Source organism: Faecalicatena orotica, assembly GCF_905197545.1.
Lineage (GTDB): Bacteria > Bacillota > Clostridia > Lachnospirales > Lachnospiraceae > Faecalicatena_A > Faecalicatena_A orotica.
This window is the reverse complement of the sequence record NZ_CAJJZH010000017.1, coordinates 1-46,621: the sequence shown is the minus strand read 5'-3', so window position 1 is coordinate 46,621 and position 46,621 is coordinate 1. Positions and strand designations below refer to the sequence as shown.

General features: G+C 43.5%; 39 protein-coding genes, 2 pseudogenes and 1 other annotated feature. Of the genes and pseudogenes, 16 read left to right on the top strand and 25 right to left on the bottom strand.

Features of this window, described 5'->3' with window-relative positions:
* From rplL to ABIN22_RS22390, 13 genes and pseudogenes are all read right to left on the bottom strand, one after another.
* Window positions 1–74: pseudogene (rplL, locus tag ABIN22_RS22450) on the bottom strand (50S ribosomal protein L7/L12); the annotation flags it as partial.
* A gap of 139 nt (window positions 75–213) precedes the next feature.
* Complete coding sequence (gene rplJ / locus ABIN22_RS22445; RefSeq protein ID WP_109732719.1) at window positions 214–765, bottom strand: 50S ribosomal protein L10; 552 nt, start codon at window positions 763–765, stop codon at window positions 214–216.
* Window positions 766–803: 38 nt separating this feature from the next.
* Window positions 804–941: a sequence feature (ribosomal protein L10 leader region), on the bottom strand.
* A 60-nt stretch (window positions 942–1,001) separates the two neighbouring features.
* Window positions 1,002–2,927 (bottom strand): AAA family ATPase, encoded by a 1,926-nt coding sequence (locus ABIN22_RS22440; protein WP_346911390.1) that lies wholly within the window; start codon window positions 2,925–2,927, stop codon window positions 1,002–1,004.
* Window positions 2,928–3,169: 242 nt separating this feature from the next.
* Window positions 3,170–3,862 carry a 50S ribosomal protein L1 gene (rplA, locus tag ABIN22_RS22435; protein ID WP_109732728.1) on the bottom strand — a complete coding sequence of 231 codons (693 nt, stop codon included), beginning with the start codon at window positions 3,860–3,862 and terminating at the stop codon, window positions 3,170–3,172.
* 61 nt (window positions 3,863–3,923) lie between these two features.
* A complete protein-coding gene (gene rplK / locus ABIN22_RS22430) occupies window positions 3,924–4,349 on the bottom strand; it encodes a 50S ribosomal protein L11 (protein ID WP_109732729.1) in 426 nt (141 codons plus the stop codon).
* Window positions 4,350–4,401: 52 nt separating this feature from the next.
* Window positions 4,402–4,920 carry a transcription termination/antitermination protein NusG gene (gene nusG, locus ABIN22_RS22425; RefSeq protein WP_109732730.1) on the bottom strand — a complete coding sequence of 173 codons (519 nt, stop codon included), beginning with the start codon at window positions 4,918–4,920 and terminating at the stop codon, window positions 4,402–4,404.
* Window positions 4,921–4,944: 24 nt separating this feature from the next.
* Entirely contained in the window at window positions 4,945–5,145 is a 201-nt protein-coding gene (secE, locus tag ABIN22_RS22420) for a preprotein translocase subunit SecE (protein WP_109732731.1), read from the bottom strand.
* Window positions 5,146–5,167: 22 nt separating this feature from the next.
* The gene (rpmG, locus tag ABIN22_RS22415; RefSeq protein WP_109732732.1) at window positions 5,168–5,317 is read right to left on the bottom strand and encodes a 50S ribosomal protein L33; all 150 of its coding nucleotides are present in this window, start codon (window positions 5,315–5,317) and stop codon (window positions 5,168–5,170) included.
* Between the two features lie 243 nt (window positions 5,318–5,560).
* Window positions 5,561–6,535, bottom strand: a complete 975-nt coding sequence (locus tag ABIN22_RS22410; RefSeq protein ID WP_346911386.1) for a Gfo/Idh/MocA family protein — start codon at window positions 6,533–6,535, stop codon at window positions 5,561–5,563.
* Between the two features lie 148 nt (window positions 6,536–6,683).
* The gene (locus tag ABIN22_RS22405; RefSeq protein ID WP_346911384.1) at window positions 6,684–7,526 is read right to left on the bottom strand and encodes a carbohydrate ABC transporter permease; all 843 of its coding nucleotides are present in this window, start codon (window positions 7,524–7,526) and stop codon (window positions 6,684–6,686) included.
* Window positions 7,527–7,546: 20 nt separating this feature from the next.
* Entirely contained in the window at window positions 7,547–8,461 is a 915-nt protein-coding gene (locus ABIN22_RS22400; protein WP_181368788.1) for a carbohydrate ABC transporter permease, read from the bottom strand.
* Between the two features lie 114 nt (window positions 8,462–8,575).
* Window positions 8,576–9,865: an ABC transporter substrate-binding protein gene (locus ABIN22_RS22395; RefSeq protein ID WP_109732737.1), complete on the bottom strand. Its 1,290-nt coding sequence runs from the start codon at window positions 9,863–9,865 to the stop codon at window positions 8,576–8,578.
* A gap of 94 nt (window positions 9,866–9,959) precedes the next feature.
* On the bottom strand, window positions 9,960–11,300 hold the full coding sequence (locus tag ABIN22_RS22390; RefSeq protein ID WP_346911381.1) for an FAD-dependent oxidoreductase: 1,341 nt from the start codon (window positions 11,298–11,300) through the stop codon (window positions 9,960–9,962).
* Window positions 11,301–11,510: 210 nt separating this feature from the next.
* On the opposite strand from ABIN22_RS22390, the gene ABIN22_RS22385 reads away from it, so the two are divergent.
* On the top strand, window positions 11,511–13,241 hold the full coding sequence (locus ABIN22_RS22385; protein WP_346911379.1) for a cache domain-containing sensor histidine kinase: 1,731 nt from the start codon (window positions 11,511–11,513) through the stop codon (window positions 13,239–13,241).
* An 11-nt stretch (window positions 13,242–13,252) separates the two neighbouring features.
* Window positions 13,253–14,857, top strand: coding sequence for a response regulator (locus ABIN22_RS22380; RefSeq protein ID WP_346911377.1), 1,605 nt, complete (start codon window positions 13,253–13,255; stop codon window positions 14,855–14,857).
* Window positions 14,858–14,912: 55 nt separating this feature from the next.
* Here ABIN22_RS22380 and ABIN22_RS22375 read toward each other — a convergent pair whose 3' ends face one another.
* Window positions 14,913–15,518 (bottom strand): TetR/AcrR family transcriptional regulator, encoded by a 606-nt coding sequence (locus tag ABIN22_RS22375; RefSeq protein ID WP_118620430.1) that lies wholly within the window; start codon window positions 15,516–15,518, stop codon window positions 14,913–14,915.
* Between the two features lie 312 nt (window positions 15,519–15,830).
* On the opposite strand from ABIN22_RS22375, the gene ABIN22_RS22370 reads away from it, so the two are divergent.
* The 8 genes from ABIN22_RS22370 to rfbC all read left to right on the top strand — a co-directional run bounded on the left by ABIN22_RS22370 (window position 15,831) and on the right by rfbC (window position 25,570).
* Window positions 15,831–17,942, top strand: a complete 2,112-nt coding sequence (locus tag ABIN22_RS22370; protein WP_346911375.1) for an efflux RND transporter permease subunit — start codon at window positions 15,831–15,833, stop codon at window positions 17,940–17,942.
* A 68-nt stretch (window positions 17,943–18,010) separates the two neighbouring features.
* Window positions 18,011–20,302 (top strand): hypothetical protein, encoded by a 2,292-nt coding sequence (locus ABIN22_RS22365; RefSeq protein ID WP_346911373.1) that lies wholly within the window; start codon window positions 18,011–18,013, stop codon window positions 20,300–20,302.
* Between the two features lie 144 nt (window positions 20,303–20,446).
* A complete protein-coding gene (locus tag ABIN22_RS22360; protein ID WP_181368790.1) occupies window positions 20,447–20,590 on the top strand; it encodes a hypothetical protein in 144 nt (47 codons plus the stop codon).
* Between the two features lie 63 nt (window positions 20,591–20,653).
* Complete coding sequence (locus ABIN22_RS22355; protein WP_109732744.1) at window positions 20,654–21,835, top strand: MerR family transcriptional regulator; 1,182 nt, start codon at window positions 20,654–20,656, stop codon at window positions 21,833–21,835.
* Window positions 21,836–21,997: 162 nt separating this feature from the next.
* The gene (gene rfbA / locus ABIN22_RS22350) at window positions 21,998–22,894 is read left to right on the top strand and encodes a glucose-1-phosphate thymidylyltransferase RfbA (RefSeq protein ID WP_109732745.1); all 897 of its coding nucleotides are present in this window, start codon (window positions 21,998–22,000) and stop codon (window positions 22,892–22,894) included.
* An 84-nt stretch (window positions 22,895–22,978) separates the two neighbouring features.
* A complete protein-coding gene (rfbB, locus tag ABIN22_RS22345) occupies window positions 22,979–23,998 on the top strand; it encodes a dTDP-glucose 4,6-dehydratase (RefSeq protein WP_109732746.1) in 1,020 nt (339 codons plus the stop codon).
* 56 nt (window positions 23,999–24,054) lie between these two features.
* Entirely contained in the window at window positions 24,055–24,942 is an 888-nt protein-coding gene (gene rfbD / locus ABIN22_RS22340; protein WP_118620434.1) for a dTDP-4-dehydrorhamnose reductase, read from the top strand.
* A 19-nt stretch (window positions 24,943–24,961) separates the two neighbouring features.
* Window positions 24,962–25,570: a dTDP-4-dehydrorhamnose 3,5-epimerase gene (rfbC, locus tag ABIN22_RS22335; RefSeq protein WP_346911369.1), complete on the top strand. Its 609-nt coding sequence runs from the start codon at window positions 24,962–24,964 to the stop codon at window positions 25,568–25,570.
* A 65-nt stretch (window positions 25,571–25,635) separates the two neighbouring features.
* Here the strand turns inward: rfbC and ABIN22_RS22330 are convergent, their stop codons facing one another.
* The 5 genes from ABIN22_RS22330 to gmd are packed head-to-tail and all read right to left on the bottom strand — an operon-like array spanning window position 25,636 to window position 31,693.
* Window positions 25,636–27,330 (bottom strand): phospho-sugar mutase, encoded by a 1,695-nt coding sequence (locus ABIN22_RS22330; protein ID WP_346911367.1) that lies wholly within the window; start codon window positions 27,328–27,330, stop codon window positions 25,636–25,638.
* A 10-nt stretch (window positions 27,331–27,340) separates the two neighbouring features.
* Window positions 27,341–28,348 carry a mannose-6-phosphate isomerase, class I gene (gene manA, locus ABIN22_RS22325; protein ID WP_346911365.1) on the bottom strand — a complete coding sequence of 336 codons (1,008 nt, stop codon included), beginning with the start codon at window positions 28,346–28,348 and terminating at the stop codon, window positions 27,341–27,343.
* A complete protein-coding gene (locus ABIN22_RS22320; RefSeq protein WP_109732750.1) occupies window positions 28,317–29,633 on the bottom strand; it encodes a sugar phosphate nucleotidyltransferase in 1,317 nt (438 codons plus the stop codon). The genes manA and ABIN22_RS22320 overlap by 32 nt, the downstream gene beginning before the upstream one ends.
* Window positions 29,634–29,654: 21 nt before the next feature.
* On the bottom strand, window positions 29,655–30,596 hold the full coding sequence (locus ABIN22_RS22315) for a GDP-L-fucose synthase family protein (RefSeq protein ID WP_109732751.1): 942 nt from the start codon (window positions 30,594–30,596) through the stop codon (window positions 29,655–29,657).
* 47 nt (window positions 30,597–30,643) lie between these two features.
* Entirely contained in the window at window positions 30,644–31,693 is a 1,050-nt protein-coding gene (gene gmd, locus ABIN22_RS22310; RefSeq protein WP_346911362.1) for a GDP-mannose 4,6-dehydratase, read from the bottom strand.
* Between the two features lie 417 nt (window positions 31,694–32,110).
* Between gmd and ABIN22_RS22305 the strand changes: the two genes are divergently transcribed.
* Window positions 32,111–32,983 carry an AraC family transcriptional regulator gene (locus ABIN22_RS22305; protein ID WP_109733772.1) on the top strand — a complete coding sequence of 291 codons (873 nt, stop codon included), beginning with the start codon at window positions 32,111–32,113 and terminating at the stop codon, window positions 32,981–32,983.
* 48 nt (window positions 32,984–33,031) lie between these two features.
* Here ABIN22_RS22305 and ABIN22_RS22300 read toward each other — a convergent pair whose 3' ends face one another.
* Together ABIN22_RS22300 and ABIN22_RS22295 are read right to left on the bottom strand one after the other, a co-directional pair.
* Complete coding sequence (locus ABIN22_RS22300; protein WP_346911360.1) at window positions 33,032–33,805, bottom strand: inositol monophosphatase family protein; 774 nt, start codon at window positions 33,803–33,805, stop codon at window positions 33,032–33,034.
* 66 nt (window positions 33,806–33,871) lie between these two features.
* On the bottom strand, window positions 33,872–36,910 hold the full coding sequence (locus ABIN22_RS22295; RefSeq protein ID WP_346911358.1) for a fucose pyrophosphorylase domain-containing protein: 3,039 nt from the start codon (window positions 36,908–36,910) through the stop codon (window positions 33,872–33,874).
* Between the two features lie 483 nt (window positions 36,911–37,393).
* Between ABIN22_RS22295 and ABIN22_RS22290 the strand changes: the two genes are divergently transcribed.
* Window positions 37,394–38,686 (top strand): ATP-binding protein, encoded by a 1,293-nt coding sequence (locus ABIN22_RS22290; protein ID WP_346911356.1) that lies wholly within the window; start codon window positions 37,394–37,396, stop codon window positions 38,684–38,686.
* A gap of 138 nt (window positions 38,687–38,824) precedes the next feature.
* Window positions 38,825–39,021 (top strand): annotated as a pseudogene (locus ABIN22_RS22285) (cell filamentation protein Fic); the annotation flags it as partial.
* A gap of 352 nt (window positions 39,022–39,373) precedes the next feature.
* Here ABIN22_RS22285 and ABIN22_RS22280 read toward each other — a convergent pair.
* A complete protein-coding gene (locus ABIN22_RS22280; RefSeq protein WP_346911354.1) occupies window positions 39,374–39,688 on the bottom strand; it encodes a hypothetical protein in 315 nt (104 codons plus the stop codon).
* Between the two features lie 18 nt (window positions 39,689–39,706).
* The gene (locus tag ABIN22_RS22275; RefSeq protein WP_346911352.1) at window positions 39,707–40,171 is read right to left on the bottom strand and encodes a hypothetical protein; all 465 of its coding nucleotides are present in this window, start codon (window positions 40,169–40,171) and stop codon (window positions 39,707–39,709) included.
* Between the two features lie 253 nt (window positions 40,172–40,424).
* Here ABIN22_RS22275 and ABIN22_RS22270 point away from each other — a divergent pair, with 253 nt between their 5' ends.
* Both ABIN22_RS22270 and ABIN22_RS22265 read left to right on the top strand, forming a co-directional pair.
* A complete protein-coding gene (locus ABIN22_RS22270) occupies window positions 40,425–41,093 on the top strand; it encodes a helix-turn-helix domain-containing protein (RefSeq protein WP_346911350.1) in 669 nt (222 codons plus the stop codon).
* Window positions 41,094–41,209: 116 nt separating this feature from the next.
* Complete coding sequence (locus ABIN22_RS22265; RefSeq protein ID WP_346911348.1) at window positions 41,210–42,622, top strand: ATP-binding protein; 1,413 nt, start codon at window positions 41,210–41,212, stop codon at window positions 42,620–42,622.
* An 84-nt stretch (window positions 42,623–42,706) separates the two neighbouring features.
* On the opposite strand, the gene ABIN22_RS22260 is transcribed toward ABIN22_RS22265, so the two are convergent.
* Window positions 42,707–43,648 (bottom strand): tyrosine-type recombinase/integrase, encoded by a 942-nt coding sequence (locus ABIN22_RS22260; protein ID WP_346911346.1) that lies wholly within the window; start codon window positions 43,646–43,648, stop codon window positions 42,707–42,709.
* Window positions 43,649–44,123: 475 nt separating this feature from the next.
* Between ABIN22_RS22260 and ABIN22_RS22255 the strand changes: the two genes are divergently transcribed.
* The gene (locus tag ABIN22_RS22255; protein ID WP_346911344.1) at window positions 44,124–45,530 is read left to right on the top strand and encodes an ATP-binding protein; all 1,407 of its coding nucleotides are present in this window, start codon (window positions 44,124–44,126) and stop codon (window positions 45,528–45,530) included.
* 58 nt (window positions 45,531–45,588) lie between these two features.
* Here ABIN22_RS22255 and ABIN22_RS22250 read toward each other — a convergent pair whose 3' ends face one another.
* Window positions 45,589–46,086, bottom strand: coding sequence for a VanZ family protein (locus tag ABIN22_RS22250; RefSeq protein ID WP_346911342.1), 498 nt, complete (start codon window positions 46,084–46,086; stop codon window positions 45,589–45,591).
* Window positions 46,087–46,621 lie beyond the last annotated feature (535 nt).

Genomic DNA, 46,621 nt, shown 5'->3' with positions numbered 1-46,621 from the left:
ACTAATTCATTTAATTCTAATACTGATAACTCTTTGATCGCTTCGATCATTTCAGCTGTTGTCAATTTAGCCATTTTTATATCCTCCATTTTAGATTATTTCAGGATTATTCTCATCCTCTTATTTTAGTTTCTTATTACTTATTGAACCTTGACGGTTCAATGAGGTAAACCTTAATCCCTCAGGCTTATGCCCCTGGAATTGTGTCCCGACTTACTCAGCCGGTGTCTCTGCTGCTTCTACAGCCGGAGCTTCCTCTGCTGCTTCTGCAGGAGCTGCTTCACCGCCCTGCTCTGCAATCTGCTTAATAACACGAGCAAAATTGGTAATAGGTGACTGCATACTTCCAAGTAATCTGGAAAGTAATTCTTCTCTTGAAGGGATCTTTGACACTTCTGTTAATCCAGCAACATCATAGACTGTTCCTTCAACGACACCGCCCTTTAATTCAAGCTTGTCTGCTGTCTTAGCAAACTTGCAGATAATTCTTGCCGGTGCTGTTGCGTCATCTTTGGAAATAGCGATTGCGCTTGGTCCTTCAAGACAATCAGTAAGTCCTTCGAATTCAGTTCCTTCAAAAGCTCTCTTCATCATGGTGTTCTTGTAAACTTTGTAAACGACACCTGCTTCTCTAAGTTGTTTACGAAGTTCTGTGTCCTGAGCTACTGTTAATCCACGGTAGTCAACAAGAACAACTGACTGAGCGTCTTTGATCTCTTCTGAAATTGCCTCAACGATTGGTTGTTTTAATTCAACTTTTGCCACGTTCTGGTACACCTCCTTATTTTATTTGTGCGTGTACTGCCAAAAATAAAAAAGCTTCCATGCCCGAAAACACGAAAGCTCACAAATTCATATTAAGAATTCTGATCTTCCTCGGCAGGCGTTCATAACTTATGCCTTACGGCACCTGCTGTCTTCGGCAGTCAATTGCTTTAATATAATAGCATCTTCCGATTCCCATGTCAATAGATAAATATATCTTTTACAATAACTTTTTTCTATAACTGCCCGGAATCCTCCCACACTACCTCCGTCTTTTTTCCACAGTGTGCCAGTCCAATATAGCAGACCCGCCCTTTCATCTCGACATCATACTTCTTTGCCCGAATCTGTTTCAGTCCATCTTGTGCCAGTTTTATCAAGTCCTGATTACCATCTTTTGTATATTTAAATTCCAGAATGATATTGGGATCCTCGTCCCTGAGCGCTCGCAGTATAATATCACTCCTGCCTTCTCCGCTCTCGCGGTTGCTCTTTATCTCGTATTCTCCGTACAGACAGGAGCACATTCCCAGCATCATCATATGGTAGCTGTTCTCATCTTTCAAATCATGATAGGAGGGAAGTGTAAGAATCACCTTTTGATAACGGTATGCAAACTCCTCCATATCCCCTGTCCTCAGATAGCTGATCAGATCTGCCATATCGTCATACTTCACCCTGAGACAATGTGCTGTCAACCGCTGAAACGCCTCACTGACCTCTTCATTCGGAATCCGGACCATGCAATAATTTTTCCTGATTTCCTCCATAACCGTAACCATTCCGGCATTGATCAACATCCCCCATAATGCAGCCTTACCCGGCTTCTCAAAAAAGGATGTGTCCAATTCCACCATGACAGCCACTTTTCCCTGCTCCAACAGCTTTTTATATTCTCTGTGAAAATCCCCTCCGCATAGATCCATAGCATGTTCAATGATACTGTTCTCACCTGTATTCACCCAATAGGAATGAAGTTTTTTCCTGGAAGCATAAAATATGACAGACCAGGGGTTATACATGTGGATCCCCCCAAACTCATAACCGTCATACATTCGTCTTACTTCTTCCGTCAGTTCTATTCCGTAATATGACAGCAGTTCCTCCGTCTCATCCTCAGTGAATCCGAAATATTGTGCATACTCAGGATCGTTCACTGTACAAACCGAAATATTATTCAAACCAGAAAAAATATTTTCTTTTGCGATTCTCTGAATCCCTGTCAGCACAGCCTTGTCCAACGCAGTGTTTCCTTTCAGTGCCGAACTAAGTAAAACAGACAGAAATCCACGCACCTCCTTATAGTATCCGTTCACACTGGCAGAAATAAAGGGAGTATCATATTCGTCAATAATCAGAAATACTTTGTCCTTGTAATATTCCTGTAATGCCCGGCATAGTTCTGCAATTGCAGTGCTTTCCATATTTTTTTCAATTCCATTTACTGCGTGATTCGTCAAAGCCGCGTATATTTTGTCAATCTTTTCCTTCCTTAAAGGTTCTATCCTGCTGTCATGGAGAATTGTCCAATATCGCTCATATTCGAGTGAAATCACATCACAAACTCTTCCAAGCAGTTCTTTTTCGTTCTCCCCTTTCGCATTCAAAAAAGACAAAAACACCACCGGGTGCTGGTTACATTGCTGCATTGTCTCTGACTGGCCGATATAGGTTCCATCGAAAAGCTCCCTCGATTCCTTAGTACAGTCAAAAAACTCTGCAAGCATGGACATATTGAGCGTCTTCCCAAATCTTCGCGGCCTTGTAATCAGAGTCACTTCCATGTTGGATTCCAGAAATTCTTCGATCATCCTGGTCTTGTCCACATAATAACTATTCCATTCCCGAAGCTTACGGAAATCCTGAACCCCAATCCCGAGCTTCTGTGCCTTTTTCTTTCCCGGCAGGCCGGAAGTTATACAATAAGGTGCTTTCTCTTCTCTGATAATTGCTATACTGTTGTTCCTTCCAAACAGTTCGTCCACTGAACACGCCAGAACATCTGCAATTCTCTCCAATGTCTCAAAATCCGGAGCCCGCTTTCCAGCCTCATAGTTAGAATAAGTAGATCTGGAGATACCCAACTGTGCCGCCATCCATGTCTGTGTGTATCCTTTTCCTCTCCGAAGCGCCATAAGGCAGTGGCTAAATTTTGTATTCATGCAAAATCACTTCCCTTATCTTGATGTTTTAATTATAACATGTCATGTTTCAAATTGCAAACACTCTGTGTTTACGTTTTGAAACATTTTGCTATTGCCAAATCATGGTTTTACCGCCCTACAATGATATATCAGAAAATCAAGGTATGTCACAGAAACAAAAAACACCCCAATGCCGTCTTTTTAAGGCGTACACCGGGATGTTTCATTTATTTTACTATTTCATCAAATCTATATACAAATTAAGCAAGCTTCATTGGGTTGATTTTCACACCAGGTCCCATTGTTGATGTCAGTGTAACACTCTTCAGGTACTGACCTTTTACAGCTGCCGGTTTTGCTTTGATGATTGCATCGATAAGCGTCTGGAAGTTGTCCGCTAACTGTTCTTCGGTAAATGATGCTTTACCGATCGGCACATGGATAATGTTTGTTTTGTCCAATCTGTACTCAATCTTACCAGCTTTGATGTCGTTGATGGCTTTTGTTACATCCATTGTAACTGTTCCTGCCTTCGGGTTTGGCATCAGACCTTTTGGTCCGAGTACACGTCCGAGACGTCCAACAACGCCCATCATGTCAGGTGTAGCAACAACAACGTCGAATTCGAACCATCCTTCGTTCTGGATCTTCGGAATCAGTTCATCTCCACCTACGTAATCTGCTCCTGCCGCCTTTGCTTCTTCAGCTTTAGCATCCTTAGCAAATACAAGGATACGAACCTTCTTACCTGTTCCGTGCGGCAGTACAACTGCACCACGGATCTGCTGGTCTGCATGACGTCCGTCACAACCTGTTCTGATATGAGCTTCGATTGTTTCGTCAAATTTAGCTACTGCTGCTTTTTTTACTAATGATACTGCTTCTGCCTTCTCGTAAAGATTTCCTCTCTCGATCAGTTTCGCAGCTTCGATATATTTTTTTCCTCGTTTCATTTCAAATAACCTCCTTGTGGTATTGGCGGGATCTTGCCCCTCCCACTTATTTCAACTTCGTTTAGTCTTCAACAACAACGCCCATAGAACGGCAGGTTCCAGCTACCATGCTCATAGCTGCCTCTACTGTTGCAGCGTTTAAGTCAGGCATCTTAGTCTTTGCGATCTCTTCTAACTGAGCCTTTGTAATCTTAGCAACTTTGTTCTTGTTCGGAACGCCTGAACCTGATTTGATGTTGCAGGCTTTCTTGATCAGAACTGCTGCCGGTGGTGTCTTTGTCACGAAGCTGAAGCTTCTGTCACTGTATACTGTGATAACAACAGGGATGATCAGGTCGCCCTGGTCTGCTGTTCTTGCGTTGAACTGCTTTGTAAATTCAACGATGTTAACACCGTGCTGTCCAAGTGCAGGACCTACCGGTGGTGCTGGTGTAGCTTTACCAGCTGGAATCTGTAATTTAATATAACCTTGTACTTTTTTTGCCATTTTTAATTACCTCCTTGTGGTATTGGCGGGACATGTATCCCTCCCACGGTTTTTAATCCATCTTTCTTACTTCTGCGAAACCTAGCTCTACGGGCGTCTCACGACCGAACAGCTCTACATTGATAGACAGGCTCTGCTTCTGCTCATTCAGTGACTGAATGACTCCGACAGTTCCTTCCCATGCTCCGCTTAACACGGTCACGGTGTCGCCAACCTCAAAGCCTACTATGACGTTCTCCTGCCTGATTCCGAGTCTGTTCATCTCCTCTTCCTCAAGCGGCACCGGCTTGGATCCAGGACCGACAAATCCTGTCACGCCTCTGGTATTACGAACTACATACCAAGTGTCATCATTCATAAACATATGAATCATAACATATCCCGGGAACATCTTTTTCTGGCTTGCTTTCTGGACACCATTCTTCAGCTCAATAACTTCCTGCATGGGAACCCGAACCTCCAGAATCTGATCTTCCAGATGACGATTCTCAATTGCCTTATCAATATTAGCTTTCACTTTGTTTTCATACCCGGAATAGGTATGAACTACATACCATTTTGCCTCTGACATAAAATCACCTTTCTGCTACGGCTGTTATTTAACCAGTAAATCAATTCCATACTTTAGGATTGTATCGATTATCGTAATCAATGCACCTAACAGTAAAGAAACTGAAACGACTGCCGTGGTCTGTTTTGCAAGTGTTTTCTTGTCTGGCCAAATGACTTTCTTAAACTCTGCCTGAAGCCCTTTGAACCAGCTCTTCTTCTGAGTTTTGGCTGTTTTTTCACCCATGACATCCACTTCCTTCCAACGACTATTTCGTCTCTTTGTGCAGTGTGTGTGATTTACAGAACTTGCAGTACTTCTTAGTCTCCATGCGCTCCGGATGTGTTTTCTTATCCTTGGTCATGTTGTAGTTACGATGTTTGCATTCTGTACATTCCAATGTGATTCTTGTGCGCACAACTTCCACCTCGCTTTTTTCTTATTCACTACGTGTTACATGATGGTTGCGAAGCCATCTAATTTTAGGCATAAAAAAAAGACCTACTTCCATTCGCTAGAGCATTGTACCATAGAGAACATATAGAAGTCAAGCCTTTTTCTTTAATTGGGGACGTAGACTTTTGCAATTATACTACGTCCCCAATTGACTTTAGTGGTGTACCAAAACGACTTTTTTTTCTCTGTTATGTGCTTCTCCCGTCTACATATATCCAATCTCTGTTAGAACCTGATCTATGACTTCCGCTGTCTCAACGGAAAATTCATTTGATACAAGAGGAGCCTCTCCGTCCAGAATACATCGGCCGAACTGTTCTGTCTCCAGCTGATAATTGCTTTTGACTGATACGTGGCATGTCTCGGTCATGCCATCTTTATGGATATAATATGTAACATCGCCTTCCTGATTATACCTTACAGGTGCTTCGATGGTTCCTTCCGTTCCATATATGAAATAGCGGTCTGCACGCTGCGGGGAGCACATTCCCTGAAGAGCGCTTGCCTTTGCCCCGGATGGGAATGTGAAATATGCGGCAGAAAAATCGTCCACTCCTGTTCCCATAAAACTGCCCAATGCCTTAACCTGGCTGGGCATTTCCCCAAACACTTTCAGAATCAGGCTGATATTGTAACAGCCCAGATCATAGGTTCCGCCCCCATACGTTTCTTTTCTCATGCGTATGTTATCATCTGTATAGTCTGTTGTAAAGAAGCAGGACTCCATAAACCTCGGCTCCCCGATCACTTTGTCATGCACCTTCTGTATAATTTCCCGCGTCACATCACTGTGCAGATAAGCAAATGCCTCCATCAGGAGTACGCCTTCTTCTTTACATACCTTTACAAGTTCTTTTACGTCCTTTGCCGTAACTGCAAGCGGTTTTTCACAAAGAATATGGTTTTTCTTCTTCGCCGCTTTCTCTGCCCATTCCCTGTGAAGCTGGTTCGGGAGCGGTATGTAGACGGCATCCACTTGATCGTCATCAAGAAGTTCCTCGTAGGAGTCGTACGTTTTTTCGAATCCAAACTCTTCCTGAAACTTTTTTACCTTTTCAGGATTTCTTCCTGCAATTGCGTATAATTCACAGTTATATGCTTTCTTCATTCCCGGCAGGGTCTGCTCCCATGCAATATTCGCAGTACCGAGAACACCCCATTTCACACATGCTTTTTCCATTCTTCTACCTCCGCATTATTTGTCTTACTTTATTTCTGAATATTCCCCGAATTCTTTTATCTATATAACGATATGGTATTATTGTACCACAATCCTGCCAGAAATTAACCAGAAATATTGTCCATTGCGAAGATTTTGTGCTCTCCTGCTACCCCTTAACGGCTCCTGCTGTAACTCCCGCCACCATATATTTTTCCAGGAAGATAAATACTAATGCAATCGGTATAATAGAAATTGCCGCTGCTGCCATGACCTCCCCCCAGATAATCGTATACTCGCCCATGAGGGATGAAATTCCCACCGTGATCGTCCACTTGCCGGGCTGGGTAATGAACGTGCGGGCAAATAAAAATTCACTCCACCCAAGTATCGCGGAATATGTGGCCGTTGCCGCAATCCCCGGGGCCGCCAGAGGTACGATTACCCTGCGCACTGCCTGAAGCCGGCTGCATCCGTCTATTCTCGCTGCTTCTTCCAGTGTATGGGGGATACTGTCAAAGTACCCCTTCATCATCCATGTGGAAAATGGGATAATGAATGTAATATTGCTGATGATCAGTGAGGCGTAATTATTAATCAGTTTCATGTTTGTAAACATCATATACAAAGGCACTACGAGAAGTGTTTCCGGAAGCATCCTGACAACCAAAAGGAAAAACCCCAGAAAATTCGTGGATTTATACTTATATCTGGACATGCTGTAGGCCGCCATTGTAGATACAATAATTGCTACAACCGTGCTAAATGCCGTGACAAAAATTGAGTTTCCAAACCAGGTCAGTATAGGATGGGCATCCAGAATTTTCGTGAAATTGCTCCATGTCATATTTCCTAATTTGGGCAGTACTCTTACATTTTCAAGCAGTGCACTCCTTGTTGTAAATGATGTCACAACCATCCAGTACAGCGGAAATGCGAGCACTACTACCGCAATGATGATTAAAGCATACATTCCCATACGTCTGGCTTTTTGGTTATGATATGTATTCATACCTTTTTCCCTCCTCTTCCTTAATAAAATTGTTTCTTGAGAGACGGCATCGCCAGAACTACAAACACGGAACACACCAGAAGGCTTATCATCCCAATTGTAGATGCATACCCCATGTTATAGTATTTGAATGCCTGATTATACAAAAGGAGCGGCAGTGTCTCTGTTGCCTGATTCGGCCCGCCGCCGGTAATCGTATAGACCAGGTCGTAGTTGCGGAATATCCAGAGACCGTTCAGCAAAAGGGATGTCACAATCACGGACTGAAGAGCAGGCAGTGTGATTTTTGTAAACCGGTGCCATGCATTTGCCCCGTCGATGCTTGCCGCCTCATAGTAGTCTTCTGAAATCCCCTTCAGCCCCGCGAGCAGGGTCAGTGTAAAAAAGGGATAACTTTTCCAAATGGCTGCCGTTATGACAGTGATCATTGCAGTGTTTCCGGTGGAGATCCATTTTACATTCTGGTCAATCAAATGCAGGGATTTTAATATTACATTTATGATCCCATAGTTACCGTCAAACATCCAGGTGAACAGAAGGCCCACGATTACACCGGGAATCGGCCATGCAAGCAGAATCAGTGTGCGTACGAGCTTTTGAAAATGGAACTTCTTGTTCAACAGCAGTGCAAGTCCGAGTCCTATCAAAAAAGATACCGATAATGCAATGAATGTGAATAATATGGATCTTCCCAATGCACTCCAGAAATCAGAATTTGCAAACAGTTTTGTATAGTTTTGGACCGTAAATCCAGATGTATCGTCTGTCAGGCTTCCGATAAATTTTACATTTTGAAAACTTAATTTTATCGTTGTAAATAAAGGATATATAATCAACGCAAGAGAAAAGACTGCTGCCGGCAGAGCAAACGCAACCGCCATTGTATGATTTTTTCTCTCACTTTTCGTTTTCGGAGCTTTTATTTTAGTAGTCAAGTGAAACACCTCCATTATCTTTATCCTGGTGATCCGGAATTTAAGTTCCGGAAATCCGTGTCCGGCGGTTACCCCGTTAAAAATCCGGGCTGCCATTTCAGGCAGCCCCTTGTTCTACTCTCCCAATTCATTTGTAATCTTTGTCTTCATATCATCTAATGTTTTGTCGACATCTGCGTAAGGGTCTGTCACCATCGTCATCACCCCATCGATGATATACTGTGTAAATTCTCCATAGTCTTTTTCATAACCGGAAGGAAGGATTTCCTGCGCTTTTTCTGCATCCTCTACAAACTGTCCGAGGAACGGGTTTTCTTTTAGTATCTCATCGTCAATTGCCGTTTTGCTAGGAGACGGGGAACCCACTTTTTCCATATACAGTTTCTGGAAGTCATCTTCTGCAACCATCTGGATAAATTCCCATACAAGTTCCTTCTCCTCGTCGCTGATTGTCGCCGGGATATGAAGGCTATTGCTTACAGAACCCGGAACATTTTCAAACGGAATCGTGGATACAAGAAGGTTCGGCTTGATTTCATCGGAGGCGCTGTCAATCAGGGATGCAACCCAGGGTCCGTCAAAGATCATCGCCATTTTGCCCTCTACAAAGTACTGGCGTTTCTGTTCCACGGAAAGGCCTACCGGAGTATAATTGTTTTGGAATAAAGACTGGTATAATTTCAGGGCCTTTTTTGTAGGATCTGAGGTCATAGGAGAAAGGTCACCGTCTTCCGACCATTTTCCGCCCATACCTACAACAAAAGAAGTTGCCTCGTTATAAAAATTTGTATCCGTAACCTGGCATGCACCAAATCCATATACCTCCGGGTCCCCGTCGCCATCTTCATCTTTGGTCAGCGTTTTTGCCGCCTCCATAAATGAGTCGATGTCAGTCGGGATCTCAATTCCTGCTTCGTCGAACATCGCTTTGTTATAGTACATAGAGTAGCCGTTTCCGAGCAGAAGTACCCCATAATATTCCCCATCCGCCTGAAGTCCGTCCTGAAGACTGCTCCAGTTGGTCAGTATGTCCGTTTCCTTTAGTCTGTCACTCAGCGGTTCAAACCAGCCCATATCCGAAAACTGTGCAAAATAACGGGAAGGGATATGTGTAATCTGCGGTGCAGTGCCTGCCGCATACAGTGTCGTAAGTGTGTCTACATAACTGTCAAACGGCACCTGGTATAAATTAATCTTTACATTTTCATGTCTTTTTTCAAACTCCGCCACCGCTTCTTCCCAAAATTCCTGAAATCCCGGCTCTGTAGCCTGCCAGCTTGGAAATTCCAGCACGACTTCTTCCGCAGAAGAATCGCTCTTTTTTTCTTTTTCAGATGAACCACATGCTGTCATACCGAACGCTAATGCCGCACATAATACCAGACTCAATATTTTCTTTTTCATTCACTTTCTCCTCTTTTCCTGTTTGTAAATACTCCGGGCCCCCTTTCATCCTAGTGCTGCGGATTATCCGGGAATGCCCAGTCATGTTTTTTGGTTACTCTATCACAGCCCCATCCTTCTTTAACACTGCCTGTAAATGTTTGATATCGAGATTTCTCGGTACCTGTCCCTGCTCTGCCGCCATTGCTGCCGCTGTTCCTGCTGCCTGTCCGAGCGCCATGCAGGACGGCATGATCCTTGTAGATGCTAATGCTTCAGCTGTTGTGGAAATGCATCTTCCGGCTACAAGCAGATGATCGATCCTCTCTGGAACGATACAGCGGTACGGGATATCGTAGCTCTGCTCTTCACTCTGTATGCGCGATACGCCCCACCCCTGTCCTTTCGGATCATGTATATCAATACAGTAGCCGTTTCGTGCAATGCAGTCTTCAAATCTCCTGCCCTCTATAATATCCTGTCCTGTCAGAACATATTCCCCGTCGATCCGTCTTGTCTCCCTTATGCCGATTCCGTTCTGAATGCTTGTAATATGCGCCTTTTCCATACCCGGGACATGTTTATTTAAGAAACGGATTACTTTCTTTAGCTGTATTCTTCCTTCTATTTCTGCCTCGGAAAGTTCGTACGCATCAGCCCCGTTTTTTTCACTTACCCGAATCGTATTCACGTAGGTGAGCTCATTTTCCCTCATTGTTCCCGCCCAGATATTATGGTCCGGATGCGGGAAAATCTCCTCTTTCAGAATGATATCATTCCAATTTGTTAATTTTCCACTGATGTGTAGATTATACTCATGGTCGCCGCCGACCGGGCATGCCTTAATCGGATTCTCAGAAAACAGCGCCGTCGCCCGTTCTACATCCACATCTCCCAGTTTGAACAACAGGCTCATCGCCTGGCACAATCCGTCACTTTCCCTGCCCTGATGGTATTTTGCCCCTGCAAACTTCGCCAGGTCACCGTCCCCCGTTGTATCGATGAAACAGTCCGCATGAAATTCTGTCAAACCATTTTTATTGGCAGCCACGATACTTTTCAGACAATTTCCTTCTACTTCAGCGGCGCATACAAATGTATGGTAGAGGATATCACAGCCACTCTCCAAAAGCATCTCCTCAGCAATGATTTTTACCCACTCCGGATCAATCATCGTCACAGAATTCAGATGCCCGCCGCTTGTGCGTATATGCCCCAGTGACGCTTTCTCCTGAAAGAGCCGGTTCATTAGTTCTTCGGCAACACCCGCCACAACCTGCCTGCCGTTCCTGTTAAAAAAATCTACGAACGGAAGTCCTGACGCGGCTGTCCCGCCGGCATACGCATTTTTTTCGATGAGCAGTACATGTGCCCCTGACCTTGCCGCTGAAAGAGCCGCCGCTATCCCGGCAGTGCCTCCGCCTGCAACAATTACATCATATTTTTGACGGTACATATCACAACCTCTTTTCCTATTTTCTGTCATCCGGATGACTTTCCCTGAAGGGTATAATAGAATCATAGTTTAATTTCATTTAGAATAAAATATGGTAAACTTTCTATTTTGTTTGTTTTCTTTCGACTTTCTTCAAACGCTTTCTTTCGTCGTTAGAAAAAGGTATAATTCAAACATAGATAACTTTGCAGGATCAGGAGGGAGAGGTTTATGAAGTTCTTCAGCAAAAAATCAATCGAAAAAGGATTTGAAAAAATACTGTTCCGCAATTATATGTATCTGATTATTACTGCCGCCCTGCTGATCAGTATATTCAGTGCCGTCATTGATGCAGCAAACACGCTTGCTAACGAGAAGCAAAACATGTACGAATCGCTGAAGCAGGCACAGATTAACATCAATAACCATACACAAATGATTGAAGACTATCTGACACTGACACATGCCAACTCCGAACTGCAGAATAAAATCAAAGACCTGAATGAACACCCGAGCGCTTCCCTGCTGACAAAGATTAACGAAACGCTGTTCTCTGTTGATTTATTTAAGAAGAATCTGGACTCTGTGCAGATCTTCGTCTATGAACCAGACAAATTCCTTCCAACTTTTTCAGGTGCTTCCCAATATAGCAATGCGCTTTTTTCTGCCGAAAGCGCTTCCTCCTCAGAATGGTTTCAGAACACCTTGAAGGCAAAGGGGCACACGTACTGGTTCGTTGATATGGATACATTTAAGAAACCGACACTGTGTGCAGCACGGATCTTTTATGATATTAACAATGTATCCCGGCAGCTCGGAGTGATTAAGGCAAACGTCACGATCGAAAAGCTGATCCGGCATCTCGGATCGATCTCCTTCGGAGATAAAGGATACGCACTAATTGACGCTGACGGACTACTGCTCCATCCCTATGCGGAAATCCCTGAATTTCTCAGCGACAGTCTTCCTGATAAGAAAGACAGGCTTTCCATGACGCACCTGCTCGTTGAGTTTCCAATCATAACTGACGGATGGGAAGTAATCGGAGTCACAAGCTTCTGGGAACTTTACCGCAATACTCTCCAAAACCTCCTGCTGATCGGGCTTGTTTTTTCTTTTACACTAATATTAGCTGCGCTTCTGTCCCGGAAAAGCAGCCGTAAAATTTCTCAGCCGGTGCACCGGCTCTGCCTGTATATGCAGAAAATGGAACCCGCAGACAGCCGGAACCTGCACAACTGCATCGAGGTCAACCAACTGTATGATACTTATAACGGCATGCTTGAAAAGAATGAAGAATTGATAAAGTCCAGGGAAGAGACACTGCTCAAGTTCAAACAGGCCGAGATGGCGGCGCTGCAGTCCCAGATGAATCCGCATTTCATTTACAATACGCTGGAGTCAATCAGTGCTTTAATTGCCACCGATGACAACTGCCATGCGGCTATGATGGTTACCGGCCTCGGCAAATTCCTGCGCAGCAGCCTGAATAACGGCAATAACTACATTACACTGGAAAAGGAGATTGAACAGGTCAGCTCTTATGTAGAAATTCAAAAACTGCGGTATGCCAACAGAATCCGCCTACACCTTGACCTGCCTTCCCCGCTGCCTGACTACAGAATCATCAAACTCATCCTGCAGCCGCTCGTAGAAAACAGCATTGTACATGGTTTTAAGGATATGGAAGAAATCGGTGAGATTACCATTACCGTAAAGGAAACGGATAGTTGTCTGTATCTTTCCGTTTCCGACAATGGATGGGGAAGTGATATTGAGATGCTGAACTATCTGGTCCGCCAGAGAACGCTCTACAAAGAGGACAATGTGAATTTTTACTGCATTCAAAACGTTTACCAGCGTCTGGCTAATTGTTACGGTGACCACGCCGGCCTTTCTTATGAAGAGAATGATGACGGTGGCGTCACCGCAAACATACGCATTGATAAAGAAGTTTTATAGGAGGGAAAATCATGTTGAATATTGTTTTAGTGGATGACGAACAGCTTATTATCCACCATTTAATTAAAATCATATCATCTTTTGACATCCCGCACAAAATCGTCGGGACGGCAAACAGCTGCGAACAGGCACTTACCATCATCCGGGAAACACACCCCAATCTGGTGATCACAGACATCCGCATGGGAACCTCAAACGGTCTGGATCTGTGTGATACTTTAAGTGTGACGATGCCTCACACAAAAATCATCATCCTCTCTGGGTTCGATGATTTTGCCTATGCTCAGAAGGCGCTGCGCTATAATGTATTTAACTACCTGCTGAAGCCAATCCATGAGAAGGACCTTTATGACCAGCTGGCCCGGGTGAATGCACTTTTAGAAGCAGAAAAGGAAGAAGAGACAAAAGATTTTATGCTGAAAGAGCAGCTAAGAGAATGCCTGCCCTTAATGCAGGAGTGGTTTTTCAAGATCATACGTGAGAATATGGATCATCTGGACATCATAGATTCTACATTCCGCCTGTTTAACATCGATATTCTCAACGAGTCTTACCAGTCTCTCTATGTCTCCTTTGCACAGGATAGTGATGCCGCGGAAATCGAAAAAGATTTCATGAACGTCTCGAGACTTGCCCAGACGATTACACTATTTATCGGGGACTATTTTAAGACAATTTATTTTTATGACACAAACTCGATTACACTTATTTTATCTTCTGCAGGAACCAATAACGAAGATATGCACAACAGATGCTGTCACCTCGCAGAACGCATCCGCCAGTATTTAGACTTTAACTATCAGCAGCAATTCTCCATCGGGCTGTCCACTGTTGTTCATAATATTGCGTATCTGCGCCAGTCCGTAAAAGACGCCATAGCAGCCAGTAAGTACTCCTTTTATATCGGTTTCAATGAAATCATCTGCATCACAGATGTAGAACTGAGGAATACAGGTGAGGTCCTTCCAAACTTTAAATACATACAGGAAGATCTTCTGAAGCATTTAAAGCTCTGCGACCCCCGGAACGCCGGACAGTACCTCAATATCTACTATCTCAATGTACTGCAGCTGCACGGCGATCGAAACCTCGCAACAAACAAATTTCTGGAGCTATACTACTATCTTTCCAATGCACTGGACCAGGAATTCGATTTCGAGAAGGCCCCGTCACAGGAAGTTGTTGCAAACATAAAGGGGGCTGCGAATTTAGAAGAGATCAAGGAGATACTCAACAACTATATTGTACGGTCAATAAAAGAAATCGAACTGCTGCGCACGAACAAAAGCCGCAAACTGATCGACAAAGCAAAAGCCTGCATTCAGGAAAATTATGCTCACGACATTTCCTTAGAATCGATCGCTTACGATATCGGATTATCGGCCTGCTATCTCAGTACACTATTTAAAAATATGGAAAAAACCTCAATAAAAGAATATATTATCGATGTGAGAATAGAGGCTGCGAAGAAATACCTGCAGGATATCAATCTGAAAATATACGAAGTGGCGGCAAATGTCGGGTATACAGACTCCCGCTATTTCAGCCAGCTATTCCGGAAAAAGACCGGATACACCCCCGGCCAGTACAGAGAATTCATTAAGTTGGGGACGTAGACTTTTTCAATTATACTACGTCCCCAATTGAGTTTAGTGGTGTACCAAAACGTTCTTATTCTATAATATGATTTCGTATGATGGCTCTTATGCTTTCGTTTAAATATGGTTTTAGTTCCTCATAGCTGATCGGATCGTTCTCCAATATTGTGCTGTAGGAGGTCGAGCTTGCCAGTTCTATGATGAGAAACAGCATGGTTTCCGGTGCTTTTAATTTAACTTCGGGATTTTCTTTTACCATTTTTTTGAAAAATCCCATTACGTCCATGTCTGTTTCTGTATCGTTCTTTGTGATTGCCTGCCTGAAGATTCCCCAGCTCAGGTTCTTTGATACGAATTTCAGGACGGCTTTGCTTTTTACCATCTCGTCCAGGACATAATCTACAATGAAGATGATTTTGTCTTCAAATTCTGGTATCCGGGCCTGTTCAAGTGCATTGTTTGCCGCCATGAATAGTTTTTCGGCGGTCTTGGCAATGAGCCTGTCCCGTATCTCATATTTGTCTTTGAAGTATAGGTAGAAGGTTCCTTTTGCCACGCCTGCTTTCTGAACGATATCGTGGATGGATGTTTTGGAGATTCCCTGTGTCAGGAAGAGGTCATATGCACTTTTGAACAAGGACTCTAATTTCTGTTGTTTGTTTTCGTCAACTTTTCCCATAGTTTTTCCCACTCTTTCGTTGTGTACTCTCTCGACGCATCTTTCGCTGCTATGTGTTTATTGTTCTGAGCAAACACTATTATACAGTATTCCGGCGGGATAATACACCTTATTTTTTAATTATAATTTCAAAATGACCAAAAGTCAACTTTTTGCATTAAAATTATTGACTTTTGGTCATTTTTGCAGTATATTACTTTTAGTCTTAAAAAAATGACTATTAGTCATAAACATTTAGAAGATGTGATTTATGAGTTTTTATTTCACAGTTAAGTATGCAGAATCACTAATTTAAAAAGGGAGGCATTACACATGGTCAAGGTAGGTAAAAAAATTGTGAAGTATCGGGTGGTCATCCTGATACTCGGCGTTTTACTTCTGATACCTTCGGCACTGGGATTCTTAAAAACCAGGGTCAATTACGACATTCTTTATTATCTGCCCGATAATATTGATACGATGAAAGGGCAGAACATTTTAATGGATGATTTCGGCAAAGGCGCCTTTGCAATGGAAGTTGTGGAAGGCATGAGCACAAAGGATACGGCCGCGGTCAAGGAAAAGATCGAGGGAGTCGACGGTGTTGCGGATGTGATCTGGTACGATTCTATCGCGGACACTTCGCTGCCGATCGATGTTCTGCCGGATAAGCTGAAGGATGTATTTAAAACGGATAATGCGACGCTTATGGCTATCTTCTTTGATGATACGACTTCGGCCGATAAAACAATGGACGCCATTACAGAAATACGGAACATTACCAATAAGCAGTGTTATCTGAGCAGTATGTCGGCTGTTGTAACTGATATCAAACAGCTCTCCGAGAAAGAGACCCCGATCTACGTATTGATCGCTGTTGTTTTAAGCTGTATCGTCCTTTCTCTGTTCATGGACTGCTGGATACTTCCTTTGTTCTTTATGCTGAGTATTGGAATGGCGATTCTCTATAATATGGGTAGTAATTATTTCCTCGGCGAAATATCCTACATTACCAAGGCATTAAGCGCGGTCCTGCAGCTGGGAGTCACGATGGACTACTCCATCTTCCTATGGCACAGTTATCAGGAGAACCAGCAGCGCTTCCCGGGCGATAAGGAACGTGCAATGGCTCATGCCATTTCCAACACTTTCGCTTCCGTCATCGGAAGCTCCGTGACTACGGTCGCCGGTTTCATCGCCCTTTGCTTCATGAGCTTTACGCTCGGCAAAGACCTCGGAATCGTTATGGCGAAAGGTGTTGTATTTGGCGTCATCTGCTGCGTTACAATACTGCCATCATTTATACTCATATTTGACAAGGCAATTCAGAAAACGACACACCGTTCTCTGATACCTCCTATGGAAAAAGCGGCAAAGTTTATTACGAAACACTTTAAAGTCTTTGTTCTTGCGTTTATTGTGCTGCTCGTACCTGCTTTATGGGGATATACCAAGGCAGAGGTTTATTATAATCTGGACGCCACACTCCCGAAATACCTGGAGAGCATCAAGGCAAATGATAAACTGTCCGATGAATTTGACATGAATGCAACGCACATGGTACTCGCAAACGCAGATCTGAAGCCAAAAGAGGCTAAGGCAATGTTAAATGAGATGTCCGATGTAAAAGGTGTAAAGTTTGCACTCGGCCTCGACAGCCTCTTAGGTTCGGCCATCCCCCGGGATGTGGTTCCGGATGAGCTGACCGATACATTAAAAGCGGGAGACTGGCAGCTGATCCTCGTACAGTCAGAATATAAAGTCGCAACCGATGAAGTGAACCGGCAGTGCACGCAGCTGAATAGTATTGTAAAGAAATATGACTCCTCCGCCATGCTGATCGGGGAGGCGCCGTGTACCAAAGACCTGATCACGATTACGGATAAGGACTTCAAGGTTGTAAGTGCAATCTCAATCATTGCCATTTTCATTATTATTGCACTTGTATTTAAGTCCATCTCACTGCCGGTCATTCTTGTGGCGGTCATCGAGTTTGCGATCTTCATCAATCTGGGAATCCCGTATTTTACGGGCACAAAGATGCCATTTATTGCATCTATCGTCATCGGAACGATCCAGCTGGGGGCTACCGTCGACTATGCAATCCTGATGACGACCCGGTATAAAAAAGAGCGGTGCAAAGGAAAAGAGAAAAAAGAATCCATACGAATCGCCCTCTCTGCTTCTGTCAGTTCGGTCATTGTTTCCGCACTCGGATTCTTCGCCGCAACATTCGGTGTCGGACTCTATTCCGATATCGATATGATCTCCGCACTCTGCACGTTAATGGCACGCGGTGCAGTCATCAGTATGTTCACGGTTATCTTTATCCTGCCGTCTATGCTGATGGTATTTGACAGGGTGATCTGTGCGACCACAAAAGATATGAGGGCATGCCTGAAGAAAAAAGAGAAGGCTTCCGATGAAGCCTGTGCAAACGCTTAAATAATTTTACCGGATGGATTTTCCACAAAGTCTAAAAACAAGGTATCTATAACAGGAGGTTAACTGATATGAAAAACAGAGAATATAAAACACTCGTTGCAATTATACTGGCAATGACAATGGTGACCGGCACACTGGCCGGTGTTCCTTCTACCGTTTGCGCCAAAGAAAACACGGTAACTACAGAGGCAGCCGCCCGGACACAGGAAAACGCCTCTTCCGACGTGAAACCTATAAAGGATGAAACTGTTTATGCGAAAATTGACGGCAGCGGCACCGTAACTTCAGTCACTGTATCTGACCAGCTGAAAAACATCACGGATGAAAAGGAAATCAAGGATGTGTCTACTCTGGAAAACATAGAAAATGTTAAGGGGGATGAGACATTTTCCCAGAAAAGCAATGCCATAACCTGGACCGGCGACAGCAAAGACATCTGCTATCAGGGCACCACAAGCCAAAATCTTCCCGTTGGTGTAAAAATCACTTACAAGCTGGACGGGAAAAATATCAGTGCCGGAGATCTGGAAGGTAAAAGCGGCCACCTTGTTATGCGCTATCAGTATGAAAATACGACCGGAACTTCCGGGAAAGACTATACTCCTTTCCTTATGATCACAGGACTGATCCTCGACGGCGATAAATTTACAAATACTAAAGTCACAAACGGCAGGCTGGTTTCCGACGGGGACAGGGACATGGTGCTCGGCATGGGGCTTCCAGAACTGGAATCCAGCCTTGGTGTAAGTGATCTGGATATCCCGGATTACTTCGAACTGGAGGCTGATGTAACTGACTATGAAGCAGCAGAAGGAATCACCATTGCCACGAACGAGATCTTCAATGAGTTGGATATGGATAAACTTGATTCTCTTTCTGACCTGAAAAGTTCCATGAATAAGCTTCAGGACTCTGCCAACCAGTTAGTCGACGGTTCCGGAGAACTCAGGAAGGGACTGGATACACTCTTGTCCTCTTCCGGAACGCTCACAGATGGAATCAGCCAGCTTTCAGATGGCGGCACCACGTTGAAAAACGGGACCGCGTCACTTCTGGACGGGAGCAATGCCCTCTCAGACGGGAGCAGTATTCTGGCAGACGGAACGAACCAGCTGCTTTCCGGAACCGGAACACTGAAAGAAGGCACCCAGGCCTTAAATGCCGGGCTTGCCTCTGCTGCCGACCAGACTGCCGGCCGTCTCCTTCCGGGTATCATCCAGCTCGATGACGGCGTTGCACAGATGCAGAAGCAGCTGGGAAGCGGGCTTTCCGAACTCACTAGCGGGGTACAGACACTGGATGCCGGGGCCGCAAACCTCAGGGACGGCGCCGCTTATCTAAATCAGGTAATCAATTCCGGCACCGATCAAACAGGCGGCCAGAGCCTTACCGCCATTGCAGCAGGCACGGCAGACGGAGCACAGAAAATCGCATTCACTACCGACGGCATCAATCAGACCGTCACCGCAGTATCTGACGCAACAGGATCGGCTGTTGCTAATACAGAAGCGGCCATCCAAGCTCTCCAGGCACTTCAAACTGAACTTAGCGGCTCTATAACTGACGATCAGGCTAATGCGATTCAAAACGCTATTAACAACCTGACCACCGATCAGTCCGGCATCAAAAATGCTGCCGAATCCCTAAACCAGCAGGCTGAACTGGCCGCCGGACTAGCCGAAGGTGCAAATAATGTTGCCTATGGTGCCGGAAGCACCAGCCAGATCATAAACGAACTCGCGGCCTCCACCCCGCAGCTCAGCCAGGGTGCCTCCGACCTTGCTGACGGAACCGCTAAACTGAATGCCAGCATCACCGATCCCACATCCGGCCTGATCACGCAGGTAAATTCCGGAGTGGAAACACTTAAGGACGGAACTGCCGCCCTCCGCGCCGGAATCGATGGTGACAACGGCCTCGCAAGCGGGCTGAAGCAGCTTTCCGCCGGCGCCTCACAGGTTGACTCAGGTGCCGGAACATTAAACGAGAAAATGGCAGAAGCCAACGCCGGTGCACAGAGTGTTTCCGCCGGTGCTTCCCAGTTATCCGCCGGTGCCGGGGAACTAAACACCGGTGCAGGCACACTTTCTTCCGGTATCCAGACACTCCAGTCCGGTTCCGGCGCCTTAATCGACGGTGTGAAACAGCTTGATGAAGGGGCTAAGACATTAAATGACGGCATGATCCAATTCAACGAAGAGGGAATTAAAAAATTGGTAAGCGCATTCGACGGCGATATTCAGGGACTTCTGGATAAGCTGAACGATATGGCAGACGCTTCCAGAAGCTACAAGAATTTCTCAGGCATCTCCGATCACATGGACGGAGAAGTTAAATTCGTTTTTGTTACAAATAAATAGTCAAATACGCCGCGGACAGCGGGCCAAAGTCAGACTTACCCGGCTTTGGCCCGCTGTCCGCGTGAATAAAATCCCCAAACCTGATTATTCGCACGTATCTCTGCATATAATATGATATATACGAATATCATAGGGAGGGGCTGTATGTTTTATTTTATATTTTGTTTTTTATTATTCTGCCTGATTACATTTGTCTTATTCTGCATCCTGCACTGCAGTACACCATATGACCGAATGATCGATGACGAACAGCAGGAAAAATTCCTGCGCCGCCATACCGGATTTTGATTTATCCATTGCCTCACCAATCTTTTCCCTTTATAATATCCTTATTATGAAAGGAAATATGCAATGAAAAAAAAAGGTTACTATTCTTCCGGCGAATTTGCGCGCATGGCCCATGTTACACTGCGCACAATCCGCTATTACGATAAACAGGATATCCTGAAGCCATCCTATGTCAGCGAGGCAGGCGCACGCTTTTATACAGATGAAGATTTCGCCCGTCTGCAGCAGATCCTGCTTCTGAAATACCTTGGTTTTTCTCTGGATGACATCCGCGAAATGACAATTGACGATTCCGACTACCATTTCATGCTGAATTCCCTGAACATCCAACTGAAACTGGTGCAGGACAGAATCGAACAGATGCAGCTGGTAGAAAAAGCAATCCAGGATACCGCAAGCGCCATTCAGAAGGAACACCACATTGACTGGAGCCAGATGCTGAACCTGATCCATCTGACCGGGATGGAAAACAGTCTGAAAAACCAGTACCAGAATGCATCAAACATCTCCGCCAGAATCAATCTCCATAACTTGTACTCCCAGAATCCCCAGGGGTGGTTCCCGTGGATTTACGAACAATGCAGGATCGAAGACGGGATGCATATACTGGAAATCGGATGCGGTGACGGTACACTCTGGAAGGACAATCTGGATTCGATTCCAAAGTCAGCCACAATCCTGCTTTCCGATATTTCCGAGGGGATGCTGCGTGACGCAAGGCGTGCCATCGGAGCGTATGACAAACGCTTCTCTTTCCAGGTTTTTGACTGCAGCCATATCCCATGTGGGGACAACAGTATGGACTTGATCATCGCAAACCACGTTCTCTTCTATTGCGAAGATATTCCCCAGGTATGCAGGGAAGTACAGCGTATCCTAAAACCGGGCGGGCGTTTCCTCTGCAGTGCCTACAGCAGGCGCCATATGGCAGAAGTCAGCCGGCTGGTGGAAGGCTTTGATGAACGGATTGTATTGTCAGCCGATAAGCTGTATAACAAATTCGGCCGCGAAAACGGCACCGGTATACTGAAACCATATTTCTCACAGATTGAATGGCAGCTATATGAGGATTCCCTCGTCATACCGGAACCAGAGCCGCTGATTTCCTACATCCTCTCCTGCCACGGCAACCAGAACCAGTATATTTTGGACCATTATAAGGAGTTCCGCTCTTATGTGAAGAGGAAAACCACCGGCGGATTCCATATTACAAAGGAAGCCGGGGTATTTATCTGCACGCTTTAGATTTGCCGGTTTAAAAGAATTTGTAAAAACTTTATAAAAAGGCTTGAAGGTGACCTAAGGTCACCTTTTATAATACGATTATGGCTGACAAGGATTGACTTATCTTTGATACTTATTAACCACGTGCGGGCAATGCTGCACGGAAGATAAAGGAGATTTCACATGAAGGGAATTATTTTAGCAGGAGGTTCCGGCACACGCCTCTATCCTCTAACAATGGTTACATCCAAACAATTACTGCCGATTTATGATAAACCTATGATCTATTATCCAATGTCAGTTCTCATGAACGCAGGCATCCGCGATATTTTAATTATTTCCACCCCGCAGGATACGCCCCGTTTTCAGGAATTGTTAGGCGACGGACACCAGTTCGGCGTAGACCTTACTTATGCGGTTCAGCCGAGCCCGGACGGACTTGCCCAGGCATTCATCATCGGAGAAGAATTTATCGGCAATGATACCGTTGCAATGGTCCTCGGCGATAATATTTTCGCAGGACATGGTCTTCGCAAGCGTCTGAAGGCTGCCGTCGAAAACGCAGAATCCGGCAGGGGGGCGACCGTTTTCGGTTATTATGTCGATGACCCGGAACGTTTCGGCATCGTAGAATTCAACGAAGAAGGGAAAGCTATTTCTATAGAAGAAAAACCAGCCGTACCAAAAAGCAATTACTGTGTCACCGGGCTGTATTTCTACGATAACAAAGTTGTCGATTATGCCAGAAACTTAAAGCCAAGCCCGCGCGGGGAGCTGGAGATTACAGACCTGAACCGCATTTATCTGGAAAGCGGCAGCTTAAACGTGGAGCTGCTCGGACAGGGATTCACATGGCTGGATACCGGTACACACGAAAGCCTTGTGGAGGCTACTAATTTTGTAAAAACAGTGGAGTCCCACCAGCACCGTAAAATCGCCTGCCTGGAAGAGATTGCATATCTCAACGGCTGGATCACCAAAGAAGACGTACTGAAGGTTTACGAAGTACTGAAGAAAAACCAGTACGGCCAGTACCTGAAAGATGTCCTTGACGGAAAGTATCTGGACATTTTACATTAACCGTAACTGTGGACACCCTTTTCGGTGTGAACAGCTGCACTAAATCTCATTTGTTAAGAATATACTATTAAGGAGAATCAAACAATGAATATTATCGTGACCGGCGGGGCCGGATTTATCGGAAGCAACTTTATTTTCCATATGCTGGGCAAATATCCGGATTACCGCATCATCTGTCTGGACAGCCTGACTTATGCAGGCAACCTTACTACTCTCGCACCTGTCATGGACAATCCAAATTTCCGTTTTGTCAAAGAAAGCATCACAGACCGCGAGGCCGTTTACAAACTGTTTGAAGAGGAACATCCTGACATCGTTGTAAACTTTGCGGCGGAAAGCCATGTCGACCGTTCTATCGAAGACCCGGAAGTATTTCTGGATACCAACATCAAAGGAACTGCCGTACTTATGGATGCCTGCAGGAAATATGGAATCACACGTTACCACCAGGTATCTACGGATGAAGTATATGGTGACCTCCCACTGGATAGGCCGGATTTATTCTTTACAGAAGAAACCCCAATCCACACAAGCTCCCCGTACAGCTCATCCAAGGCGGGAGCGGACCTGCTCGTTATGGCTTACCACCGCACTTACGGCCTGCCTGTAACAATCAGCCGCTGCTCGAACAACTACGGACCGTATCATTTCCCGGAAAAACTGATCCCGCTTATGATTGCAAATGCGTTAAATGATAAACCGCTCCCTGTTTACGGCAAAGGTGAAAATGTACGTGACTGGCTGTATGTTGAGGACCACTGCAAGGCCATCGACCTGATCATCCACAAAGGGCGTGTCGGCGAGGTTTATAATATCGGCGGACATAACGAGATGAAGAACATCGATATCGTTAAGATTATCTGTAAAGAACTTGGCAAACCAGAAAGCCTGATAACCTATGTGACAGACCGTAAAGGCCATGATATGCGCTATGCCATCGATCCGACCAAGATCCACAATGAGCTTGGCTGGCTGCCGGAAACAAAGTTTGCCGACGGCATCAAAAAGACAATCAAATGGTATCTGGAAAACAAGGAATGGTGGGAAAACATCATTTCAGGCGAATATCAGAACTATTATGAAAAAATGTATGGAAACCGCTAGAACTCTGAAATGCAGCAAAAGGGTGAAAGGTTCCCCTTTAGAAATGGAGTGGACATATGAAAGTTTTAGTAACAGGTGTAAAGGGACAGCTTGGCTTTGACTGCGTCAATGAACTGACAAAACGCGGCCATGAGGCTGTCGGTGTAGATATTGAAGAAATGGATATTACGGACGCCGCTTCGGTTAACAGAGTTGTTACAGAAACAGCTCCCGATGCTGTGATCCACTGTGCAGCGTGGACCGCTGTCGATGCGGCCGAGGATGAAGAAAATCGTGAAAAGGTACGTCTTGTTAACGCTGTTGGGACAGAGAATATCGCAAAAGTCTGCAAAGAGCTGGACTGCAAAATGCTGTATCTGTCTACCGACTATGTGTTTAACGGCCAGGGCACTGCCCCCTGGAAGCCGGACTGCCGGGATTATAAACCCTTAAGTGTTTACGGCGAAACAAAGCTTGCCGGTGAACTCGCTGTTTCAGAGACACTGGAAAAATATTATATCGTACGCATTGCATGGGTATTTGGCAAGAACGGCAAAAACTTCATTAAGACAATGCTAAGTCTCGGAAAAACACACGATACAATCAAGGTCGTAAGCGACCAGATCGGAACTCCTACTTATACTTATGATCTGGCAAAACTGCTTGTCGACATGATTGAAACAGATAAATATGGATATTATCATGCAACAAACGAAGGCGGGTATATCAGCTGGTATGATTTTACGACAGAAATCTTCCGCCAGGCTGCCGCAATGGGCCGTCCGGAGTATTCTGCTGACCGGCTTCATGTGATCCCTGTCACAACCGAGGAGTACGGCGCTTCAAAAGCGAAACGGCCTTTCAACAGCAGGCTCGACAAAAGCAAGCTGACCGAAAATGGATTTACTCTTCTGCCTACATGGCAGGATGCGCTTCAGAGATATCTGAAAGAAATTGAATTTTAGGAAATATCAGGAGGTAAAGATGGGACAGATAAAAGTAGATAAAAATGTTGGCGGCATCGAGGGGCTCTGTATCATCGAACCGGCTGTCCACGGTGACGCCAGAGGATATTTCATGGAAACCTATAACCAGAAAGACATGGAAGAGGCCGGGCTGAACATGCAGTTCGTTCAGGATAACCAGTCCTGCTCCACAAAAGGCGTACTGCGCGGGCTCCATTTCCAGAAAGAATTCCCACAGGGAAAACTCGTCCGTGTGATCAAAGGCCATGTCTTCGACGTTGCCGTAGACCTTCGGAGTGGTTCCGATACTTATGGAAAATGGTTCGGCGTGGAGCTCACTGAGGAGAATAAGAAACAGTTCTATATTCCGGAAGGCTTTGCACACGGATTCCTGGTTCTCTCTGATGTCGCGGAGTTCTGCTATAAATGTACAGACTTCTATCATCCGGGCGACGAAGGCGGGCTGGCGTGGAATGATCCCGAAATCGGAATCACCTGGCCTCAGGTTACCGGTGAATACCCCGGCAGTGCTTCAGCCGGGGGGTACCGTCTGCAAGACGGGACCGGGCTGAACTTAAGTGAGAAAGACCAGAAATGGGATGGGATCCGGAATACTTTTAAGTTTTAAATATAGTGGGGAGTGTACAGATGTACACTCCCTGTTTTATTACCATCACATCATATGCATAATCATCAGCAGAATCTTATAACAAATTTCTTTACATCCTCCGCCGCCCTTTCTGCCAGCTCCTTTGTTCCTGCACATGCCGAAATATATATTTTCAGCTTTGGTTCTGTCCCGGAAGGGCGTATCACTACCGAGCATTGATTTTCCAGCCTGAACTGAAGCACATTCGATTTTGGGAGTCCGTTTATTCCCTCTGCGTAATCCGTACATTCTGCCACTTTATATCCCGCAAACTCGTCCACTCCTGCCCGGAATTTCTCCATAATCTCCTGCATTTTCGCCATGCCGTCCGCTCCCTCCATCCGGATGGAATGCAGGGTGTTTACCCAGTAACCATATTTCAGAAAGAGCTGTGTAAGCCGGTCTATCAGTGAAATCCCTTTCTCTTTATAGTGTGCGAACATCTCGCAGATTAAGAGTGACGCATTCACTGCATCTTTATCTCTGACATGGGTGCCGCTCAAATACCCATAGCTTTCCTCAAATCCAAAGATATAAGAATCCCCCCTGCCGCTTTTCTCCAACTGTGTAATCTGCTCTCCTATATATTTGAATCCGGTCAGAACATTGATGAGCCTCACGCCATAGTCCTGTGCTACAGCCCGGGCCATTTCCGTTGTAACAATCGTCTTTACTGCAACAGGATCCTCCGGCATCTTACCCTGGGCCAGCCTCTGGCTGCATATATAATCAAACAGCAGGATTCCGGTCTCATTCCCTGACAGCAGGGTATATTCATTTTCATGTTTTTTCACTGCAATTCCCACCCTGTCACAATCCGGGTCTGTTGCGAGAACCAGATCCGCATTGACACGCTTGCCATATTCTATTCCCAGCGCCATCGCGTCTTTCTCTTCCGGGTTGGGATAAGGGCAGGTGGGAAATGTTCCGTCCGGATATTCCTGCTCTTTGACCATCGTAATCTTTCGGAAACCACACTCACGAAGACAGCGAAACACTGGAACTCGCCCCGTGCCATTTAGTGGTGAATATACGATAGACATGTCTTCCCTGCCCATCTCTTGTTCTGCCAGAGACAGTGACTTAACGCTGCCTATATAGGCATCTATAACATCATCGCCGATAAATTGAATCGTGCCGGACACAAGGCCTTCTTCAAACGCGATTCTTTCTGCACCGTTTAAAACATCCGTCTTGTCTATGTCACTCAGAATCTGAGCAGCAGCGGTGTCTGTAATCTGTCCGCCGTCCGCACCGTAAACCTTATACCCGTTATACTGTGCCGGATTATGGGAAGCGGTTACCATAATACCGCCTGCACAGCCCAGCTGCCTGACCGCATACGATAAACAGGGCGTAGGCATTAATTCACGGAATATTAAAACCCTGACTCCATTCGCAGCCAATACTTCTGCTGCCGTTTTCGCAAATAGCTCTGATTTTATACGCGAATCAAAACTGATCGCCGCCATTCTTTTCTCAATCGGAAAATTCTTTTTTAAATAATCCGCATATCCCTGTGTCGCTTTTGCTACCGTATATACGTTCATACGGTTTGTCCCCGCTCCGATCCCCCCTCTCAGTCCCCCGGTTCCGAATTCCAGATTCTTGTAAAAGGCATCTTGTATCTTACAGGCATCCCCTTCCATGTCCTTTAGTTCTTTTATAACATCCTCATCCCGGCCGGCTTCTCCCAGCCACCGGAAATATTCTTCTTCCATCTGTACTACTGGTATCATATTTTCCTCCCTAGCATCCGACAGCAAGAAGCTGCAGTTTCCCATGCATTTTGAAACACTCACAGCCTGCCGGCACAAAGATACAGTCTCCCTTGAATATGTTCAGGAATTGGCCGTCCTTCATAAAAATAACGCCGCAGCCCTCGAGACATAAGAGTACCTTGAATGAATTCCTGCCCACGTCAAAATTTACGAGTTTTCTCGTCCGTTCTGTATTCAGAAGATAACGTTCCACCTGAAAATATTTGCACCTGCACAAAAGTTCCCGCGCAAAACCATTCTGGTAACGGAGCACCCGCATTGGCTGGCGGGGGCTGCCGCTGCTTTTATAGTTCAGGACATCCAGCGCCTTATCTACATGGAGCTTTCTAAAATTTCCATCCTTATCCCTGCGTTCGTAGTCATATAACCTATATGTCAGATTCGAACTTTCCTGTATTTCAGCAATCAGGGTCCCGGCCCCGATTGCATGAACCGTTCCGGCCTGAATGAAAAAAACGTCGTCTTTTTGAATCCTTATTTTCTGCAGGTATTTCTCAATCGTGTGGTCTTCCAGAGCCTCTTTAACCGACTTCCTATCCATGTCATGGTAAAAACCATAGATCAGTCTGGCATCTTTAGCAGCATCAGCCACATACCACATCTCCGTCTTTCCAAGCTGTCCGTTCTCATGATTTTTGGCATACTCATCATCCGGGTGCACCTGTACCGAGAGGTCTTGTTTTGCATCAATCAGTTTGATCATAATCGGCAGTTCCCCGTTCCCTTTCGGGTGGGTACCCATATATTCCGGGTGCTCCTTAAAGATTATGCTTAATTTTTCCCCCTCATGGACCCCGGATGCTGCAACACTTTCCCCATCGGGATGGGTCGAACACTCCCATGTTTCGGCAAGCGGCACTGCTTCTAATTCCTTGCCGTACTCATCTTTCAGCCGTCTTCCGCCCCAGATATAATCTTTCCCTGCCGGTTTTAAAAGAAAGGGCTCACACTTCCAGGTCATGCTTTTGTTTGTCATATACACTAATCTCCCTGCCGAGCTGGACCTCTATCAGTTCCAGTTCGGTATCAGCAAAAACAGTATGTTTGCATCCCGCCTGCATCGTGATAACGTCCCCCGGCCTCACGGGTTCTTCCATGCCGTCTACTATGGTCCTGCCCATGCCTGACACGACAGTCCAGACTTCGTCCCTGTTTTCATGGCTGTGGTAGTTCATGTTATGTCCGCTGTTCAGAATTACCTTTATGGTCATGCTGTCCTCCCCGACATCCAGAACACGGTAACTGCCCCATGATTTTTCCGCAAACATCACTTCCTGTTCCATCGCATCTACATATGGCCTGATATAACTGGACTGCTCTTTATCCGAAACAAGGATCCCTTCCGCACTTGCAGCAACAATGATATTTTTAGTGCCCATACATAAAACAGGAACATTCAATTCATTGATAACACTCGTGTTTTCACAACTATCATTCAGAGTAACATCGCCAATAGCAGCCTCTGCCATCTCCTCCGTCAAAGTATTCCAGGTACCGAGATCCTTCCAGTAACCGGAGAAACGCATCACACGTATCTTTTTCTCTTTCTCGGCCACCGCATAATCAAAACTTATTTTCTCGAGACTTTCATATTTATCATACAGGTCATTATAATCTGTAAAACCGATTATTTCATGGGCCTTTTCCAAAAGGTATCCCAGCTTAAAGGCAAAGACCCCGCCATTCCAGAGCGCACCGTTTTGGATATATTTCTCTGCAGTTTCCACATCAGGTTTTTCCTTAAATGTTCTTACCGAACTGATTTCCGCCTCACTTTCCGGAATAATATATCCGTATTTTTCACTTGGATAAGTCGGCTCAATCCCCATCAATACCAGATTTGCCCCGTCTTCCCCTGCAAGACTGCCGAGCCTGGAGAGCGCCTTAAAATATTCTTCATCTACATAAGGGTCGACCGGGCAGACAACAACGGACTCATCCTCTGACAGTTTTTTTATATCACGCAGGTAAGAAGCCGCAAGTGCAATTGCGGGAAACGTATCCCTCCTATATGGTTCTACGCATATATTCACGTCCATTCCCAGCTGGTTGTGGATCGCAGATACCTGCGTCTTTGATGTAGCAATGGTAACCGTGCTGTCGATATCTGCCGTCCTGATCTGGCGGTAAACTCTCTGGACCATCGATTCATAACTTCCGTCTTCGCATTTGAATATTTTAATAAACTGCTTTGACCTCACATCATTTGATAGCGGCCACAGTCTTTTTCCTGAACCGCCTGACAGTAATACAATGTTCATCTTTTCACCATACCCTCTTATTTATCTCTCCGCTCTCATCGGATTTTTTAAAAAGTCCTCATAAGTCAGGCGGATTCCTTCCTCCAGATCTACGCGGTACTTCCATCCAAGCTTTTCAAGTTTTGATACATCAAGCAGTTTTCGCGGTGTTCCGTCCGGTTTGTCATGGTCCCAGAGTATTTTCCCTTCATACCCGGTCACTTTAGCCACCAATTCTGTCAGAGCCCTGATTGACAGTTCTAAACCAGTCCCAACATTCACAGTCTCCATGCCGCTGTAATGATTCATCAGGAAAACACACGCATCCGCCAGATCATCCACATACAAAAATTCACGCAGCGGCGCACCGGTTCCCCAGCATACAACTTCCTTCAGCCCCTGCTCCTTCGCCTCATGGAAACGCCGGATCAACGCGGGCAGAACATGGCTGTGGGTAGGGTGGTAATTGTCGTTCGGTCCGTATAGGTTCGTCGGCATGGCTGAAATATAATCAGTCCCATACTGTTTGTTTAAAAATTCACAGTATTTTAAACCACTGATTTTAGCAAGGGCATATGCCTCATTCGTCTTCTCCAGCTCCGATGTCAGCAGGCAGCTCTCGGGCATAGGCTGCACGGCCATTCTGGGATAGATACACGAAGAACCGAGGAACAGTAATTTCCTGCACCCTTCCTGCCACGCAGAATGGATCACATTCATCTCCATCATCATATTCTCGTACATAAAGTCTGCCGGTGCTTCGGAATTGGCAATGATTCCCCCTACCTTTGCTGCCGCCATAAATACATATTCCGGCTGCTCTTCCCTGAAAAATGCAGCTACGGCTTCCTGACTGCAGAGATCCAGTTCCCGGTGGGTGCGGGTAAGCAGATTATGGTATCCCAGCTTCTCCAGTGTCCTTACAATGGCCGATCCGACCATTCCCCTATGTCCTGCAACGTATATTTTAGCTTCTTTTTCCATTTATTGTTTCACACTCCTATGTCTTCGACTATCCAGTTGTCTGTTCCTTAGCAAACCTTTTTCAGTGCTGCTTCTCTCTTTGCCAGTTCCAAGTCATGCTGCACCATGATTTTAATCAGTTCCTCATAGCTTGTCTTTCTCGGATTCCATCCGAGTATGGTCTTAGCCTTTGTCGGATCCCCAAGCAGAGTATCCACGTCTGTGGGTCTGAACCATGTCTCGTTCACTTCCACAAGCACATTTCCCGTCACTGTATCGATGCCCTTTTCTTCGATCCCCTTCCCTTCCCAGCGAAGAGTAATCCCAGCCTCTGCAAATGACTTTTCAGTGAAATCCCTGACTGTATGCTGTTCTCCCGTAGCAATCACAAAATCATCCGGTGTCTCCTGCTGCAGCATCAGCCACATACATTCTACATAATCTTTTGCATATCCCCAGTCCCTGAGGGAATCCATGTTGCCCAGCTGCAGCGTTTTCTGCAACCCACAGGCGATTCTGGCTGCTGCCAGCGTGATTTTCCTTGTGACAAAATTTTCTCCACGCCGTTCTGACTCATGGTTAAACAGAATTCCGTTGGCCGCAAACATGCCGTACGCCTCCCGATACTCTTTGACAATCCAGAATCCATACTGTTTCGCCACCGCATACGGGCTATAAGGATGGAATGGCGTCGTCTCTTTCTGCGGCACCTCTTCTACCTTTCCGTATAATTCTGATGTAGATGCCTGATAGACCCTGGTTTTCCCCGTCAGTCCCAGAATCCGGACAGCTTCCAGTATACGTAGCACCCCGAGGGCATCCACATCCCCGGAATACTCCGGTACGTCAAAGGATACCTGTACATGCGACTGCGCCGCCAGATTATAAATCTCATACGGCTGTACAATTCCAATGATACGTATCAGGGATGAAGAATCTGACAAGTCGCCGTCATGCAGTGTAACTGCATTTTTTTCTATCAGGTGATCAATACGTGACGTGTTGGAAATCGATGCCCTTCGTGTAATTCCATGTACCTCATACCCTTTTTCCAACAAAAATTCAGCCAGATAGGAACCATCCTGTCCTGTAATACCGGTAATCAATGCCTTTTTCATATCTTTCCCTCTCTATTATCAAATGAATTTAATTACATGCTCAATTACCGATTATACTTGGATATTGTACAAAAAGTAATAGAGATTCTTGCTATATAATAGGACTATCTTGAATAGTGTTTTTTTCAATATAATCCTGATTTATATATAAACACCTTATTTTTGCTGATTTTGTGAATTATTATTACTGTTCACAGGCACGCCTGTAAACAGTAACTCGCCTGCCCATTTAAAGTCGCCTTCGGCGAGGGGCAGGCTTATTGGCTGCTTTACGTTATTCCTCCCAGCCTATCAGCGTAGTGATAGGCTGGGGAGTGAATAGTAACGAATTATTAACTACTTCACAAAATATGATTGGATTATTTTGCTTTCTATGTTACATTCTATATAGGATTATATTGACAAAGGAGTTTTATCATGGATAAACAATTATTTACCGGTAACCAGGTACAGTCCAACAGAGTCTTGTATACACCTTCGGTATTTGCCAAGAGTTCTTTGATCTACCTGCAGGAAACGGGTGAACTCACTGCACTTAAGCCTCATGTGAGCCGGAGGGAACAATTAAATTCCTACCTGTTTTTTATCGTATTAGACGGTCTGGGCAGTGTGCAGTACGACAATAAAGAGGTGCACCTGCGCCCCGGAGACTGCGTTTTCTTTAACTGCCAGAAGCCATATTCCCATGCTTCCTCGACTGAACAGCTCTGGCGGCTCAAATGGGTCCACTTTTACGGACCGAATATGGACAGCATTTATGAGAAGTTTTTAGACAGGGGTGGAACCTGGTATTTTACAACAAGTGAACCTGCACGCTACGAAAACCTGCTGGAGGAAATATTTCTGACTGCAAATGCCGACAGTCCTGTGAGAGACATGAAACTATATGAAAAGCTGGTCCGGCTATTGACCCTTACAATGGAAGAAAGCGGCTCGCACAGCCTGATTTCAGATCATCAGGAGGCCGCACAGACTAAATTAAACGATATTAAAAAATATATAGATGAACATTTTACTGAAAAAATATATCTGGATGCGCTGTCGGAACGCTTCTATATTAATAAATACTATCTGACAAGGCTGTTCAAGAAACAATTCGGGGCATCCATCAACCACTACATCATTTACCAGCGAATCACTCTTGGAAAGCGCCTGCTGCGATTTACTGATGACAGCATCGAAAATATCAGCAGAGAATGTGGAATAGATGATCCCGGATACTTTACGAGACTCTTTAAAAAAATAGAAGGCATAACACCCGGAGAATTTCGAAAACGATGGGTAAAATAAAGTTACCCCCGCAGTCTTCATGCGGGGGTGCTTCTCTTCCTATGCGTTTTAAAACTTATGCCACAATTCCAACGCTTCCTTCCAGCAAAGCTGTCCGCCTGCCAGTATAGAACATGGCTTATCAAGAGTGATTTCTTTCCCGTCCACCTGGCTGATCCTGCCCCCGGCCTCACTGATAATCAAAGAGGCTGCAGCATAATCCCAAGGCTGGAGAAGGAGCTCCGTATAAATTCCATTGCTGCCGGATGCGACTCTGCACAGGTCAATGGCTGAGGAGCCGCCGTTGCGGACTCCGAGGCTGTTCAGATAAAGGAATTTTGCAAAATCAAATATCCGGTCTGTATCGTCGGAATTATATCTCGCACATCCAAACGCCGCGATGCTGTCCACAAGGCCTTTCGATGTACTTGCAATTTTCTTCCCATTCTTAAAGGCACCTTTTCCCTTTTCCGCTGTATAGAGTTCCTCTGTATAAGGATTATAGACGGCCGCGAAAACCATCTCCTTATTCTTCGCAAGTCCCAGCGAAACACAACTGTTTTTATAGTCGAATATAAAATTCGTCGTTCCGTCAATGGGATCGATAATAAAACAATCCCCTTCTCCCATACTCTGCTGAACCCCATTCTCTTCTGCCAGAAATGCGGCCTCAGGGATAAGTTTCTTCATTTCCTGTACAAGAAAATCCTGCACCTTCTTATCATATTCCGTGACAAAATTAGAAAAACCTTCCTTATTATATATATCCGTTTCTGAAGCAGACGCATTTTTCATCATACCGCCCGCCTGTTTCACACATTTGGTTATTTCTTCGTATAGCATGGCCGCCTCCCGTTACCGTTTACACCCCAGCCTATCTCTACGCTGACCGGCTGGGGGCTTTATGTATTAATCCCATATAAATGCGGATTCCCATACATCTACTCCGCTGTCCTGGAAAATTTCATGCAGTCTGTCTTTCAGCTGCTGTTTTGTAACTCCCTTATTCAAGATTACCATCAGGAAGCCGCCTCCGCCGGCGCCGGCAATAAACCGCCCGCTTATCAAATCCTGACAGGATAGGAAAATCTGCTCGATACAAGTGTTGGATGATCCCTGGTCAAGCTGTTTTGAAAGTTCCCAGTGCCGGTTCAGAAGTTCTGCAAACTCATCTACACTGCCTCTTTCCAGAGCAAACTTCATCAGCGCTGCCAAAGGCTGCATCTCCTTCAGTGCCTGTATACTCTCCGGCCTTGCACCGATGTAACTTCCGACAACATCACGCAGAAGGTTTCTTGCCAGCCTGCGCTGCCCTGTATAAATGACAGCGAACCGTTCCTGAAGCTCTTCTTTTACAGAATCTGACAAATGCACCTTCTCAACATGAATTTCCTGATCAATGCCCGGCTCTGTCGTAATAAACTTTACTCCGTTCGTCAGACCGCCAACCTGGTCCTGCCATCCTCCGCCGGTGCTCATAATCTGTTCCATAGAAAGAACTATGCCGTAAATCTCATCATCACTGATATCCGCACCAAGGAATTCGTAAATCCCTTTTACACATGCACCTGACAAAATACTGCTTGTCCCTAGACCGGAGCCTTTTGGTATGCCGATCACCTGCGTGGAAAGATAAATTCCTCCGCCCAGACGCTTCAAGATATCTTCCAATGACGCATCCCCATATAACGGCACAATCCCGCATGCAATCAGTGCGGCTTTGTGGAGTGCAAAAGAATCATATGGATTATGGCAGTCCTGAATTTCCGAAACAGTATGAATCTCTCCAAACACACCGATATCCGTGGACTCAAATTCAATATGGTAATCTTCAAGCCGTTTTACCGTAATCTGTACCGGCAGAATCCCATTCAGGCTGATTGCAGCATTCAGCACAACTCCGCCCTGTTCATTACAGTGCGGCGGGGTATCCGTCCAGCCGCCTCCCCAGTTAACACGGACCGGAAGCTTTACATCAACCCTGTCCTTACAGATCTTAAATGAATTAGCAGTACGCAGTTTACTGACCGCATTGTCAAAAATTTCTTTCTGAATCCCTTCAAAACATAGTCCCTCTGTATAGTCATAGGACATCCCATCAAATTCCAGATCTTTTTCCTTCATAAATCTGGAAACCGCATAGTAAATCCTGATCCTCAGTGAAAATTCTGCATCCTGCGCATCCTTCAGAAGCTCCCTGTAAATCGCCTCTGTAATTCCCTTGCTGCCAAACACCTGATAAGCATCTTTATAATAAACTCCGCTCTCCAGCATATTTACAAACTTACTTGCAAGGATACGGTTTTCCAGCTCATCCTTCCATGATCGGCTGTAATTAACATCTGCCATATAGAAGCTGGAATACAGACTCATTCTCTTCCTTGTCTTCCACTGCCTGATCTCTTCTTTCGCAACACGCCCATGACACATATCATAAAGGAAAAGAGCCTGCTCTATTCCTTCTTGCATGGTGTCGCATACCGGATATAGGTTGGCAAACCACAGATACTTGTCCTTATCCTGCCACAATGTATCCTGTGAAATATCATTTTCACTTAACAGTCTGGAAAGACTGGTACCCAGAAAACTGTCATTTTCTTTATAGAATCCCTTCGGATTATCTTCTACACCATAAATACGGACAACATACTTCCCGTTAATCAGACGCAGGCCATGCAGAACGATTCCCGGCGGAATGATACAACCCGTCAGTTTTAAGTTGGATATCACGCATCCTTCACCGACCTTTGTATTGCCCAGTATAAAGCAGTCCTCCAGATACGCACCTTTCCGGACATTCGCCCTGCGCCCTACATACGCCCTGTGTGCAGCAAAATCTGCATCTCCGACTCCTGAGAACATCACCTGCTTTTTCCAGTTAAGGAACTCATAGGAGGAAACATCCTCTGTCACAAGACTCAGAAGTTCCTTCGTAGTACCAAAATGTATAAACTCTGCCGGAGAAAGGCACAGCAGTTTCATAGAAAATGAATGTATCGCCTGCCAGATTTTCTCACGGCAGCTGATCAGTTCTTCGCAGATTACCCCTTCTGCCGCTTCCTGATAAAACTGCTCCAAAGCAGCCTCCCGCGCCAGCGGATAAAGAAAATCACCATAAAAGCTGATCCGCGCCTTGTCATTTACAAATTCCTGAAATTTACCCTGATCCAGATGTCCATCTGTACTGATCAGAGAATACAGCGCATCCATAAGACCTGTGCTTAAGATCACGGCCCCAGTATCCAGATCCACACATCCCCTGTCATTCACCGCACCGCTCTCCCTGAGCATAGATACCGTCTGTTTATGTAAAAACCTTGCCACGTAATCATTCCCGTCATTCAAGAAAACGCCATGATCCTTTCCCGTATCCACATGCTCCTTGAACGAGATAGCTGCCGCACCTTCATTCTGGAAATCAATCTGCAGAGGATTGAACAATAACAGAACATCACCAGAAAGAATCAGCATTCCTTCCCTGAACCTGGAAGGCACACCGGACATCACGATCATGAACTCATCAAACAACGTAGAGGCATATCCATTCGGGAGTTCACGCGGAACCGGGGAAAATAATTTACCCGTCGCAGAATACTGCGGAACACGTTTGCTGTCCCCTCCGGAATGAATCACAAGGATCCGCTTGTCCTTAAAATGATACTCTGACTTCCCTTCGCGCTGAGCAAGGTAAGCCAGCACATTGAAAGTGGCCCCTCCCGATCCCACTCTCCTGCCTTCCGGATCCGGAAGAACCTCATAAATCGTAGACGACGGAAGGCGGCGCTGCTGAAGGCGCTCCTCAATCTGCCCGCGGTACATCGCCGCCTGCTCTTCATTGGATGCAGTCAGAATCACATAGTCCCACTTAATAAAACTAGACTTTTTGAGACTCCTCTCATAATCTTCCCATGCATCAAAATATGACTGGCTCAAAAATAAATTCTTCATTCTTTTAGATGTTAATTCCATATTACTTTTTCCTTTTCCTGCGGTATTTTATTTTGGATTATCTTGATTCGGCTTCGAGACTTCAAATATTACTGCTCTATTTATTATAGCGGAGTTAGGGGGAAATGACAAGGCGGGGGGATGGGGAAATGGGGGAGGTGCTAATAATAACAATTATTGATTCGGAAATACATTCCATAATGCATATACAATACCCTGTCATCTCTGGAAATTAACGTAATCCAGACAAATTTGTACATCAAAAAAGCACAAATAATCTGAAGCAATTTGTGCTTTTAGTACACCTGTGGGGCAGGCAGAAAAGTGTAGAATATATTTTTAATTAATACACCCCTAAGCAGAAAAACTCACGCATACGACATTATATCCAATTAAAAAATGTTATTTTCATCAAAAAGTCCTATGATTTTTGCTGTTAATATGCTATGTTTAAGTTAATATAATTGTTAGGGGGTAATTTTGATGTATCGAATAGCAATGCAACAATTAATCAATTGGAAAAATAAGAAGAATCGGAAACCTCTCATCATTAGAGGAGCCCGTCAGGTTGGAAAGACCTGGCTCATGAAAGAATTTGGTAAAGAGAATTATAGTAAAGTAATTTATATTAATTTTGACAATAACGAGCGGATGAAAAATCTTTTTGATGGAAGTCTTGAAATTGAGAGAATTGTTACTGGAATTGAATTATATGCCGGACATAAAATAGATGTTGATAATACACTTTTAATCTTTGATGAAATCCAAGAGGTACCAAAAGCATTGACTTCCCTCAAGTATTTCAATGAAGATGCACCTCATTATCAAATTGTATGCGCTGGGAGTCTGCTTGGTGTAGCTTTGCATAATGGAACGTCATTCCCAGTAGGAAAAGTTGAGTTTATGGATCTTTATCCGCTGTCTTTCTTTGAATTTATAATGGCGTTGGGGAAAAAACCACATGTAACTCTTCTTCAAAACAAAGACTTTGAAATGGCTTCTGCCTTTAAACAGGATTATATTGATTTGCTTAAATACTATTATTATGTTGGTGGAATGCCAGAAGTTGTCATGAGTTTTACTGAAAATAAAGATTTTAATGAAGTACGTGAAATCCAGCAAAGAATACTGTCAGCATATGAACAGGATTTTTCAAAACATGCACCTAATGAGACCGTTCCGCGGATCAGAATGCTTTGGAACAGTATTCCGGGACAATTGGCAAAGGAAAACAAGAAATTTATTTACGGACTTGTTAAAGAAGGGGCAAGAGCGAAGGAATATGAATTGGCACTGTTATGGCTTACGGATTGTGGTTTGGTTCATAAAATCCATCGGGTGAAGGCACCTAGTCTTCCCTTAAGTGCTTATGAGGATTTAAAAGCATTTAAATTGTTTCTTTTAGATATTGGTTTACTTTCCTGTATGACAGGATTGCGTCAGGAAACACTGTTGGATGGAAATAACCTTTTCAAAGAATTTAAGGGCGCATTGACTGAACAATATGTCCTTCAGCAACTCGAAACAATCAAAAATCTCAATATATATTATTGGACAAATGATCGTGGTACAGCAGAAATAGATTTTGTCATTGATAATGGGCATGATGTAATTCCGATTGAAGTGAAGGCTGAACAAAATTTGCAGGCAAAAAGTTTGAAAAGCTATCGTGAAAAATTTCATCCTCAATCATCGCTGCGAGTTTCAATGGCCGATTACAAAGAAGAAGAATGGCTGATTAATTTGCCTCTGTATGCTGTGGAAACTATTTCGTAACCTGTCAATTTCAAAAACTTTATTCCTCTTCTGAGGATGACAAAAATAATGCACATAAGATTGAAAATTCAATAATTATCCTGCCGATAATATGATATACTATACTCGTATAACAGGAGAGTTTCTTGATGGAAGAACCTGGAATATTCCGGCGGCATTTACCATAAAACACAAATTGACCTGACGTACAATTCGAACCACATTGAGGGCAGCCGCCTTACCCATGAACAGACCCGATATATCTTTCAAACCAATACCATCGGTGTTGATAATAAAATTCTTAATGTAGATGATGTAATTGAAAAGCAAACCATTTCTGCTGTATCAATATGATACCTGTCTCATGGCACGGGATAAGTACAAAGCCTATCTGGATTATTTTAGAATTGAAGTTGGTTTGTCCAGAGGACAGTCTTAGCGTTTACAGTGTCCTTCGTACTTATAAATATCACCTTTCTATCTTATATCAGATGGAAAGGTGATATTTAGATATGAATGATTACTTACAGCGGAAACGGCATGCCCCGCACTCGTAAGAGGGGAGGGCTAAAATAAAAGAGGCATGTATGCAATATACTGCCCCTTTACGAGAATCACCTTCTTAGTACTTAATTCTAAAATAACCAGATATGTTTTGTACTTTTTGGGTTATACGGCCTCTCTCCCCATGTGATTGTTCATAACGTACTATAGTACTAAAACCTTCATTAATTCCACTAACACCCCTGCCGTCAGATTACAAAATATATCCTTGCCAATATCCCATAAATTACTTTGAACCAATTTTTTTAATGATTTACTGTCTTTTTTATCAATGGCTTCCAATGAATCATTCAAAACCTTCGTCTCTTTTCTTGTAAAATCCCTAAATTCTATTGCTTCAAATCCAGACCTCAGCATTTCCCAATCTATATTCCCGCTCGCATTATTCGACATTGTATTATAATCTCCAGCCTGGAAATTAGAAGCATTAATCGCTCCATTAAAATGAAATTCACTCATTGTACCACTCCTTATAAACTACCGCATTTGATTATTGTCACCAAACTGTACTTTTTCAATTTGAGCATTTCCCATATTTACTACATAGTTTGCCTGACTGCTATTTATGCATTCCGCTAGCACCTTCATAATTCGTTTTAGAAAACTAGCATCTTTCCCGCTAAAATATATAAGACGGCCAGAATTTAATTCAATTGTCAGGTAATGTCCCAATTGACTGTTAAAATACAGGATATAACCGCACATACCAATTCCTGCCGCCAAAATTAAGAATCCGATCAATCCGTTGAACCCCATCATTATAAACCCTACCAATATACAAACAACTGCCCATGTTGGAACTTTCATTTTCTCCATAGGCGCAACGCTAATTCGCGAAATATTGTCCAATTGAATAACACTATCGCTATAAATCAATGTATTCTGATAGATTTTCAATTCATTCGTATCTACCACTTTTTCTTTCGCATCCAAACTAATCATTTTTCTCTTCCTTTCACAATTTAATCCTTGAAAAGAAAATGACCTGACTTTCAACCTAGAAACGCACCACCTATTTAAAATAATACCACAAGAAAACTTGTTTCTCAATAAGGATCATCCGCCGTTCAGAACTTTGCCACCCAGAACTTGCACCCCCATCTTTTCTATGGTAAGCTATGAACAAAACAACACAGAATAAGTTGTTTTGTTCTTTTAAATATGTATAGATTAACATAAAAAATGGAGGGCTATAATGGTTAGGAACAGGGAAGATATGGATTATGATCCAGACAAAGTGCTACGAGAGTTGGTAGTCGATGCTGTAACGATATATACAGAGGGTAAATCTCTTCGCAAGGTGGCAGACGAGCTGGACCTTAATCCGATCAAAGTAAGGAAACTGCTCATTACGGCCAGGGAATGGGATATTGACTTTGTATATGATTCCCCCATAGCGGATGAGGTGCTTTCTCTTTACAGGCAGGGAAAATCTGCTGCTGAAATTATGGAGGAACTTCATCTGTCCAAAGCTTCCGTCAATTCCTACCTTCCATATGTGAAGCCGCCATACAAAGCAAATGAGTTGTCCGCCAATGCAGAAAGAATCATAACCTATAGAAAAAGGAAACAGGCATGTGAAAAACTAGCGTCTGACGGAAGTATGGATAACCTTTGGGCTGCTATCACAGCATTCCAGTCCTATCCGTTCTATACAGCAAAAGGGCTGAAGTTTCAATATGAAGTCCACGGTGGTGAAATGAAGGTTGATAGAAAGAACAAGAGTATTACGAGAAGCAGTGTGGAAATAGCATATCAGAAAGTACTGGAACTGGAGGGAATTGTTACAGGACCAAAAAAACTGGGGGTGTTTGGGGCCAGCTATTTATACCCACTATTTATGCGAATTGGAGTGATAAGATAGGTTCTGGTAGATCAAAGCGCAGACAATAATATAACCATGATTATTAAAATCACGATTATATATTATTGACAATCTGAAACTTGTAGAGTATATTTAACCTAACCAAGGGAAAACTTTTGATATGGAGGAGATGCAGCTTGTTTATCGGACGTGAAAAAGAATTACAATTTTTAAATCAGAGATATGAATCCCCCAATAGTGAGCTGATCGTGCTCTATGGGCGGCGGAGGGTTGGTAAAACTGAAACGCTCCGGGAATTCAGTCAGGGAAAGGACCATGTATTTTATTCCTGTATTGAATGCACTGACTCACAACAATTGAATTCCTTCAGCAGCAGGGTGCTCCAGAAGGATATTCCCGCATCAAAATATATAACCACCTTCTCCGACTGGGAACAGGCTTTCTCCAGTATTACGGAGTTAAAGAATACCGGTAAAAAACTGTTAATAATTGATGAGTTTCCTTATATGGTAAAAGCCAACCGGACAATTCCATCAATCCTGCAGAATCTTTGGGACCTGAAACTGAAAGATGAAAATGTAATGATCATATTGTGCGGCAGCGCTATGAGCTTTATAGAGAAAGAGATTCTGGCGGAGAAAAATCCACTTTATGGCCGTGCAACAGGTATATTAAAGATGAATGAAATGGATTTTTATGACGCTATCCGGTTTTTCCCGGATTACTCAGCACTTGATAAGATTAGAACCTATGGCATATTAGGCGGAATCCCACATTATCTCAAGCAATTTGACAGCCAAAAATCAGTGGGTGAAAATATATGCAGAAATGTTTTGCAGCGCGGGAGCATTTTATATAGTGAAGTTGAATTTCTGATGCGGCAGGAGCTTAGAGAAACTACGGTTTATAATACTATTATAGAAGCAATTGCACTGGGGAATACGCGGTTAAATGATATCTCCCAGAAAACGCAGATTGAAAGAAGCAAGCTGATGGCGTATTTAAAAAATCTGATGAATTTAGGAATTATTGAACGCGAGTTTTCAGTGACGGACAGTGTTAAGGAGCAGGCAAATACACATCGTGGTTTATATAAGATAACAGATCCGTTTTTCCGTTTTTGGTATGCATTTGTATTCCCGAATATGTCTGAGCTAGAGGCCGGAGACTTTGAGGGGGTATACAAATACATCGTTGAGCCTCAGCTTGAAGAATTTATTTCGTATGTTTTTGAAGATGTCTGCCGCCAATATTTACGCAGGGAAAATCAAAGAGGACATTTACCATTCCATTTTTCTCAGATTGGCAGATGGTGGAACAAAACGGATGAGATTGATGTTATGGCAGCAAACCGGGAACGTACCGCTTTTATGGTAGGTGAATGCAAGTTTAAAAATAGAGCATTTGAATTGTCTGAATTTAAACATACACGGGAAAAATTTACCCCGTCCAGAAAGGACGCGGACATATACTATTTTCTTTTCTCAAAAAGTGGTTTCTCACCAAAAATCGAAAAAAATGATTCTGCCGTTTATCTTATTGATTTAGACACTATCACTGCAGAATAGGATAACATCAAATCACTTACAAAATGGGGCAGGTAAGTCTACCTGCCTCTCCATTCAGCCATTTTCACTCAATATTACCATCATCTATACGGTATTCATAAAATTTCTCCCATTATACTTCATCAGTACTTCCCTTTTCCTATTCAAAGATACTTCTGTATAAATCTGTGTTGTCACGATACTATTATGTCCCATTAATTCCTGTACATCACGTATGTTGGCACCGTTATTCAGCAATTGTGTTGCAAAACTGTGGCGCAGAAAATGCGGAGTCGAGTGGGGATTTATCTTTGACAATTCTCTATACTTATAAAAAATGTTTTCAATACTAAAAATACTCAGCCTTCCCCCTGATTTATTCACAAACATAGCTGAATCCTGTGGATTCATTTCCAACCTGGTTATGAGCCAGTGATTCAGCTTTTGGCATACTACCGGCGATGAGATAAACAGCATTCTTTCCTTTTTCCCTTTCCCGTGAATCAGAACAGAACACTCCTCCCGATTATAATCTTCAATATCCAGCGCAGCTATTTCTCCAATTCGCAGTCCAAGACAAAACAGAAGCTCTATGATGCACATATTCCTTATGCACAATCTACGATGATAATCCGAAGAAACATTTTGAAACTCCGCAGTTACTGAAGCAATCAGACTCTGTATTTCTGCTTTGGAAAGTGTCTTAGGCAGGTTTCGGGGAATTTGAAATTTTCTGGACGAGAACTTAAAAAAGACCTCGTTCATTTCCAATGTTTTATTTAAAAAATCACAGTACTGCCTTATAGATACATACTTTCGGCGTATGCTCCGGCAGGATAATTCAATTTCGTTTTGGAGATATAAAAAATACATCATAACTGTTTCATCGTTCAAATCATCATAATGGCGCAGATCAATCCATCTAATCATATTATCGACATCGTTTTTATAGGCATACAGAGTCTTCTCCCCCAAATTCCGTTCAATAGAAAGAACGTCTACAAACTCCTGGGCGAGTAACGTTTGCTGCCTGTTGTTATATTTCATGATGATCACCTCTCTCTTTTGTATGTTAACGCAGGATATAAAGAAAGAAAATTGTTGACATGGCGATCGAATGTTCGGGGGACGTTGTCTCATAATAATTACCCGTATCTGTTAAAAAGTGACAGATATATTATTACACATTTCGTGGCAATGTGCCACGAATACAAGAAAAATGTGGAGATATGACACATATTATGTTGTTTTATCAATATACAAGAAAATTCAAACAAGTATATGGGAATTCTGAAATTTCATGGTTATCATCAAAGCAAATAGTGGAAAAATATCTACCCGTCAGGTCGGAGAGGTCGGGGGATTAACCAGTCCTCCCCTTGCATAATAAGATAAAAAATGATAAACTCATCTTATAATTACTAATTATACAATTAGTAATTTGAAATGTACCTCAATTAACTTGTGATATGGGACCCACAGCTATAGAATAAAAAGCAGCTTTATTATAGGAGATATATTAATGTTTATTGGCAGAGAACGAGAATTAAAAAAGTTAAACACGTTATATGGAAGCAACCAGTTTGAATTTGTTGTCTTTTATGGGAGAAGACGGGTAGGCAAAACGACTTTAATTAATGAATTTATAAATGATAAGAACAGTATATACTATATGGCCGTTGAGGGAACCAAAAAGGAAAACCTCCAGGGATTTTCGAAGGCATTATTTTCTAATACTGGTATCGAATCTCATTTTCCTGAATTTTCAGATTTTGCAAAACTATTAGATTATATTGACAGCTTGTGTGATAAAAATGAGCGGTTGATTATAGCTATAGATGAATTCCCTTATCTAGCTTCTTCCTATCCTGCTATTTCATCCATGATCCAAAGCCATATCGACCAATGTTGGAAAAACAGCAAATTATTTCTAATTTTGTGTGGATCCTCAATGAGCTTCATGGAAGAACAGGTGCTTGGATACAAAAGTCCTTTGTATGGCAGAAGAACTGCACAGTTTAAGATACATCCATTTAGCTATTTCGAATTCAGGCCCATGCTGGAAAAATTTTCTTCTGAAGAGCAGGCGATTTTATATGGCGTAACAGGGGGGATTCCTGAATATCTTTCAAGAATTGATTCCTCCCTGTCTATGGATGAAAATATTATTAATCTGTTCTTCGATGAAAGCGGCCGGTTATTTGATGAACCTTCTAACCTGTTGAAGCAGGAGCTGAAAGAGCCGGCGACGTATCATTCTATTATCTCCGCAATTGCCAGCGGCGCTAGCCGTATGAATGAGATCGCTACAAAAACAGGTCTTGAAACAAGCGGGTGCAGCAACCAGATTTCTTCACTCATAACATTAGGAATCGTGAGTAAAGAGGTTCCGGTAACAGAAAATGCATCAAGTAAAAAAACGCTTTACCACTTAGATGATAACATGTTTCTGTTTTGGTATCGTTTCGTCCGCCCCAATCTGAGCAGTATTATACGTGGAATAGGTGAAACAATTTATAAAACACTGGTGCGTCCGCAGCTTAACGACTTCATGGGGAGTGTATTTGAAGAAATCTGTCAGCAATACCTTTATCTCCCCGACATTTATACAGCACTTCCATTTCCGATAGGGAACAGTGGGCGCTGGTGGGGGAACAATCCGGTAAAAAAGCGGCAGGAGGAAATTGATATAATGTCTGTACAGGAACCGAGTGCACTTTTTTGCGAATGTAAATGGCGAAACAGCCCTGCAGCTTTAGACGTTATTGAACTTCTGAAAGAACGGGGCACATTATTTCAATATACAAATAAATATTATATTATTTTTTCAAAATCCGGATTTACCAAACAAGCCATAGACTATGCAGAACAGCACAACGATACTATGCTGGTTTCTTTCGATGATATTAATGAAAAAATATATGAGTAAATCTTCTATATTAAGAGGATAAAATACGGACATGCCGATTGCCGACATGCCCGTATTTTTATTTTACTTTCTGTATAATCCTTAATATCCCAAATCCAACTGCGGCACCAAGAACATTTGTAATTACATCATCTGTCTGTCCATATCCCATCTTTGTAATCACCTGTGTCACTTCAATTGCTAAACTTGTAAAAAAGGCCGTTAATAAGCAGAAATACAAGTTATTCATACGTGACCACAGTAGTGGCAGCAAAAATCCAAAGGGAATAAACATAATGATATTTTCAACTACATACGCATGGCTCTGGGGTGTCGTTCCAAATGTAGAAAATGGAATCAGAGACACCATATCTCTAGAACCAGGTTCCCTGGACAGAAGTGCAATAAAAAGAACTGCTGTGAGATATGTAATAAGAAAAAATTCAAGAATACATGTTTTCTTATTGACTACCTTACTTTTTAGAATATAATGCAGTGCTGTTCCCAAAAATCCACATATAATTCCAATAGGTAAATAATTCATTGCCGATAAGATGTCGTTTATAATATAACTCATTTAGATTACCTCGGCTCTTACACTTAATCTCCGTTGCGTTCTGCATAATCAGGACTTAGAAGTCTATGTAATGAACGGTTATGCAAAGATTGTTAAATATTATATAAATGGTAAGAGATTTTCTTAATTTTAAGATGTCTGTTTTCATATTTAAACAGTATGACGTAAAAATGAATAAATATCAAGGTTATCTTTTGGTTACAATATAAATTTCGTACTTGGAATTGGTCGCTTTATTAGTTGTAAGTGTTATAGAGATATAATGTTGAATTTTCTTAATTTTACTTTTTATTGAAAATACTCTATGATTTTTCAGATTTCTATAATTTATATATAGTCATATTTATTATGTATGGGGGTATTTTGAATATAGTGATTGTATAAAGTATTCCCATATCTTTTAGCGGATATTCCTATTCTTAGATAAATCAAATCAAAATCCCATTATTAAAAGGACAATAGAGTAATTATTTCCGAATCAATAATAACAATTATTTGGAGGTAAGGGGAGAAAATTGTTCCTGTAGGCAGTAGA

Coding starts and splice junctions, on each gene's coding strand:
- ABIN22_RS22305 (WP_109733772.1), top strand. CDS start 32,111: ATGGATAAACAATTATTTACCGGTAACCAGGTACAGTCCAACAGAGTC.
- ABIN22_RS22405 (WP_346911384.1), bottom strand. CDS start 7,526: ATGAATACATATCATAACCAAAAAGCCAGACGTATGGGAATGTATGCT.
- ABIN22_RS22370 (WP_346911375.1), top strand. CDS start 15,831: ATGGTCAAGGTAGGTAAAAAAATTGTGAAGTATCGGGTGGTCATCCTG.
- rplA (WP_109732728.1), bottom strand. CDS start 3,862: ATGAAACGAGGAAAAAAATATATCGAAGCTGCGAAACTGATCGAGAGA.
- manA (WP_346911365.1), bottom strand. CDS start 28,348: ATGACAAACAAAAGCATGACCTGGAAGTGTGAGCCCTTTCTTTTAAAA.
- ABIN22_RS22355 (WP_109732744.1), top strand. CDS start 20,654: ATGAAAAAAAAAGGTTACTATTCTTCCGGCGAATTTGCGCGCATGGCC.
- ABIN22_RS22395 (WP_109732737.1), bottom strand. CDS start 9,865: ATGAAAAAGAAAATATTGAGTCTGGTATTATGTGCGGCATTAGCGTTC.
- ABIN22_RS22365 (WP_346911373.1), top strand. CDS start 18,011: ATGAAAAACAGAGAATATAAAACACTCGTTGCAATTATACTGGCAATG.
- ABIN22_RS22360 (WP_181368790.1), top strand. CDS start 20,447: ATGTTTTATTTTATATTTTGTTTTTTATTATTCTGCCTGATTACATTT.
- ABIN22_RS22380 (WP_346911377.1), top strand. CDS start 13,253: ATGTTGAATATTGTTTTAGTGGATGACGAACAGCTTATTATCCACCAT.
- ABIN22_RS22315 (WP_109732751.1), bottom strand. CDS start 30,596: ATGGAAAAAGAAGCTAAAATATACGTTGCAGGACATAGGGGAATGGTC.
- nusG (WP_109732730.1), bottom strand. CDS start 4,920: ATGTCAGAGGCAAAATGGTATGTAGTTCATACCTATTCCGGGTATGAA.
- ABIN22_RS22440 (WP_346911390.1), bottom strand. CDS start 2,927: ATGAATACAAAATTTAGCCACTGCCTTATGGCGCTTCGGAGAGGAAAA.
- rfbD (WP_118620434.1), top strand. CDS start 24,055: ATGAAAGTTTTAGTAACAGGTGTAAAGGGACAGCTTGGCTTTGACTGC.
- rfbB (WP_109732746.1), top strand. CDS start 22,979: ATGAATATTATCGTGACCGGCGGGGCCGGATTTATCGGAAGCAACTTT.
- ABIN22_RS22270 (WP_346911350.1), top strand. CDS start 40,425: ATGGTTAGGAACAGGGAAGATATGGATTATGATCCAGACAAAGTGCTA.
- ABIN22_RS22255 (WP_346911344.1), top strand. CDS start 44,124: ATGTTTATTGGCAGAGAACGAGAATTAAAAAAGTTAAACACGTTATAT.
- ABIN22_RS22290 (WP_346911356.1), top strand. CDS start 37,394: ATGTATCGAATAGCAATGCAACAATTAATCAATTGGAAAAATAAGAAG.
- ABIN22_RS22300 (WP_346911360.1), bottom strand. CDS start 33,805: ATGCTATACGAAGAAATAACCAAATGTGTGAAACAGGCGGGCGGTATG.
- rfbC (WP_346911369.1), top strand. CDS start 24,962: ATGGGACAGATAAAAGTAGATAAAAATGTTGGCGGCATCGAGGGGCTC.
- ABIN22_RS22280 (WP_346911354.1), bottom strand. CDS start 39,688: ATGAGTGAATTTCATTTTAATGGAGCGATTAATGCTTCTAATTTCCAG.
- ABIN22_RS22410 (WP_346911386.1), bottom strand. CDS start 6,535: ATGGAAAAAGCATGTGTGAAATGGGGTGTTCTCGGTACTGCGAATATT.
- secE (WP_109732731.1), bottom strand. CDS start 5,145: ATGGGTGAAAAAACAGCCAAAACTCAGAAGAAGAGCTGGTTCAAAGGG.
- ABIN22_RS22275 (WP_346911352.1), bottom strand. CDS start 40,171: ATGATTAGTTTGGATGCGAAAGAAAAAGTGGTAGATACGAATGAATTG.
- gmd (WP_346911362.1), bottom strand. CDS start 31,693: ATGAAAAAGGCATTGATTACCGGTATTACAGGACAGGATGGTTCCTAT.
- rfbA (WP_109732745.1), top strand. CDS start 21,998: ATGAAGGGAATTATTTTAGCAGGAGGTTCCGGCACACGCCTCTATCCT.
- ABIN22_RS22390 (WP_346911381.1), bottom strand. CDS start 11,300: ATGTACCGTCAAAAATATGATGTAATTGTTGCAGGCGGAGGCACTGCC.
- ABIN22_RS22320 (WP_109732750.1), bottom strand. CDS start 29,633: ATGAACATTGTATTACTGTCAGGCGGTTCAGGAAAAAGACTGTGGCCG.
- ABIN22_RS22330 (WP_346911367.1), bottom strand. CDS start 27,330: ATGATACCAGTAGTACAGATGGAAGAAGAATATTTCCGGTGGCTGGGA.
- rplK (WP_109732729.1), bottom strand. CDS start 4,349: ATGGCAAAAAAAGTACAAGGTTATATTAAATTACAGATTCCAGCTGGT.
- ABIN22_RS22250 (WP_346911342.1), bottom strand. CDS start 46,086: ATGAGTTATATTATAAACGACATCTTATCGGCAATGAATTATTTACCT.
- ABIN22_RS22375 (WP_118620430.1), bottom strand. CDS start 15,518: ATGGGAAAAGTTGACGAAAACAAACAACAGAAATTAGAGTCCTTGTTC.
- ABIN22_RS22295 (WP_346911358.1), bottom strand. CDS start 36,910: ATGAAGAATTTATTTTTGAGCCAGTCATATTTTGATGCATGGGAAGAT.
- ABIN22_RS22260 (WP_346911346.1), bottom strand. CDS start 43,648: ATGAAATATAACAACAGGCAGCAAACGTTACTCGCCCAGGAGTTTGTA.
- ABIN22_RS22385 (WP_346911379.1), top strand. CDS start 11,511: ATGAAGTTCTTCAGCAAAAAATCAATCGAAAAAGGATTTGAAAAAATA.